This is a genomic window from Chlamydia pecorum E58 (assembly GCF_000204135.1).
Classification (GTDB): domain Bacteria; phylum Chlamydiota; class Chlamydiia; order Chlamydiales; family Chlamydiaceae; genus Chlamydia; species Chlamydia pecorum.
This window is the reverse complement of record NC_015408.1, coordinates 1,038,086-1,095,756: the sequence shown is the minus strand read 5'-3', so window position 1 is coordinate 1,095,756 and position 57,671 is coordinate 1,038,086. Positions and strand designations below refer to the sequence as shown.

Genomic DNA, 57,671 nt, shown 5'->3' with positions numbered 1-57,671 from the left:
GGAAGGATTTTCTCACGCAATCGGTATCGCAGATGAGACTTTCTCCAGAAGCGTTCATTGCTGCAATTGTCAATGCCATAGCAATCCTATGGTCGTTATGGGAGTTTAGTTTAGCTCCATGTAAAGGTCCAGGATTAATGATAAGGCCATCATGGGTGGGTTGTATACACGCTCCCATTTTTTGAAGTTCTTCTGTGATCGTCTCTATACGATCGCTTTCTTTACTTCTTGCGCTTCGTGCATTGTATAGGTGAGAAGGAGAATCAGCAGAGCAGCATAACACAGCAAGGATGGGAAGAGCGTCGATGAAGAGATCCATATCTATAGAGCCTCCTGATAAGGAAGAAGGGAAGATCGTGAGCTTCTCTGCATCAAATTCTATAGAAGCTCCGAGTTTTTTTAGTAAAAACAACAATTCCTTATCTCCTTGAATATCTCGGGGATTAAGGTTGTAAAGATGCGTGGGGCGAGAGCTTTTAGAAAGAATTGCAGCAGCGGCGATAAAGGAAGCGCTACTGTAATCTCCCGATACAGTATGAGAAAAACCTAAAGGGCGGGAGTTTCCTGGGAAAGAATACGTATGTTCTGAACATGTATAAGGAAGGGAGAGCTGCTCTAACCACCATAGGGTAAGAGCAAACCAAGGTCGTTCTTTAGGGTTGAGGATGGTGAAGGAAAAGGGACCTTCCGCTAGGGAACAGGCCAGGGCTAGAGCTGAGGCAAATTGGGAATCACTGCCATCAACATCAGTATATCCCGAACACAAGGGTCCATTTAAGGAAAAAGGAAGGGGAGCATGTGTAGAGAAAGTAAACGAAGCTCCAAAATTTTCAAGGGCTTGGATTAGGGGAGCCATAGGGCGACGCTGTAGGTAGGGAGAGCCTGTAAGGGTAATGTTTTTAGAAAACATGCATGCTAATGCTGTTAGGAAACGCAGGGCAATTCCTGAGTTTCCTGCATTAATCACTGTATGATCTGGGAAGATAGGGAATGACGTGCCAGAAATGTATAAGGTTTTTGGAGTTCGTTTTATTTTTGCTCCTAGCTGCCTACAAGCTTGAATTACAGCATCAGTATCTGGAGAGACCAGGTAGTTATGGATTTCTGAGGTCCCTTGAGCGACTGAAGCTAAGAGGATAGCTCTTAGAGAGTGGGATTTTGATGGAGAAATGAGGACATTTCCACAAATAGAGGATGGGGAAACCTTATAAGTTCGCATCGTTCAGACAAGTACATAGCCTTGTTTTAGGGGAATAAACTTGCCTGAAGTGGTATTTATAGTCTAAGAAATTAGAGTTTTTCTAAGTTTTTCACGAGCTGCATGCAGAGCTCAGCTTCAAAAATACAGGCATATTCAAGAAGCTCTTCTCCATAAGGGAGAATATCGAGCTCTTGAGCCATCATAGAAAGGTGACCTTGCTCTTCTAAAATTATGGATTTTACTGAGACCTTACTTGAAGAGGCTTTTAAAATCTCGTGGTAAAGAGGATAGAGTTCGGAAGCGCGAAGCTCTATAGCAAAAGTGACTAGGATATAGGCAGTATTTTTTAGCGTTTGTCCTGATAAGCCGTAGGTGTGCTTTAACACTTTGCTGATTCTTAAGTCTAAAAGATGCAGGTAATACTTGGCAATTTGTCCCCCAAGGAGGCTGGATTTTTCATAGCTCGGGAAAGGTATAGAGCTCACCCTAGGAATTTGAACTTTTAAATAGTGGGCATGGCGGAATTCCTCTGCGGCATGTTTTAACACTGCCTCCTTTACTTCTACAGGATGTTCACTTGCAGAGATTTTTTTTGCTCCGCAATTTTCTAAGAATGAGAGGGTATTTACCCATTTTGCATGGAGTTCCTCAGAGGAAACAATCTTTTTAAGAACTGGATGCCAATAACAGGCAAGAGACTGAAATTGTTTTTTTTCTATGATTGTAGGCATAAGGCCTCCTGTAGTTGAGAGTAAATATAGGAAAGTTCTTCTTCTTTGATACAATAGGGAGGAAGGACATAGAGGGTGTTCCCTAAAGGGCGGAGGAGAAGATGGCGCTCAAGGAAAAACTGATTTAGGGAATCACGAAATCTGGAAAAGTATTTTGTTGTAGCTTGTTCTTCTGGGAAGTCTACAACAAGAACTGTTCCCAAGCTTTCACATCGTGACCAATGGGAACCAAACTTTTCTACAAAACGTTTATGAGAATTTTCAATCATGGATCGCTGCTGCAGGCACTGTGGGGACAACGTAAGATCTAAAGAGGCAAGAGCAGCAGCGCACCCCAGGGGGTTGCCAGTATAAGTATGCCCATGTAAGAGCGCCTTTTTTCTATCACGGGAGACAAAAGCTTGATGGATTTCTTCTGTGGTTACGGTAAGAGCTAAGGGAAGAAATCCTCCAGTTAAGCCTTTGGAAAGACATAGAATATCAGGAGAAACTTTGAGATATTCTGAGGCAAACATAGGTCCTGTGCGGCCAAATCCTGTAAGAATCTCATCTGCGATGCACACTACTCCATGGCGTTTAGCACTGCTTAGCATTGCATCGAGCCCTTCAGGGTTATATATTCTCATTCCTCCAGCGCCTTGAAGTATGGGCTCATAAATAAATGCAGCGATATTTCCTTGAGAAAAGAGCTTATCTGCTTGAGCAATAGCACGCTCTTCTTGGCCATAACTTGGAGGAAGAAGAGACTCACATGGGAATAGCCAGGGAGTAAAAGGAGTAGAAAATAGCTCCCGTTGTGATACGGACATTGCCCCGAAGGTATCCCCGTGATAACCATGGGTTAATGCTGCAATCTTAGGTCTTTCGATTCCTAGATTATAGAAGTATTGCATAGCAATTTTTAACGCTACCTCGATTGCTGTAGAGCCGTTATCTGAAAAGAAAAAGTGTTGAAGAACTTCAGGAAGCACAGAGGCTAGTCTGGAGATTAACTCCTTTGCTGGGGCGTGGGTGAAATTCGCAAAAATAACATGCTCCAAGTTAAATGCTTGCTCGCTTAATCGTTGTGCAATGTAAGGATGGGCATGTCCATGTAAGTTACACCACCATGAGGAGATAGCATCAAGATACCTTTCTCCAGATTCCGAGTAGAGGTACGCACCCTCTCCTCTAGAAATAAGAACGGGATCGGGATCTATGCCTGGCTGAGAGAAGGGATGCCAGATAGAAGCTGTTTTAGATGTGAAGTGCGAGACCATAGTTCTTTCCAGTTATTAGCATAAGAGAGGACAAGCTCAGGCGTTACTTCCTGTTCTTGACGGAGGCTCCCTAATAGGGGAAGCCCTGTCATTTTCTGAAGCCAAAGCTCTTCCTCTTCAGAATAGTTGTTTAGAATCATTCCTAAAACATGGATTTTTCTTGAGCGCAAAGCTTCTAGGGTTAGCAGTGTATGATTGATGCTGCCGAGATAAGCCCTGCTTACAAGTAGCCAAGAGCAGGACCACGAAGCGAAAACATCTCCCTGAAGGAGAGTTTCTCCACAGGGGGAGAGCATCCCCCCTGCAGTTTCGATAATTAGAGGAGAAGAAGTTTCCGGAAGACAAAATTTCTCTACATCTATAGGAATTTGATCTATCCGTGCTGCTTGATGAGGGGAGAGTGGAGAGGAGAACTGATACGCTTCGGGGTGGCAGTAGGCCCCAGAGAGACGGGAAACCGTAGCACTGTCGGTCTGGTCTAAGGAGCCAGCTTGAAGGACTTTCCAATACTCTGCGTGCAACATTTTAGTAAGAATTGCACTGACTAAGGTTTTCCCAACCTCTGTATGAATCCCTACAACAACGATACGCATGATAACGCCTGTGAAATTAAGAGGAGGACTTGAGAGATCTCCTCTTTGGTATTAAATGTATGGATGCAGATTCGCAAGAGCTCTTGGTTTTGCCTTACTGTAGGACTCAATATGGGCCTGACATCAAAGCCGCTCTCTTGTAGGTATTGGGAAACCTGACGGATACGCGATGCCCTAGGAATGCAAATAGATTGTATTGGAGAGAGTGCATTTCCTTTAGGTAAGGAGATTCCTAACTCTTCAGCTTGTTGTCGGAAAAATGATATCAGATAGGAAAGATGCTTACGTAGCTCAACAGCATCATAGTTATGCTGATATGCAAGGTCTATGGAGATTAATGAGCTCGAAGGCAACGCTGTTGTATAGATAAAGGGCCGACAAAAGTTAATTAAGTAGTGCTTTAAGGTAGTGCTACATGCTATCGCAGCCCCGTGCATCCCTAGAGCCTTACCGAAGGTATAGAGAGTCGCAAGGACTTTATCTTGCAACCCTAACATAGTAACGAGGCCTTCACCATGATCTCCAAAGATTCCTAGAGCATGAGCTTCATCTACAATTAATTGTGCTTCATAGCGCTCACAAAGTTCTTGGATTTCTATGAGGGGAGCAACAGAGCCATGAAGAGAATACACAGACTCTACACAGACAAAGGTTCTTCCTGAATGGGGAGTTTCTAGGCGTTGTTGCAGATGGTGAATATCGTTATGCCTAAAGGGAAAGCTTCTTGCCTTGCTTAAACGAATACCATCATGCATAGAAGCATGAATATAAAGATCATGAATAAAGCGATCTTCAGGGGAGGCTATGGTAGAGAGGAGACCTAAATTTGCCGTGTATCCGGAATTGAAAATAAGGGCGTTTTCAGCATGATGGGTTTGTGCAATGGAACTTTCAAGGTCTTCGTAGTATTGGGAATGTCCTGTGAGAAGGCGAGAACCCGTAGCTCCCAGTGAGGATGTAGATGCACACTTTTGGAGAATGGCAGTGCAAAGCTCTTGAGATCGTGCAAATCCCAAGTAGTCGTTAGAGGTGAAGTCCTTAAGGTTAGGAAGACTTATGAGCTTGCGGTAGGTGTTATTCTCTTTGCGTTTTTCTAAAGAATCTTTTAGGAAACACTGGAATGACATGAGGGATTTCCTCTTTGTATTGAAAAGGAAGGACGAGGGATTAACCCTAATGTTTGGATCATTTCAGCATCTTCATCAACATCGTTATTCTGTACCGTTAAGAGTTTTTCTCCATAGAAGATAGAGTTTGCTCCACAAAGAAAACATAGCGTTTGTTGCTCTATAGAGAGAAAAGCTCTTCCTGCAGCAAGGCGTACCATAGAACGAGGGAATGCGATACGCGTTGTAGCAATAGTCCTTAACAATTCCCAAAATGGTAAGGGGGGTTGATCTTGAAGGGGGGTGCCCTCAATAGGATAGAGCATGTTTATCGGGATAGACTCGGGAATGTGATCTCTTGTAGCTAGCATGTAGAGGAGTTTTAAACGGTCCTCTACAGACTCTCCCATTCCTATAATCCCTCCACAACATGTGCTAATTCCAGATTTATTAATGACATCTAGAGTATCTAGACGTTCTTGATAACTTCGTGTCGTGATGATGGTTTGGTAGAATTCCGGAGAGCTGTCTAAGTTATGGTTATATGCATAGAGTCCTGCATCATAAAGCTTAGCGGCTTGCTCTTCATTTAGCATTCCTAAAGTACAGCAAACTTCAAGGCCCATATCAGTAATAGCCTTCACCATGGTCAACACTCTATCAAAGAAGTGGTCGTCTTTGACATTTCTCCAAGAAGCTCCAAGGCAAATACGCGTAACGCCGAGTTCTTTTGCGCGTTTTGCTCGTTCCAAAACATCTACAATTTTCATCATAGGCTCAGCTTTTACGTGGGTTTGATATTTTGAGGACTGAGCACAGTAGGCACAATCTTCTACACACCCCCCGGATTTTACTGATACGAGATAACACGTTTGCAATTCTGAAGGGGGAAAGTGCTTACGTAAAGTAGCGTTCGCTTTGTGAATGAGTTCAAATAAAGGGGTATGGTAAACCTCTTTAAGCATTTCTAGAGTCCAAAGTACTATATCTTCAGTCATGCTTGTCCGAATGCATTTAACTTAATAGAGATGAAAAATTTTACATGGAATAGGGAGAAAGTCAATAAGAAGCAATTTTTTAAAATTGTTTTTCCTTACTTAGCGTAATTAGAAGAATTCCATGGTGAATTTATTAATTTAGAGCAACAGAGAAGCCACCATCAAGGATAAGATTGATTCCAGAGATGAAAGAAGCTTGTTGGGAAATAAGAAATTCTGCACTTGTTGCAACATCTGTAACTTCGCAAAAACGGCGCAAAGGAATAGAAGTAGCTTCGCAAGCAATTTCTTCTTCTATAGAGCGATTATTTATGTATGCAAGGTCTGAAAGTCTTTTTTTATGAAATGGGGTGAAAACAACACCTGGGGATAAACTATTGACTCGAATTCCTTGCGGTCCGAGTTCGTGTGAAAGAGCTTTAGCATATGTAGTCCACATGCGTCTGAGAATGCAAGACAAACCATACTGTGGTTGCAGCTGTATAGAGGTAGTTCCTGCTATAATGAGAATAGAACTTTGTTTTTCCATGTATGGAAGAGTCGCTTTAATCAGGGCAGCTTGAGCAGAAAACGTGATTAAAAGTGTTTTTTGCCATGTGTCTATGTCTTGAAGGGGAGTATGCCACTCTGGACGGGGAGTAATAATAATCAGACTATGTACTTTTTGAGTGAGTTTTTCTAGCGTGTGCTTGTACGCATGTAAAAACTTAGGAGAAGTGTAATCTAAAGGTAGCGTTTGAGAATTCGGAAGATTTTGTTGTAGTGTGAGGAGTTTTTGTGGTTGTCTACCAATTAGGAAAAGAGAGTAATTTGCATGAAGATGGTGTGCTATTGGAGAGCCTAGTTGTCCTGTGGCTCCAGTAAGAATAACTAAGGGATTTACTTTTTGCTCAGCAAAACACCCGAAAGGCAATGCAAGAATAAGGAAGAGTAGATAGTTTTTTTTCATGAGCCTACGTATACTCTAGGGAGTTTACAGCTGGAATTGAAAAAGATAATTTCATGAGGATTTTTTGTAAACGAAGTCGTTACTTTTGGTCATAGGATTCTTGAATGGGGATGTCACATGCGCGTAGGTCTTATTGGATGTTTAGGTAAAATGAATCAGTGTGTTGCAGCATTGTTACACAAGGATCCCTATTATAGCTTAGGCCCTGGTTTTTCTCGTCATGGTACACATTCGTTATTGGAAGTTATAGAGAAGAACTCTGTTCTTGTGGATTTTTCTTCTCCTGAGCTTACAGATCTTCTTGTAGATACTCTACTTTGTTATCCTAAACCTGTCATTCTCGGTACTTCTGGATTTCCTGAGAATTGTCAGGATAAACAAAAGAAATTAAAGAAATTATCTCTACATGTCCCTGTAGTTTTATGCGCGAATACTAGCTTAGGAGCTGTCTTACAGAAGATTCTCACAAGCTTGCTCGCAGAATTTCTTGATGATCGTTATGATATCTGCGTTAGAGAGGTACATCATAAGAAAAAACGTGAGGCTATATCTGGGACTGCTTGGGATTTGATTTCAACATTGTCTAAAGTGAAAAAAGATATTTGGAATCAAGAATATGCTGTGGAGGGTAAAGAGAAAAAAATTGAACTACACGTATCTCGAGTCGGCAATATTCCAGGAGAGCATGAAGTTGCTTTTATCAGTGATGAAGAACAAATTGTTCTTCGTCATACGGTGTTTTCGCGTGATGTTTTTGCTCGTGGAGTGTTGCGGATTTTGTCATGGTTAAAAACCGAGGCCCCTGAGCCAGGTTTGTATGGATTAGAAGATGTATTAAAGCTTTCTTTCAAGGGTGTAACACCCCTTGCTTAAAAAAAAGAGAGTTGTTATTAGAATGCAGCCTTATTTCGGGTTCTTCTACAATTGAGTGGCGAGATTGTTTCTCAAGTTTTTAAGCAACTTATAGCCATATTTTCAGCAGACAAAGGAATAGAAGTTATGCGTGTCGCTATTTTGGGCGCTACGGGACTTGTGGGTCAAAAGTTTATAGCTCTATTGCAAAAATGCAATAATTGGGAAGTTGGAGAAGTTGTTGCTTCAGAAGCAAAATACGGACATCCTTATCATACGGCATGTGTTTGGCAGGAGCCTTTGACTCCACTTCCACAAGCTATAGGATCCCTAGTTATACAGACAGTCGAAGAGCTACAGGCAGATATTGTTGTCTCTTTTCTTCCAGAAAAACATGCGGAAATATTAGAAGCATACTGCTTGTCTAAAGGAAAGACCGTGTTTTCTAATGCTTCGGCATACCGTATGCATCCTTATGTGCCAATTCTTATTCCAGAGCTCAATAAGGAGCATATTCTCCTTATTGAGCAACAGCCCTTTCCAGGAAGAATCATAACAAATTCTAATTGTTGTGTTTCTGGAGTGGCTCTTGCTCTTGCTCCCCTAAGAGACTTTGGTTTGGATCACATACATATTGTTACTTTACAATCAGCAAGTGGCGCAGGTTATCCTGGTGTTCCTTCTACAGATTTATTATCCAATACAATTCCCTTTATTGCTGGAGAAGAAGAAAAAATTCTTAGGGAAACAAAAAAAATTCTAGGAACTCCAACGCAGCCTTTGTGTTGTAAGATTTCTGTAAGTGTCCATCGTGTGCCTGTAGTATATGGACACATGTTCTCTTTACATATATCTTTTCTTCAGCCTGTGGATCTTGAAGAGATAGCGATGTGTTATGAGAAAAAAAATTTAGAATTCCCAGGAACTTATCAATTGTATAAGGACCCTAGATTTCCCCAAGCACGTCATCACCTTACCCATGACGATATGCGAGTACATATAGGTCCCATTACCTATGGAGGCGACACTCGTACTATAAAGATGAACGTATTGGTTCATAATCTTGTTCGTGGGGCGGCAGGAGCTGTACTGGCAAATATGGAATGGTACGTGCAGTATTGTGGAGGTCGGCATGCCTTCAGTTGTATATAAGTTTGGTGGGACAAGTTTAGGATCTGCTGAATGTATTCAGAAAGTTTGTGATATTATTTATGCAGATGAACCTAGCTTTGTCGTGTTAAGTGCGATTGCCGGTGTTACAGATATGTTGGAAAGCTTTTATGCAAGTTCTGCACAAGAGCGACTCAGCCTTTTAAGAGATTTGCAGAAAAAACATGAAGCCATAGTTAGAGATTTAAATGTACCGTTCCCGGTCTCCTCATGGATATCTCGATTGTTTCCCTATGTAAACCAGCAGCATCTTTCTGTTGCGGATAGAGCCAATATTCTTGCTCTAGGGGAGGATATTGCTGTTTCCTTGGTGAAGGCTGTATGCCGTAGTAGATCTTTAAATATCCAGAGTTTAGAAGCCCGAGATGTCATTTTGACAGATGATAATTATAGTCGAGCTACTCCAGACCTTTCTTTGATGAGAAGGTCGTGGAAAGATAGACAGCTTTCGGCAAATACTAGCTATATCATTCAAGGATTTATAGGGGCAAGTCAAGCAGGGGAGACTACGATCTTAGGACGTGGAGGGAGTGATTATACAGCAGCTTTGATTGCAGAAATTTGCAATGCTAGCGAGGTGCGTATTTACACGGATGTGAGTGGTGTCTATACGATGGACCCTAAAGTTGTAGAGAACGCTCAAAGAATTCCAGAGTTAAGTTTTGAAGAGATGCAAAATCTTGCACGTTTTGGAGCTAAAGTCCTTTATCCTCCCATGCTTTCTCCTTGTATGCGGGCAGGCATTCCAATTTTTGTTACTTCAACATTTCATTCTACACAGGAGGGAACGTGGATTTATGCTATTGAAAGAGAAGAAAGTCTTGAGCCGAAAATTACAGCGCTATCATTACGTCAAAATCAAAGTCTTTGTTCTATAGATTTTAGTTCCTTAGATCAAGGTATGGATGAGCTTGTGTACAAACTTCATAGCCTAGGAATCTTTCCTGAATTAATCACAACGCAAAATCATACGTGTTCTTTTATCTTAGACAATGAGGGCTCTTCTTCGGAAAAACTCCAAAGCTTACAACATGCACTATCTACATTTAGAGTAGTCAGATTGCATCACGATATGGCATTAATTACTATAGTGGGCTCGGGTTTGTCTTGTCCAAAAGTGATGTCTACGATGATGGAAGGTCTGCATTTACAAGTAGCCCCTCTATTTTGCTCTCAAAGTTCTAAGGTTCTTAGCTTTGCGGTTATGTCCTCGTGTGCAGAGAGCATCATAGCACAGCTGCATAACGATTTTGTAAAACAAGATATTTAAGGTGGAAAAAGATGCGCATGCTAGCTGCTGTTGTGACTCCGTTTTTTCCGGATTTTCGTATAGATTTTGCTAGTTTGGGGAGAATCTTGCGTCTTCAAGAGGAGGCAAATAATGGTATAGTTCTTCTAGGTAGTACAGGAGAGAGCCTTTCACTATCTTTAGAAGAGAAACTACAGGTCTTAAGATTTGCATGTGATTTACATATGCATAGCCCGTTATATATTGGTATTCCAGGAGTATCTCTTCAAGATTCCTTAGCTTGGATGGACATGTGCCATGGTTATCCTATTTCGGGATTTTTACTGACTAGCCCTATTTATACAAAACCTGGCGTGTATGGACAAACTTTATGGTTTGAAACTCTTCTGAAGAAAACACAACTTCCTGCAATTTTATACAACATCCCTTCTCGTGCAGGGACTCCCTTGCATATAGATACCCTAAAGGCTGTAGCTCATTATGAATTTTGCTGGGGAGTGAAAGATAGCGGGGGATCTATAGAAAATGGCTTATGTTATCAACAGTGCGCGCCTCATCTTAAATTGTTTTGTGGAGATGATGGGTTATGGCATGACATGGCCTCACACGGAGCATATGGATTAATTTCTGTAGCTGCAAATGCTTGGGCTAAGGAAGTTCATGAGGTAGTCCATAGTTTTTTCCCAAAAGAACTATGGCAGGAGCTTACCTCTTGGTTAGCGCAAGCTACAAATCCGATTTCAATAAAGCACATGCTAGCACATTTAGGCTACATTTCAAGCCCCACGTTACGTGTACCTTTGTCTGATAAAGATTTTTCCCAACAAGGTTCGTTACCCACTATAGTGGAAAAAATGCTCTGTCGAACATAAAGAAAGAGAAAAGATATGCAAAGAGAGAGGCATTTAAAAATATAAATTGGTGATATAAAATTTATGCTGAGACTTTTGGGCCTATTTTTTAAGACGTTTCCCCTTTAGTTGATTTTATGTTGACGAACAACTTATTTCCTCCAGTTTGTAAGAATTCTCTGCATGTTCCTATAAAAAAAGCCTCGAAAACTCACACATTATCTTTAAGTAAGAAACGTCCTCCAAGGTATATAGATTGGTTTTGGCGTCTCCTCAATATTCTAAAAATAGGATCTTTTTGCCACTACTCTTATAGAGTTGTTTTTGTTCTTTGTGGTGCTCTCTGTCTATTTTCTATTGTCTGTATTGCAATGATGCTAAAGCTCTTAATGTGTTTGCCTTTGGTGGGCAAGGCAAGTCGTTGCACAACAAAAATCCATAAGTAATTTACTGAAAAGATTTTATCGCGATTTTTTTTTTTCTAAAGAAAAGAAGAACCTCGAGATTGTGTTTTCAGAGGGAATTTTTTGCTGTATTTCTATGCGGAAAAGAGGTCACCCTAAGAATAGTTGTTGCAGGATTTTTCTCAGATTTCATAGTTTCTTGGCGTTCTAAATCATTGGACGTTAATAGTTTATTGTGAATCGTTTTATATCATTTTTATTAGTTTTTTCTTTAACTCATCTTTTGTCTTTTGGTAGTGACCTTCCTTATGTAGGGGCTTCCAAAAGTGATGAGGTTACCTCTATTATACCTGTAAATTCTAAATCTAAGAGTTCTTTTGAGAGCGCTGTGATTGTTGAGCGCAGCCCAAGAAAGGAGAACCCTAATTATAAAGCTTTTTTAGTGGGATTACGTTTACAGGACACCATCAACGATATGATGTCTTTGTCTCATAATTTGGACATGCAATTTGATCCACGTCATAGCTCTGGAAGAAGCTTTAGCATAAGTGCGAACTTGTTCCAATCTGGGCACATGCAGAATTTTAGACGAGACTACTACACTCGAGGAAATGTTGGAGCTGCAATCAGCTCTATTATTGCTCCTAAGGATTCTTGTGTTATGCTGAGTGGTATTTCAGGAGTTCTTGTTGGGCAAGCTGCGAACATTCCTGAGTCTTTGTTATATTCGTTGTCAGGATTTTTCTCTTGTGGAATGCGATGGGCTTTGGCTACTATCAGTCCCTATGAAGGTGTTCATTATGTCGTGACACTTTCTGGCAAGACGATCGGGATCTCTTCTTCCAACACAATCGTAAATGAATATTACATTGATTGTGATAACATCGGCTCTTGGAAAAGTTCTGGGGCTCTTGCAGAGATCGGAACAGAACTTCTAGTTACACATGCAGCAATCCCTTGGTTAGTTCCAACAGCTTACGTGAAGCTCCAGGGGGTGAATACTGTTCAGCAGGGCTTTAAAGAAACCTCTCTCGAGATAGGTCGTGTATTTAGCGACTCATTTTACAGATCTATAGACTTGCCTATAGGCACATGTATTAAGCTAGCTTTCTTTGGTGGGCGAGATGTTTTATCTTTGGATTCAAGTATAACTTTAGGACTGAAGCAAAGCTTTGCAGACACTGTGATTTCCTATGGCGGAGATACTATTGCTGTAATTTCCCCAACGGAGTGGGCTCCACTGATAAAAAGTGATGCTATGCTCTCTTACACAGGTGAAGCTACAAAAGGTTTCCTCTGGGATCTTGTAGTAAGTTTAGGATCAAGAAGAAATTTATATAGTAGAGATTCTTCTGCATGCAGCGAAACTTCTTACCTCTTTAGTTTAAACTTTGGATTTGATGTAACTTTCTAGGTTGCTTTTTTTTAAGGAATCGCGAGGCCTTTTCTCTTTTTTAAGAGGAAAGGCCTTTTTTGTGGATAAATCCTGACTTGAGCGGAGAACTGTCTTGTTTGCGTGAAGATTGATGCTGACTTGCTTTCTTTAGATCCTTTTTGTATTTAAGAAAGAACTTCATGTCTTAGTAAGAGGAGCACGTACATGAAAGTCTCTTTCCCTGGGATTGTCTCTTCATTGGTTATCACATTTAACTCCATTGCATTTGCTGCTCCAGATCAAGTAGTTTTAACATCTCAAGATAGTTTTGAGGGTTCCCAGGGAGGTGTATTCGCACCTAGAGAATCTTCAAATGCTGAAGGAACATCCTATCTCTTTAAAGATTCCATATCGATCTATAATGTCTCTAGTATAGGTGCAGGATCGTCAGGATCTGGGACAAAAAGTTGCTTTAGCAACACTAATGGCTCTTTAGCATTCCTGGGACAGGGGTTTTCGTTCCTTTTCCGGGATTTAAAATTCTCTGCGGTTTCCTCGGCAATCTCTAGTACGGCAGCAAATCAGTCTGTGACTTTCTCAGGATTTTCTGTACTTTCTTTCGTGCGCTCTCCAGCTTCCGGCACGGCAGGAACAGGGGCATCTAGTGCTATCAATGTTTCTAATACACTAGATATCACAGGGAACACAAGAGTCGTCTTTCAAGAGAACTCCTCAGAGGAGGATGGAGGCGCCATAAAAGCCGGAGGCATAACGATAGCAGTAACGAAAGAATCTATAGAATTTATTAAAAACAGTTCTAAGAAACAGGGTGGGGCGGTTTTTGCTTCGAATAAGATAGAAATTTCTAAAAACTCAGGAGATGTTGTCTTTTCAGAGAACAGTTCTGTAGCTTCTGGAGGAGCTTTAGGTTCTTCTGGGGAGATTTTAATTGCAGACAATGTATCTGTCTCTTTTCTAGGAAATCAAGTTACAGGAACAACAGCGAGCACTTCAGGACAAAATTCCGGAGGGGCAATCTGTGGATATAAAGCAAGCACAGGCTCCAGTGGTGGTTTAGGAAGCGGGGGAGGAGGTTCTGGAGCTACTTCTAGTATTAATCTGAAAGGGAATAAGAACCTAATTTTTAGTGAAAACTCTTCTACAACAAGTGGTGGGGCGATTTTTGCTCAGAGCTTAACGCTTTCTTCGGGAGGCCCTACTGTATTTAGCAAAAATACTGTGGTTGGGGGAACAACTCCTAAAGGAGGAGCGATAGCTATAGAGGCTGGAGGAAAGATTTCCTTATCTGCAGATTATGGAGATATTACCTTTGCAGGGAATACAATCAATACACCTGGCAGTACACCGACAGTTACAAGAAATGCTATTAGTATAGGTGCTGGAGGGACTTTTACAAACTTACGCGCTGCTGAAGGATGTTCCATATTTTTCTATGATCCTGTGACTATGGAAAATGGAACAACATCCCCGCCTCCCACAACAACAACTCCAACATTAACGATTAATGCTTCAGATACTAATGGATCTGGGATTCAGTATAAGGGAACGATTGTTTTTTCTGGGGAACAGCTATCTGCTGCGGAGGTTGTTAACGGGAATGTAAAGTCTACGATCACACAACCGGTGACCTTAGCTGCAGGAACATTAGCATTAAAATCTGGAGTGACTTTAACAACAGAAGCATTCACCCAGCAATCTGGATCTCAGCTCCTAATGGATGTTGGAACAACATTAGTAGCAAATGGAAATATCACATTAACAGATCTTGCAATCAATTTGAATTCTCAAAGTTCGAATCCTGCAGTGATACAAGCGAATAGTAATACGAATAACTTAACTCTTTCTGGTCCTATTCAGCTTGTAGATACTACAGGGACGTATTATGAAAACCATGATCTTAGCAAGACTTTAGATCGTGAACTATTTACTTTAAAAGCTTCAGGGAGCGTGACACAACCTACACCTTCTGTTTCTTTGGGTGTTCCAGAGACACATTATGGGTATCAGGGAACGTGGAGTATAAACTGGACAAGTAGTGCACAAAGTGAATCTAAAGCAAAGTTTACTTGGAATAAAACGGGATACACTCCGAGCCCTACAAGGAAAGGGTTTTATGTGCCAAATAGTTTGTGGGCAACATTTTCAGACGTACGTGCTCTGCAAGAGCTTATGGAATCCAGTGTTCAAGCAGAGCTAGGTAATCTAGAGTTTTGGGGAGCAGGATTTTCGAACTTTATGCATAAAGATCGAACGTCATCCCGTCTTGGATTTAGGCATATCGCTGCAGGGTATGTATTAGGAGCTAGCGGACAGGCGTTATCTGAAGATGTATTTAGTATGGCGTTTTGTCAGCTTTTCGGAAGAGATAAGGATTATGTCTCTACGAAAAACCAAGGTACAATTTATGGAGGTGCTCTGTATTATGAGCATGAGAAAAGCTTTGTGTATGCCAAATTAGCTTTGGATCTTCCTGTAGTGCTCTCAGGCCATGCGAGCTATTTATATACGAGCAATGAAATGAAAACCTCTTATGCAACAGGGTCTACAGTTCAAGGCTCATGGGGAAACCACTGCTGTGCGCTTTCATTTGGAGGTAAGTCAGCCTTTGGGCTTTCCGAAATATATCCATTTCGAGAACTCTTACCTTTTATGAAATTACAATGCGTTTATGCTTGGAGACAGAGTTTTCAAGAGAAAAATGCAGATGCACGAAGCTTTAAGAAAAGCGATCTTTTGAACCTTTCTCTTCCTATAGGAATAACGTTCCAAAAAGAATCCGAGCACCATCCCTCAGCATACGATGTCACATTGATATATATCGTGGATATAGTGCGAAAAAACCCTGAATGCGTAACGACCTTATTAGTTAGCGGAGACTTTTGGACAACTTATGCAGCAAACTTCGCAAGGCAAGCCATGGTACTACGTGTAGGAAACCATTACCAGTTCTCCCCTGGATTCGAAATGTTTAGCCAACTTGCTTTTGAATTGCGAGGCTCCTCAAGAAACTATAACGCCAATTTTGGAGGAAAAATCAATTTTTAAACTACCCTATGGAGTTGTCCATACATTGCTTTAGGAAAACTCCATAGGAAATATTTCCCTCCTTTTTTGTCTCTTCTCCTAGCTTCAATTGCTTTTTGATTTTTGTTTCACTATACTTCTTCTTTCCTAATTTCTATTTAATTCTTTTTTGGAAGCTTAGTTTATGATTAAAAAGTTTTTTGTTAATATTTTTATTTTGAGTTCTTTGTTCTCATCTAGCATGAATTTATTTGGAGAAGAGGGGATAGCACAGGAGAAGGAAGTTCTGCTTCAGGAAAAGGAAGAAACAGGTTCTTCGGTAGCAGAATTGGACAATCTCTTGCAGAGATTTATAGGAGATGGACAAGAGTTGTGCGATGATCTTTTAGCTTTGTGTAAAGAAAATAGTGAAGACGCACATAAAATCTTACAGGTGCTTTCATATTTATCTTCAGGGAAGAAATTGCTAGAGACTTGCCAAAGAATTGTATCTTTAGTAGAGCCTTTAGAGGGTGTAGCTTCACAACAACTTGTTATTGAAAGAGTGCCCTATAATGAGGAATGCTCACATCATTGCCATGAGAAAGAATTAAACCTTCGTGAAAGGGAACTAGAGTTTAAAAAAGAAGTCTTTGCGTGGAGGAAAGACTACGCTGATAAACAACTTTCTTGGGAAAAAGAAAAGTACGCCCATAGAACACTCTTTCAAGAATAACAAGATTCGGCACGTTTATTTAAAAAGCCCTGGGGAGAGGGCTTTTAGTATAATATTCTCCATCTCTGCATGAATAAAACATCAAAGCTTTGCATAAAATCAAAAAAGGCTTGGAAAATATTGCTGTAATGTTGTAACATTACAGCAGATTTTCTGGAGGAAGGAGATGACGAAAGAAAGTGTTGAAGATGGCTGGAATGCGTTTGTGAGGTTGTGTTCTCAATCGGAATCTTTGGAGACATTATTTTCGTTGTTTTTGACTTATGGAGAGCGGGAAGCGATAGCTTCGCGATATGTTATTGTTAAGGCGCTGTTAGAGGGAAATATGACGCAGCGTGAAATTTCTGAGGCATATGGTGTGAGCATTGCGCAAATTACACGAGGATCTAATGCTTTAAAAATAATAGATCCTAATTTTAAGGAATTTTTAAGAAAGACAAACTAAATATGAGAACATCTGTATTTTCTCTTTCCTCATGTAAGTGTGCCTTGTCTAGAGCATGCCACTTTTTCTGGTGGGCGTCCGCCCGATAATTTTTTCGTTCATAATTAGTGTTTTTGATTTTTAGGTAAGCTGCGTTGAAGTCTCGCATATTGTGAGAAATTCTGCGTGTATAGCTTAAAAAATATGTGGTGTTCTCACCAGGGGAGAGTTTTGTGCTAAAATCGTATCTATGTTCTGTAATGCAAGGGGCTTATTTGACACGAGATGAGGCAGAGTCTGCTATGAATCTCATGTTAGATGGAGCAGATCCATATCAAACTGCTGCGTTGCTTTCTATTTTGAAATATCGTGGGGAGGGTCCAAATGAACTTGCTGGGATGATCTCCTCTTTGCAGAAGGCTGTGGTTTCAGTGCATCTTCCCTTTTCCTCTTTAGATATTGTTGGGACTGGGGGAGATTTAGCAAATACTGTGAATCTTTCTACGGGAACGGCCATCGTTGCGGCAGCATGTGGTATTCCCATTGCGAAGCATGGAAATCGTTCTGTCTCTAGTCAAAGTGGGTCTGCAGATGTTTTAGAAGCTTTAGAGATAGAGATCAATATGTCTAGGGAGGAGTTTATCTCCTGTGTTCAGGAAGTGGGGATTGGGTTTATGTTTGCCCCCAACTATCATCCTTCATTGAAGAAGCTCGCTCCTCTACGTAGGGGCATCAAGTTTCCGACAGTCTTTAATATTCTAGGGCCTCTTCTGAACCCTGCAGATACGGAATATGCGTTAATTGGGGTAGCTAGCGAGGCTGTTTTAGATTTAATGAGTGATGTGTGCGTACAGTCTCTTAACAAGAGGATATTTCTTTTTCATGGAAGCGGTTTGGATGAGCTCACGACCTTAGGGAAAGTCGTGGGTTATGAGATACATCATGGGAAAAAGACTTATCTAGAGATTCATCCGAATTCTTTAGGATTTTCTTCCTGTACTATGGAGGAGCTTAGAGGCGGAGATGCACAAAAGAACGCACAGATTTTACTAAAGGCATTTTCTGGAGAAAAGAGTGCGGTTCAAGATGCTTTAGTGTTAGGAGCAGGAGCAGCATTATGGATTTTTGGAAAGGCCAATACGTTAGAAGAGGGTGTAGAGGTGGCTAATGATGTGCTCATAAGCGGAGAGGCCTTAGAAGTATTACAAAAATGGAAGAAGTTTTCAAAACGCGTACAGCTAAAGAGGATAGGATGAAATTCGCGAACTATTTGGAAAACCTTCTCGCATGTAAGAAGGGGGAGATACAACAGCTAATACAAGATACGCAAAGGGATCCCCAGCATCACTTAAATCGTATCTTGCATCAGGAACATATCTGTCAAGAGAGATTCCTCAAAGCGCTTAAGAGCCCAGGCTTATCTATCATAGGAGAAATAAAGAGAGAGTCTCCAACATGTGGAAAAATAAGGCATATTGATGACCCTGCAAAGTTTGCTCTGCAGTATTGCCAAGGTGGGGCTTCAGCGATTTCTGTACTTACCGATATGCAGGGGTTTGGAGGATCCTTAAAGGATATGCACAGGGTCTCCAAAATTCTTAACCAGAGTTACCCTGAGGTGGCAATTTTAAGAAAGGATTTTATTTTGCATTCTCTCCAGCTTGCAGAAGCGGTATTTTACGGTGCTCATGCTGTTCTTTTAATCGTGGGCGTGGTTGGAAGTAATTTAAAGCCTCTTCTTCAGGATGCTCAGCGACTAGGGTTGGACGTACTTACAGAAGTTCATGATCTTCCAGAGCTAGAGCTTGCCTTAGAGGCGGGTGCAAAAATTATCGGGATGAATCATCGTAATCTTAAACGTTTTACCATCGATCTAGAGGTTTCTGAGAAGCTAAATCCCTATATTCCTGAAGGGGTTGTTACCGTAGCAGAATCTGGAATCCATAATCCAATGCAGGCAGAGAAGATCCGTAAGATGGGATGTGACGGGATATTAATCGGAGAGGCTCTAGTAAAGGCTCAGAATCCTTCACAGCTAATTAAGCAAATGCAAGGGGAAAAAGGGGAAGATGAAGGTTAAAATTTGCGGCATTACGCATCCCGAAGATGCACAATATGCTGCACGACAAGGAGCGGCATATATTGGCATGATTTTTTCCGAAAGGTCCAGGAGAAGGGTTTCTTTAGAAGAGGCAAAGAAAATTTCTGAGAGTGCCAGAGAGTGTGGTGCAGAGCCTGTGGGAGTGTTTTTAGAGCATACTCAAGAGCAGATCTTTTGTATATGTGAGGATGTAGGAATAGATGTTGTCCAGCTACATGGTAGTGAAGCAAAACGAGCTCTCAAAGAGCTTTTAAGAAGAGAGTATAAGATTATTTATGCAGTTACTGTAGGAGAAAATGGTGGCTTACAACATAAGTATCCCCTGCCTGCTTCAGTAATTTCTCTATATGATACTGCAGGAGGGGGAACAGGAATTCCGTTTTGCTGGGAAGCCTTTTCTCCACCAAGCGATACTTTTTGGATGTTAGCAGGAGGGTTGAACCCTGGAAATATAAAGAAAGCCATTACTGTATTACGACCTGGAGGAGTCGATGTCGCCACAGGGGTGGAAATCCCTAAGACAACAAGAAAAGATCCTGAGTTAGTGAAGTTGTTTATTCAGGAAGCGAACAATATAGAGGAGAAAATATGAAGCATCCTTATGCATTTGGTGGACAGTTTGTTCCAGAAATCCTGATGGGTCCTATTCAAGAATTAAGTAATAGCTGGGAGACTTTAAAAGAGGATAGGGGATTTAAAGAAGAGTTTGATTCGATCTTGAAGCATTATGCAGGAAGGCCCACTCCACTTACGGAAGTGAAAAATTTTGCTAAAGCGATTGATGGACCTCGGGTGTTTTTAAAAAGAGAGGATCTTCTGCACACAGGAGCACATAAAATCAATAATGTCATTGGCCAGTGTCTACTAGCAAAATATCTCGGAAAGACACGAGTTATTGCGGAGACAGGAGCAGGACAACATGGTGTAGCTACAGCAACGGCATGTGCCTATTTTGGGCTTGAGTGTGAGATCTATATGGGAGAGGAAGATATTAAAAGACAGCGACCTAATGTTGATAAAATGGAGGTTTTAGGCGCAACAGTGATTTCTGTCACCCAAGGGTCCGCATCTTTGAAAGAGGCCGTAAATGAGGCTCTCCGGAGTTGGGCGGAAAGTTTTGAAAGCACGCATTATTGCTTGGGTTCTGCTCTTGGCCCCTCGCCATATCCTGACATTGTACAAAGTTTTCAGTCAGTTATTAGCTTTGAGGTAAAGGCACAGCTACAGGAGTATACTGAGCGCTCTCCAGATGTTTTAATTGCATGTGTTGGAGGGGGATCCAATGCGATTGGGTTTTTCCATCACTTCATTCCTGATGAGAGGGTAAAATTGATCGGAGTAGAAGCCGGAGGATTAGGAATCGAAACAGGAAAACATGCGGCAAGATTTGCTAAGGGACGTCCTGGGGTATTTCATGGGTTCTATTCTTACCTTTTGCAGGATGAAGAAGGACAAATTTTGAATACACATTCAATTTCTGCAGGGATGAATTATTCCTCTGTAGGTCCTGTACATGCAGAATTTTATGAATCTGGAAGGGCATCTTACACTACAGCAACAGATAAGGAGGCTCTAGAAGCATTTTCTTTGCTATCTAGGGCCGAAGGGATCATCCCTGCTTTAGAGTCTTCGCATGCTTTAGCATGCTTAATAAGGATGGCTCCTAAGCTTCCTAAGGAGAGTATCGTTATTGTGAACTTATCCGGAAGAGGAGATAAGGATTTATTACATGTAAAAAATCTAATGGAATCAGGTTATTATGCATAGAATAGACGAGACATTTAAGAACAAGAAACCATTCATTGGATACTTAACAGGAGGAGATGGTGGACTGGATTATAGCGTCGCTTGCGCGCAAGCGTTAATTCGTGGAGGTGTGGATATTTTAGAAATAGGATTTCCTTTTTCTGATCCTGTTGCAGATGGTCCAGTGATACAAAAAGCTCATGAAAGAGCTTTAGAAAACCGAGCTAACTCTACAATGATTTTAGAGATCGCAAGGCGTATAAGAGAAAGCTCCGAAGTTCCACTTGTACTCTTTAGTTATTTCAATCCTTTGTTGCAATTAGGGAAGGAATATCTGCAACAGTTAAAAACTGTAGGATACGATGCTGTGTTAATCGTAGACTTACCTATTCCTTTTCATGATGAAATCGACCCGTTCTTGCTAGAGGTTCTTAACATAGGTCTAGCTCCAATATTATTAGCGACACCATCGAGTAGTGATCAACGTTTATCTCAGATTAGTACGTATGCTCGTGGCTTTCTATATTATGTCTCTCATAAGGGAACGACAGGGGTCCGAGCCAATTTAGCAGAGGATTTTGCTACGCAGATCTCAAGGATGCGTCAGCACTTCTCCATCCCTATTGTCTCTGGGTTTGGCATAGGAGATCGTGAAAGTGCTAAAGAAGCCTTGGAATGTGCAGATGGCTTTGTCGTAGGATCGGCATTTGTCGAAAAGATTGGAGAGAAGACCCCTTTAGAAGAACTTACATTATTTGCTCGTTCTATAGATCCTCGTTAGCTTAGGAAAAGATCATGATAGAAAAGCTTAAACAATATCATGATGAGGCTATCTCTCTAGATAGCCTGGATCCCTTACAGAAATTTAAAGAGTGTTTTACTCTTCCTAAAGAGCCTGGCGCACTGTATTTCTGTAGCAACTCTCTAGGCCTTCCTGCAAAAGCAGCTTCTCAGAAGTTAGAAGAGCAGCTACAGCGTTGGTCAGAGCTTGGAGCTAGAGGATGGTTTGAAGGGGAAGGGAATTGGTATAACTCTCTAGAGGAACCTATAGTAAGGCCTCTCTCAAAGATCCTAGGTGCAGAGTCTAACGAAGTTACCTTGATGAATAGTCTGACGGTAAATTTACATATGCTTTTAATTTCGTTTTATCGGCCTACAAAGATGAGGTATAAAATCCTAATAGATGGGCCAGCGTTTCCCTCAGATCTTTATGCAATCAAGAGTCATCTTCGCTTCCATAAGAAAGAAGAAGGATTAATTCTTATAGAGCCTCGACCTGGAGAACATCTAGTGCAGGAGGAGGATTTCCTGAGAGTGATTAAAAAACAGGGAGAGGAAATTGCGCTTGTATTTTTAAATTGCGTAAATTTTTTATCAGGGCAAGTTCTGAAAGTTGATGAGATTACGCGATATGCAAAGGAAGCAGGCTGCTGCGTGGGTTATGATCTTGCCCATGCTGCTGGAAATATTCCACTAAGTCTCCATGATTTAGGAGGAGATTTTGCTGTAGGCTGCTCTTACAAATACCTATGTGGAGGGCCAGGAGGGCCAGGAATTGCCTATGTGCATGCTTCACATCACCATCAGCAATTTGTACGTTTTAGCGGATGGTGGGGGAATGATCCTAACACGCGATTTTATTTTCCAAAAGAGTTTGTCCCTTATGGAGGGGCTTCCAGCTGGCAAGTTAGTACACCATCGATTCTTGCAAAGCTACCTTTGATTGCTGCTTTGGAGGTATTTGAAGAGGCTGGGATGGAAAATATAAGAGAAAAATCAAAGAAACAAACGGCATTTTTATATACGTTACTAGAAAATGCCAGAGGGACGCATTTTGATATGATTACCCCAAAAGAACCAGAACTCAGAGGATGTCAACTCTCTTTACGAATAAAATGTAGCCGTAGCGAGGAGATCTTAAGGAAATTAGAGAGATTGGGGATCACTTGTGATTTTAGATCTCCAAATATTTTGAGGGTCGCACCATCTCCTCTATACACCTCCTTTTATGAAATCTATCGGTTTGCTTACACATTTTTGGAGGTCTTAAAAACCATATGAAAGATCTTCCCATAATATTTTCAGGTTCTTCTAACGTAAAGCTTGCTCAAGATCTTTGTCGGGAGCTACACATAGATCTCGGAAGAATGGAAATCATACAATTCCCTGACAGGGAAATTTGTATAGAAATTCTTGAGGAGGTTCGAGGGAATCATGTGTTTATTGTGCAATCTATCGTTGGGGAGCCAAATCATTTCCTTTGTGAATTGCTTATCATTATCGATGCGATAAAAAGATCCTCAGCAAAGAGTATCACAGCAGTGATTCCCTATCTTGGTTATTGCCGTCAAGATCGGAAAAATAAACCAGGAACTCCAATCACAGCGAAACTTATTGCAAAGATGCTTTCTACTGCTGGGATTACCAACCTCATTACATGTGATCTTCACTCTGATCAGATAGAAGGATTTTTCGAAACCAACGTGGATCATATTCATTGCCAAGAGCTGTTCCAAGAGCCCATTAAAACTCTTATCGGAAAAGATAGTATCGTGGTTGCTCCAGATATTGGAAGTATCAAAATTGCAGAGAGAATGGCGAAATTTCTAGATACACAGTTTGCTGTCATTAAAAAGGAACGCATCAATCCCTTTGATGTGCGCATGACCTTAATAGGAGACATCTCTCGTCCCAATGTTCTCATCATTGATGACTTATGCTCCACAGCAAATACTTTAGTTGAAGCCGCAAGCTTATGTAAACAGTTAGGAGCGAAGAAAGTTGTCGCAGCAGTGACCCACGGTTTGTTTGTAGGGGACGCTATCCAGAAAATCGAAAATAGTATTTTAGAGCGCCTTTTTGTTACAGATACCGTCAAATTACACAACTCTTCAGCTTGCATACACACAGTATCAATAGCTCCAATATTGGCTGCAGCGATTAGAAAATTTATTTAACTAAAGAGTTTAGGGGAAATAAAGTGGGGCAGACAGGATTTGAACCTGTGACCTACGGGTTATGAGTCCGCAGCTCTAACCGCTGAGCTACTGCCCCGAAAAGAAGTAAATATAGTAGCACAAAATTCCTAAGATAAGCAAGAGGTATCCTTGTTAGCTAAGCGGTAAGGGCGTTTTTAAATAACGGCAAGCAATTTGCTTCATTTTGAGATAGAGAGATTCTCCTCCAGTGATTCTCCCCAAAGAAAGATATTTGCTAAGCTGCTGAAAAAATATCGGCTTACACGTTAAAATCGTGTAGGGATTCTCCCCTGAATACACGTGACAAAATAACTTGGCAATTCCTGAGGAGATCAGAGCTTCAGTATACGTAAAAAAAAATAACCGCCCCTCTTCATATACTTCATAGAGATAAAGATCGCTCTGGCAGCCAAGAACAAGGTTCTCCTTTTTTATCTGTTTTTCATCAAAAATACCTTGATGAAGGGGCTTCTCCATCAGCTTTTGATAAAGAAACTCTTTACTGCAAGAATTTGAAAAAAATTTTTGAATTAACGCATGCTGCTTTTTTAAACAGCCAGCATGTTGAAGAGGGCAAACTGACTCCATAAGCTATTCCTCAATAATTCTTTCCGGTTCTTGTTGTAAATGAAGGTACTGTTGAGATAGCGACAGCAACTGCTGATTTGTTCTCTCAATGAGTAAATCAATATCGTCCAGGAGATGTGTACGGCTACATTCTTCTGGAGGGAGGTCAAATATGTAAGGCAGAGGAATATTTATACCTAGTTGTAGAGAGTTCAGAGGATCAAACATATTTTGCCTGTCTTCTTCTGATAGGACTTTAGACGCAATAAGTTGAAGTTGTTTTTGTAAAATTAATTGCTGCTTAAATAATTGACGTTCATAGATCGCTTTTTTAATTTTTCTAATCTTTTTTTGATGAGCCTGCTTGTCAGCAACATAGTTGGCCTCATCTCCAAAACGAAGGCCATAGGTCGCTGTAATACCAATTTGGTTTCCTATACTAAACCCTATAACAAACCCCACAGCCTGAGGGATCGCGTAAATCAATGAGGAAATAGAAGCTATAATTGTAGCAAGAAGAATTTGTCGGGTCCCATTAGGATCAAGTTGTTGCAACCCATAATTGATAAGATTCCATAGACTATTCATATTGGGGTTTTTATTATCTCTATCTAAGCAATTTGCACTAAAAACTCCAAAAATCAAGCCAATACCAAGCCCAATACCAAGCCAAATTGTTAAAGTAATCGCAACGGCGTGATGACAGGCCACAATTAAAGCCCAGGCTAAGATGTAAAGTAAAATGTACTTCCAATTATCCCTTAAAAACCGATTAATTGTTTCTGCTGTGGTTTTTAGACGGCCCATACATGTATTAGGGTGGCCATAAGGCCTTATTGATAAAGGCGCGACAGCAGAAAGATGAGAAACTAGGCCAGGAGAAGAAGAAGGAAGAGAGTCTATTAAAGAAGAAGCTTTAGGAGATGTTTCTTGCACAGGAGACTCAGGTGCGGTCACTGAGGTCACTGGAATTGGCATCTCAGAGGCAGAAGTTATCGCCATATTAAAACAACAACAAATCTCTAAAAAAAGAAAATCATACAATAAAAATAAGATATTTTTCTTGGTAAATAATAACTATTTATCTTGGGTTTATAATATTTGTTATAATGCTCGCAGCTAGTCACGAATAGAGATTTGACTTTTTCTAAAAGTTGAATATAATGCTGTCGCGTTTGCGGTCGAGGAAGAAGTTCTCTAGTTTTAGGGGGTTTTTTAGGGGGTTTTAGAGAACAGGAGTTTACTAGGTCAGCAATATCCAACGCCTTGCTTAACCTAAGGATTGTTAAAATAAATGGCAAAAAAAGAAGATACTATTGTGCTTGACGGTAAGGTGGAGGAACTTCTCCCAGGAATGCATTTTCGTGTATTACTCGAAAATGGCGTGTCAGTTACAGCTCATTTATGTGGAAAAATGCGTATGAGCAATATTCGCTTGCTGGTGGGAGACCGTGTTACTGTTGAAATGTCTGCGTATGATCTTACAAAGGCTAGAGTTGTCTATAGGCATCGTTAACTGTTTTCTATTGATGTTTTAAAATAGGTAACATAGACTGGGAGGTTCTTCTAACCGTAAAAAGTGGAAAAGCAAGCCCAGATAGCTCAGTGGTAGAGCACTTGCATGGTAAGCAAGCGGTCGTAGGTTCAATTCCTATTCTGGGCAAGGAATGGTTAGAATAAAAAAATAATTTTTTAAAGAGGATTCTGAGATGTCGAAAGAAACTTTTCAACGTAATAAGCCTCACATTAACATAGGGACTATTGGGCACGTTGACCACGGAAAAACTACGCTAACTGCAGCAATTACGAGAGCGCTTTCAGGTGATGGGTTGGCAGATTTTCGCGATTATAGTTCGATTGACAACACCCCTGAGGAAAAGGCTCGTGGTATTACCATTAACGCATCTCACGTAGAATATGAAACACCTAATCGGCATTATGCTCACGTAGATTGTCCAGGTCACGCAGATTATGTAAAAAATATGATTACAGGTGCTGCTCAGATGGATGGGGCCATTTTGGTTGTGTCTGCTACAGATGGGGCTATGCCTCAAACAAAAGAGCATATCCTTCTTGCGAGACAAGTTGGTGTTCCCTATATCGTTGTTTTCCTTAACAAAACTGATATGATTTCTCCTGAGGATGCAGAGCTTGTAGATCTTGTTGAAATGGAGTTGTCAGAGCTTCTTGAGGAAAAAGGGTATAAAGGGTGTCCTATTATCCGAGGTTCTGCTTTAAAAGCTTTGGAGGGAGATGCTTCCTATATTGAGAAAATTCGCGAATTAATGCAGGCGGTTGATGATAACATCCCTACTCCAGAAAGAGAAGTTGATAAACCTTTCTTAATGCCTATTGAGGATGTTTTCTCTATTTCCGGTCGTGGTACAGTTGTTACTGGGCGTATTGAGCGTGGTGTTGTTAAAGTTTCTGATAAAGTTCAAATTGTGGGATTAGGAGAAACTAAAGAGACCATCGTAACTGGGGTTGAAATGTTTAGAAAAGAGCTTCCAGAGGGGCGCGCTGGAGAAAACGTTGGTCTTTTGCTTCGTGGTATTGGTAAAAATGATGTTGAAAGAGGAATGGTTGTTTGCTTGCCAAATAGCGTAAAACCTCACACGAAATTCAAATCTGCTGTTTACGTTTTGCAAAAAGAAGAGGGTGGTCGTCATAAGCCGTTCTTTAGTGGATATAGACCTCAGTTCTTTTTCCGCACTACAGATGTCACAGGTGTTGTAACTCTTCCTGAGGGAGTAGAAATGGTTATGCCTGGGGATAATGTTGAGCTTGATGTAGAGCTTATCTGTCCTGTAGCTCTTGAAGAGGGGATGAGATTTGCTATTCGAGAAGGCGGTCGAACGATCGGTGCTGGGACTATCTCGAAAATCATTGCTTAGTATGCGTGTATAAAATTGAGTGGAGAAGGGTTTTTTGAGTCTTTCTCCTGCTCTCTTGGGTGTGTAGCTTAGTTTGGTAGAGCAGTGGCCTCCAAAGCCGCCGGTCGGGGGTTCGACTCCCTCCGCACTCGTTAGTGTTTTATGGTTGTAAAGTTGGCCTATGAAGCAGCAAAATCATCGTGAAGCCCTTTCTCGTAAGTTAGCCACGGCTAAGAAGCAAGCTAAATTAGCAGGAAGCTTTTTAGATGAAATAAAAAAAATAGAGTGGATCAGCAAGAGAAATCTTAAAAAATATGCCAAAATCGTTGTGATAAGTATTTTTGGTTTTGGTTTCTCTATTTACTGTGTGGATCTTACCCTTCGTAAACTGCTTACGCTTATGGGTAGTATAACAAGCTTTTTGTTTGGTTAGTTCATGTTTAAATGGTATGTCGTCCAAGTCTTTACGGCTCAAGAAAAAAAAGTGAAAAAAGCTTTAGAGGATTTTAAGGAATCCTCAGGAATGGCGGAATTTATACAAGAAATTATTTTGCCCAGCGAAAACGTTATGGAGGTTAAAAAGGGTGAGCATAAGGTTGTTGAAAAGTACATTTGGCCGGGATATCTCCTTGTTAAAATGCATCTTACAGATGACTCTTGGTTGTATGTAAAAAGTACCGCTGGTGTTGTAGAATTTCTTGGTGGAGCCAAACCCGTAGCGCTTTCAGAAGATGAAGTGAGAGATATTTTAACGGATATGGAAGAAAAGAAAGCTGGAGTTGTGCAGAAGCATAAGTTTGAGGTGGGATCTAGAGTCAAAATTAATGACGGAGTGTTTGTAAACTTTATTGGAGTCGTTTCCGAAGTTTTCCATGATAAAGGAAGATTGAGTGTGATGGTTTCTATTTTTGGTAGAGAAACACGGGTCGATGATTTGGAGTTTTGGCAGGTCGAAGAGGTTGCTTTAGGGCAAGAATCTGAATAAATACAACAAAACCAGTGTATTCTTAATGGCTATCTTCTTATAATTTTAGTTTTTCGTTTTTTTCCTCTAGGTTTAGAGGAGTATCAACGCAAGTAGGGTTCAGTATGTCGAATAAAAAGGTAATCAAAATAATTAAATTGCAAATTCCCGGAGGAAAGGCAAACCCAGCGCCGCCTATTGGACCAGCTTTGGGTGCTGCAGGGGTAAATATTATGGGATTTTGCAAAGAGTTTAATGCTGCAACCCAAGATCGTCCTGGAGATCTTCTTCCAGTTGTGATTACCGTATATTCTGATAAAACTTTTACCTTTATCACAAAGCAACCTCCAGTGTCTTCTCTAATTAAAAAAGCTTTAAATTTAGAGTCTGGTTCTAAAATTCCTAATAGAAATAAGGTGGGAAAATTAACTCAAGCTCAGGTTGCTGCGATTGCAGAACAAAAGATGAAAGATATGGACATCCTTCTTCCTGAGTCTGCGAGACGAATGGTAGAAGGCACAGCCCGAAGTATGGGTGTAGAAGTAGAGTAACTATTTTAGAGTTAGAGTTGTATAATTATGACCAAGCATGGAAAGCGCATACAAGGCATCTTAAAAAGTTATGATTTTTCAAAATCATATTCTTTGGCAGAGGCTATTGATATTTTGAAGCAGTGTCCTTCTGTTCGTTTTGATCAAACTGTAGATATCTCTGTAAAATTAGGTATTGATCCAAAGAAAAGCGATCAACAAATCCGTGGTGCTGTTTTCCTTCCAAATGGAACGGGAAAGACCTTAAAGATTTTGGTTTTTGCCGCAGGAGAGAAGGCGAAGGAAGCTGTAGCTGCAGGAGCTGATTTTGTGGGTAGTGATGAGATTATTGAGCAAATAAAGAATGGATGGTTAGACTTTGATGTTGCTGTTGCGACCCCGGATATGATGCGGGAAGTAGGAAAGCTGGGGAAAATTTTGGGGCCAAGAAATCTTATGCCTACCCCTAAAGCTGGAACTGTAACAGTCGATGTTGTTAAGGCTATTTCTGAGCTACGAAAAGGAAAGATTGAGTTTAAAGCAGATCGTGCTGGCGTATGTAATGCTGGCGTAGGGAAGCTTTCTTTTGACAGTGCTCAAATTAAAGAGAATATCGAAGCTTTTTGTCATGCTTTAATTAAAGCTAAACCTCCCGCAGCTAAAGGGCAGTATTTAGTGTCATTTACTGTTTCTTCTACTATGGGACCTGGGATTTCTATAGACACCAGGGAATTAATGGCGTCTTAATCATTCAGAGGAAAAATGAAAGAAGAAAAAAAGTTGCTTTTACAGGAAGTAGAGGAAAAAATTTCTGCAGCCCAGGGGTTCATTGTATTGAGATATCTTGGATTTACAGCTGCATATGCTCGAGAGCTTCGTAACTCTCTCTTTGAAGTTTCTGCAGAGTTTGAAGTGCTAAAAAAGAGGATTCTTTTTAAGGCCCTTGAGTCTCAGGGAGTGCAATACGATTGTTTTAATGCTGATGGGCATCTTGGTGTTGTTTTTTCTTACAAGGATGCTGTTTCTGCTGCAAAGCAAGTATTAGATTTTAATAAACAGCATGGCGATTCTTTAGTTTTTCTCTCCGGAAGAATAGATAACGCTTTTCTTTCTGGTGAAGAGGTAGAAGCTATAGCGAAGTTGCCATCTCTTAAAGAACTCAGACAACAAGTTGTGGGTATTCTTGCTGCTCCGATGTCTCAAGTTGTTGGAGTTATGGGGGGTGCTCTTTCTGGAGTTCTCTCTTGCGTAGAGCAGAAAATAGAAAAAACTCAAGAGTAAGGTTAAATTTTTAATTTAGATAGGGTGACAAAGTGACAACAGAAAGTTTGGAGACTTTAGTGGAGACATTGAGCAACTTAACAGTGTTGGAGTTGTCTCAATTAAAAAAATTGTTAGAAGAAAAATGGGATGTTACAGCTGCTGCTCCTGTTATGGCTATTGCAGGTGCGGGTGCTGCTGCTGGGGGAGATGCTGCTTCTGCAGAGCCAACAGAGTTTGCTGTAATTTTAGAAGATGTTCCTGCGGATAAAAAAATTGGTGTGTTAAAAGTTGTTCGGGAAATTACCGGCTTGGCTTTAAAAGAAGCTAAAGAAATGACTGAAGGCTTGCCAAAAACCGTCAAAGAAAAAACTTCCAAGCTTGATGCTGAAGAAACAGTGAAGAAACTGCAAGAGGCTGGAGCAAAAGCTTCTTTTAAGGGGCTGTAGCATAAAAGCGAAAACATAAAATTTTCGTTTTGTTTCTTTTCATCTATAAAGTTATGGTATTCCCTTTTACAAGTTTGTGTGAGTAGCTTGTGTGAGGGAAGTTTTGTCGTATTAAAATAGCAGGGAGAGCTAGCATGTTCAAGAGCCCTCATCGGGTCAGTGTTAAACAGAAGGAAGATGTCTTAGATCTTCCTAACCTTATTGAAGTTCAAATAAAATCTTATAAGCAATTTCTTCAGATTGGCAAGCTAGCAGAGGAAAGAGAGAATGTTGGCTTAGAAGAAGTCTTTAGAGAAATCTTCCCTATTAAATCCTACAATGAAGCTACAATTTTAGAATACCTTTCTTATAATTTAGGTGTGCCTAAGTATTCTCCTGAAGAATGTATTCGTAGGGGAATTACTTATAGTGTAACTTTGAAAGTTCGTTTTCGTCTTACAGATGAAACTGGGATTAAAGAAGAAGAGGTCTATATGGGAACAATTCCCATAATGACTGATAAAGGAACTTTTATTATTAACGGTGCTGAGCGGGTTGTGGTTTCTCAGGTGCATCGTTCTCCTGGAATCAATTTTGAGCAAGAAAAGCACTCTAAAGGAAGTATTCTATTTTCCTTTAGAATCATTCCTTATAGAGGAAGTTGGTTAGAAGCTATTTTTGATGTCAACGATCTTATCTATATTCATATTGATAGGAAAAAGCGACGAAGAAAGATCTTGGCTATGACCTTCATAAGAGCTTTGGGCTACTCTTCTGACGCTGATATCATAGAAGAATTTTTCCAAATTGAGGAAAACTCTTTAAGAAGTGAAAAAGACTTTACACTTCTTGTTGGGAAAGTTTTAGCTGATAATGTTATTGATGAGACCTCTTCTCTTGTTTATGGCAAGGCTGGAGAAAAACTCAGTACAGCTATGCTTAAGCGTATGTTAGATGCAGGCATAGCTTCCTTAAAAATTGCTGTAGGAGCAGATGAAAATCACCCTATCATCAAGATGTTGGCAAAAGATCCAACGGACTCCTACGAATCTGCTCTTAAAGATTTTTATCGTAGATTACGCCCAGGTGAGCCTGCAACTCTTGCTAATGCACGATCTACGATCATGCGATTATTTTTTGATCCTAAACGGTATAATTTAGGTCGTGTAGGGCGGTATAAGCTAAATTGCAAGCTAGGTTTTCCTATAGATGATGAGACGCTCTCTCAGGTAACTTTGCGGAAAGAAGATGTTATCGGTGCCTTGAAGTACTTAATTCGTTTGAAAATGGGTGATGAAAAGGCTACGGTAGATGATATTGACCACTTAGCAAACCGGCGTGTTCGTTCTGTGGGTGAGCTTATCCAAAATCAGTGCCGTGCTGGTTTAGCTAGAATGGAAAAGATTGTTCGAGAGAGAATGAATCTTTTCGATTTTTCTTCTGATACTTTGACCCCTGGAAAAGTTGTTTCTGCAAAAGGGCTTGCAAGCGTACTTAAAGATTTTTTTGGGCGCTCTCAGCTATCTCAATTTATGGATCAAACTAACCCTGTAGCAGAGCTTACTCACAAGCGTCGTTTATCTGCTTTAGGACCTGGAGGGTTGAATAGAGAGCGTGCAGGATTTGAAGTCCGAGACGTTCACTCTAGTCATTACGGACGTATTTGCCCTATTGAAACTCCAGAAGGGCCAAATATTGGTTTGATTTCTTCTCTTTCTGCCTTTGCGAAAATTAATGAGTTTGGATTTATTGAAACTCCGTATCGTATCGTGCGTGACGGAGTTGTGACAGATGAAATTGAATATATGGCAGCCAATGTAGAAGAGGAGTGCGTAATAGCTCAGGCTTCTGCAAGTTTAGATGAATTTAATATGTTCACAGAGCCTTTGTGTTGGGCTCGTTATCGTGGGGAAGCTTTTGAAGCAGATACGTCTACAGTCACGCATATGGATGTTTCTCCTAAGCAGCTGGTATCTATCGTTACTGGCTTAATTCCCTTCTTAGAGCATGATGACGCGAACCGAGCCTTGATGGGATCAAACATGCAGAGGCAAGCAGTGCCTTTGTTAAAAACAGAAACGCCAATAGTTGGTACTGGATTAGAAGCGCGTGCAGCGAAAGATTCCGGGGCTATCGTCGTCGTAGAGGAGGATGGCGTGGTTGAGTATGTTGACGGATATAAGGTTGTTGTTGCAGCAAAGTATAATCCGACAATTAAGCGTACGTACCATCTGAAAAAGTTCTTAAGATCTAATTCTGGGACGTGTATTAATCAAAGGCCTTTGTGTTCTGTCGGTGACGTTGTGACCAAAGGGGATGTAATAGCAGATGGACCAGCTACGGATCGTGGAGAGCTTGCTTTGGGGAAAAATGTTCTGGTTGCATTCATGCCCTGGTATGGATACAACTTCGAAGATGCGATTATTATCTCTGAAAAGCTCATTAAAAATGATGCTTATACTTCGATTTACATTGAAGAGTTTGAGTTAACCGCTCGTGATACAAAGCTAGGTAAGGAAGAGATCACTAGAGATATTCCTAATGTGTCCGAAGAGATTTTGGCGAATCTTGGTGAGGATGGGATTATCCGTATTGGCGCGGAAGTGAAGCCTGGAGATATTTTAGTTGGAAAAATCACTCCAAAATCTGAAACAGAATTAGCTCCAGAGGAGCGGTTGCTTAGGGCTATTTTTGGAGAAAAAGCTGCAGATGTGAAAGACGCTTCTCTTACAGTGCCTCCAGGGACTGAAGGCGTTGTCATGGATGTAAAAGTCTTTAGTCGCAAAGATAGATTGTCGAAAAGCGATGATGAGCTTATTGAAGAGGCTGTACATCTTAAGGACTTGCAGAAAAACTATAAAAATCAAGTTGCCGCACTTAAAACCGAATATCGCGAAAAGATTGGGGCTCTTTTATTTAATGAAAAAGCTCCAGCTGCCATTATTCATCGTCGCACAGCAGATGTGTTGGTTCACGAAGGAACGATTTTTGATCAGGAGATCATAGAGATTCTTGAGAAGGAGGCTTTAGTTGATCTTCTTATGCCTCCATGTGAGATCTACGATGTTTTGAAGGGAATGTTGTCTGACTATGAAACAGCATTACAAAGTTTAGAAGTAAATTATAAAACTGAGATTGAGCACATTCGTGAAGGAGATGCAGACCTTGATCATGGTGTAATTCGCCAGGTGAAAGTCTATGTTGCTTCAAAGCGTAAACTGCAAGTCGGAGATAAAATGGCTGGGCGCCATGGAAATAAGGGTGTGGTATCGAAAATTGTTCCAGAAGCAGATATGCCATATCTTTCCAATGGTGAAACCGTTCAAATGATTCTCAATCCTCTTGGGGTGCCTTCTAGGATGAACCTCGGGCAAGTATTAGAGACGCACTTAGGTTATGCAGCGAAAACTGCAGGAATTTATGTGAAGACCCCAGTATTTGAAGGATTTCCTGAGAGTCGCATCTGGGATATGATGATAGAGCAGGGGCTTCCTGCAGATGGAAAGTCTTTCTTGTATGATGGAAAGACCGGTGAACGATTCGATAATAGAGTTGTTATCGGTTATATTTATATGTTAAAACTTAGCCACTTAATTGCGGATAAGATTCACGCAAGGTCTATTGGGCCATACTCTTTAGTTACACAACAACCTTTGGGTGGAAAAGCTCAGATGGGAGGACAGAGATTTGGAGAAATGGAGGTTTGGGCCTTGGAAGCTTATGGCGTGGCTCACTTACTTCAGGAAATTTTAACAGTAAAATCTGATGATGTTTCCGGAAGGACAAGGATTTATGAATCCATTGTTAAGGGAGAGAATCTCTTAAGATCAGGAACTCCTGAGTCGTTTAATGTGTTAATCAAAGAAATGCAAGGCTTAGGACTTGATGTTCGTCCTATGGTAGTAGACGCTTAAAAAATCACTTGTTGGAGAAGATAATGTTCGGAGAAAATTCTCGAGACATTTCAGCCTTAGTTAAGGAAGGGCTGTTTGATAAATTAGAAATAGGTATTGCTTCAGATATTACAATTCGAGATAAGTGGTCATGTGGAGAGATTAAAAAGCCCGAAACAATAAACTACCGTACATTTAAGCCTGAAAAGGGTGGTTTGTTCTGTGAGAAAATTTTCGGTCCTACGAAGGATTGGGAATGCTGTTGTGGGAAGTATAAGAAGATTAAACACAAGGGAATTGTTTGCGATCGCTGTGGTGTAGAGGTTACTCTATCTAAGGTTCGTCGTGAGCGTATGGCGCATATCGAATTAGCTGTGCCCATTGTGCATATTTGGTTTTTCAAAACCACCCCCTCTAGAATTGGTAATGTTTTGGGAATGACAGCTTCTGATCTAGAGCGTGTAATCTACTACGAAGAATATGTAGTTATTGATCCGGGCAAGACAGATTTGACAAAAAAACAGCTTTTAAATGATGTGCAATATCGTGAAGTTGTTGAGCGTTGGGGTAAAGATGCTTTTGTCGCCAAAATGGGGGGAGAAGCAGTTTATGATCTTTTAAAATCAGAAGATCTCCAGAGTTTACTCAAAGAGCTGAAGGAGCGTTTACGTAAAACTAAATCACAGCAAGCACGAATGAAGCTTGCAAAACGTTTGAAGATTATTGAAGGATTTGTTTCTTCTTCTAATAACGCTGAGTGGATGGTTTTAAAAAATATTCCTGTAGTTCCACCTGATCTTCGTCCTTTAGTTCCTTTAGATGGGGGACGGTTTGCTACCTCAGATTTAAATGATTTGTATCGTCGTGTGATTAATCGTAATAATCGTTTAAAAGCGATTTTACGTTTAAAAACTCCAGAAGTTATCGTGAGAAATGAAAAGCGTATGCTGCAAGAAGCTGTAGATGCGCTGTTTGATAACGGACGTCATGGGCACCCTGTAATGGGAGCTGGAAATCGTCCTTTAAAATCTCTTTCAGAAATGTTGAAAGGAAAGAATGGGCGTTTTCGTCAAAATCTTTTAGGAAAGCGTGTAGACTATTCCGGACGTTCTGTAATTATTGTTGGCCCAGAGTTAAAGTTCAACCAATGTGGTCTTCCTAAGGAAATGGCTTTAGAGTTATTTGAGCCATTTATTATTAAACGACTGAAAGACTTGGGAAGTGTGTATACTATTCGCTCTGCGAAGAAAATGATTCAACGTGGGGCTCCTGAAGTGTGGGATGTTTTAGAGGAGATCATTAAAGGGCATCCCGTACTTTTAAACCGAGCGCCGACACTTCACCGTTTGGGAATCCAAGCATTTGAGCCTGTATTGATCGAAGGTAAAGCAATCCGAGTTCATCCTTTGGTTTGTGCTGCTTTTAACGCAGACTTTGATGGAGACCAGATGGCTGTTCACGTGCCTTTATCTATAGAGGCACAGCTAGAGGCTAAAGTTTTAATGATGGCTCCAGATAATATTTTTCTTCCTTCTTCTGGAAAGCCTGTAGCGATTCCTTCTAAGGACATGACTTTAGGGTTGTATTACCTTATGGCAGATCCTACGTATTTCCCTGAGGATCACGGTGAGAAAACGAAGGTCTTTAAAGATGTAACAGAGGTTCTAAGAGCGCTAAATAACGGTGGATTTTTAGACGAAACTTTAGAAAATCGTCGTGATGAAACAGGACGAGGGATTCATATCCATGAAAAGATAAAAGTCCGTATTGATGGCCAGATTATTGAAACCACCCCAGGAAGGGTGTTGTTTAATAGGATCGTTCCTAAAGAGTTAGGATTCCAAAATTATAGTATGCCAAGCAAACGGATCAGTGAGCTGATTTTGCAGTGTTATAAAAAAGTTGGTCTTGAAGCTACGGTGCGTTTCCTAGATGACTTGAAGGATCTTGGCTTTGCTCAAGCAACAAAAGCTGCGATTTCTATGGGATTGAAAGATGTTAGAATCCCAGAAGTTAAAGAAGAAGTGCTCAAGGATGCATATAGTAAGGTTGCTATTGTTAGAAAGCAGTATGAAGATGGGATTATTACAGATGGAGAGCGTCATTCTAAAACGATTAGTATTTGGACTGAGGTTTCAGAACAGCTTTCTAACGCGCTTTACGTAGAAATCAGTAAGCAAGTTCATAGTAAGCATAATCCTTTGTTCTTAATGATTGACTCTGGAGCTAGAGGAAACCGTTCTCAGCTGAAGCAGTTGGGGGCATTACGGGGATTGATGGCGAAGCCGAACGGAGCAATTATTGAATCTCCGATTACTTCGAATTTCCGAGAAGGATTGACTGTTTTAGAGTATTCGATTTCATCTCACGGAGCGCGTAAAGGTTTAGCCGATACAGCGTTGAAAACTGCGGATTCTGGGTATCTAACGCGAAGGCTTGTTGATGTTGCTCAGGATGTTATCATTACGGAAAGAGACTGCGGAACATTGAACCATATTGAGGTATCTGCTGTTCGTCAGGGATCTGAAGAGCTTTTGCCTTTGAAAGACCGTATTTATGGCCGTACTCTGGCTGAAGACATCTATCAACCAGGAGATAAAAGTAAGCTATTGGCTCAAAATGGCGATGTGCTAACTTCTGCACAGGCTGAGGCTATTGACGACTTTGGAATTGAATCGATAAAAATTCGCTCTACATTAACTTGTGAAAGTCGTCGTGGTGTATGTGCGAAATGTTATGGCTTGAATCTGGCTAATGGTAGACTTATTGGCTTAGGAGAGGCTGTAGGAATTATTGCTGCACAATCTATTGGGGAGCCTGGAACGCAGTTAACAATGAGAACGTTTCACCTTGGAGGTATTGCTGCAACATCTTCAACTCCTGAGCTCGTTGCTAGCTATGATGGGGTATTGGTTTATACTGACCTAAGATTTGTTAAAGGACAGGATGGAAATAATTTAGTCCTGAATAAGATGGGGGCAGTGCATATTGTCCGCGATGAGGGCCGTAGTCTTGAAGAATACAAGAAACTTTTAAGTACAAAATCTATAGAAAGTTTGGAAACTTTCCCTGTAGAGCTTGGAGTAAAGATTCTTGTAGAGGATGGAGAGAGTGTATCTCGAGGGCAGAAGATAGCAGAGGTTGAGTTACATAACATTCCTATTATCTGCGATAAGCCAGGATTTGTAAAATATGAAGACTTGGTTGAAGGAATTTCTACAGAGAAGGTAACAAATAAAAATACTGGGCTTGTAGAATTGATTGTGAAGCAGCATCGAGGGGAGCTACACCCTCAAATTGCTATTTATAGTGATCAAGATTTTTCAGAACTTGTAGGAACTTATGCTATCCCTTCTGGAGCTATTATTTCTGTAGAAGAAGGCCAGCAAGTTGATGCTGGAATGCTTTTGGCTAGACTCCCTCGTGGCGCGATTAAGACAAAAGACATTACTGGTGGTTTGCCTAGAGTTGCAGAATTGGTCGAAGCTCGTAAACCTGAAGATGCTGCAGACATTGCAAAAATCGATGGGATTGTTGACTTTAAGGGAATCCAGAAAAATAAACGTATTCTTGTAGTTCGGGACGAGAGTACAGGCATGGAAGAAGAACACTTGATTCCGCTAACAAAGCACATGATAGTTCAGCGTGGCGATAGTGTGATTAAAGGACAGCAACTTACTGATGGCTTAGTAGTTCCTCATGAGATTCTGGAAATTTGCGGTGTTCGCGAGTTGCAAAAATATCTCGTGAATGAGGTTCAAGAGGTATATCGTCTGCAGGGTGTGGATATTAACGATAAGCACATAGAAATTATCGTGCGACAAATGCTACAAAAGATCCGTATTACCGATCCAGGTGATACAACATTCCTTTTTGGCGAAGATGTTAATAAAAAAGAGTTTTACGAAGAGAACCGCCGTACAGAAGAAGATGGAGGCAAGCCAGCGCAGGCAGTTCCTGTGTTGTTAGGAATTACTAAGGCTTCATTAGGAACAGAATCCTTTATTTCCGCTGCCTCATTCCAAGATACTACACGTGTATTGACGGATGCCGCATGCAGTAGTAAGACAGACTATTTATTAGGCTTCAAGGAAAATGTAATTATGGGGCACATGATTCCTGGAGGTACGGGATTTGAAACTCATAAGCGAATAAAACACTACTTAGAGAAAGAACAAGAGGATCTCGTTTTTGATTTTGTCAGCGAATCTGAATGTACTTGTTAGTTAGAAAATTAAGGGGAGGGGCGGAAAGAATAAGAACCAAACCTCCCTTGATAGTAATCATTTTTTTTGATAGCTTGGCTTAGAAGAAGCAATGATGACAGGGGGCTTATGTCTAGTCAATTAGATCAACTACAGCAGTGGAGCGTTATCGTTTGTGATAGTGGTGATCCTGACCTAGTAAAGTCTTCAGGTGCCCGTGATGCTACGACAAACCCTTCTTTGATTTTAAAGGTTGCACAAGAGAAAAAATACCAGGAATTACTCAACGAAGCAGTAGTTTGGGGGATTCAACAAAATGGCGACGACGTTCAAACTCTGAATTTTATCTTAGATAAAATTCAGGTGAATTTTGGTTTGGAGATCTTAAAAAACGTTCCCGGTAGGGTTTCTTTAGAGGTAGATGCTCGTTTATCTTTTAGTAAAGAAGCTATTGTGCAGAGAGCCATTTTTTTATCTCAACTATATGAAACCATGGGTGGAGATAAGAAACGTTTGCTAGTGAAAATTCCTGCGACGTGGGAAGGAATTCAAGCTGTGAAGTTGCTGGAAAGTCAAGGGATAGCATGTAATGTAACCCTGGTTTTTAACCTTATTCAAGCAATTGCTGCAGCTCAAGCGAAAGCAACGCTAATCTCTCCTTTTGTTGGGCGTATTTATGATTGGTGGATAGCAGCTTATGGTGAAGAGGGGTATTCAATAGAAGCTGATCCCGGTGTTGCTTCTGTTTCTAGTATTTATGCGTATTATAAAAAATTTGATATTCCTACGCAGATTATGGCTGCATCTTTTAGAACAAAGGAACAAATTTTAGCTCTTGCTGGTTGTGATCTTTTAACGATTTCTCCTAAGTTGATAGAGGAGTTGAGAAGAGGTCAAGAGAAGATTGAGAAAAAGCTAGATCCGGCAGAGGTAAAGTCTTTAGATATTCAATCTGTAGAGCTTACGGAAAGCGCGTTTCGTTTCTTAATGAATGAAGATGCTATGGCTACAGAAAAGCTTGCTGAGGGAATCCGTATATTTTCTGGGGATACTCAAATTCTTGAGGCTGCAGTTACTGAATTCATTAAGCAAATAGGGGCGGCAGAGGCTTAGGAGCTTGTCTTTTTTTAAGCTTTTCTTTAAAACTCTTGCCTTGAAGGAAAAAAAGATCGCATCATGAGCAAAAACACTCAGCTATTAGCTTTTTCTTGTCCCTGTTGTAATAAAGGCTCAGTTTCTTTTTCTGTTTTTGATGTAGAGCAAAATTTGACCTGTAGTTTGTGTGCATCGACGTTTACTTTTGATACAGCGATGCGTAATGCTATTCGTCAGTTTGTTGCATTATGCTCTAGAATATATGATGCAAATGCTATTCTTGGGGATGCTGCGGTTTCTGTATCTATGCATGGCGATAAATCTGTAGAAATCCCATTCCAATTGCTATTTTCTCGATTTCCTGTAGTGTTGAATCTCGTTTTAGATGGGAAGAAAATTGCAATACGCTTCATCTTCGATGCTTTGCAGAATCACGTGCTGCACAAAGAAAGTTCTTTTCTTAGTTAATGTGCGAGAGTTTCTTCTTTAAACTTTTTTAAAGCTTCTTCAAGGATTGCATCCCCTGATGGAATTTTTGAAGCTTCTAATGAAAAGGAGGCTACAGCTTTAAAGAAGATCAAAGAAAGTTCTGGGTAGTCCTCTAATGTGGTTGTGCTTGTAAGAATGTATGCCGTATGGTTTAAAACTGCAATTGCTTGGAGACAATAGACTCGCCCCCAAGAAGAGTTCTTTTCTGTTTTTATAATCGTAAATTCCCCGCTTTGAGATTGGATATGTGTAAAAATCGATGACTCTAAAGTGGTATCTTGAGTTTTATGATACGTTAATACTTCCTCAACATATTCAGAAATCCCCTTAGAAGTAATTTCTTGTGCAAGGTTAATGGTTGGTGTAAGTTGCCCTATTCCACGACCAATAAATACTGCATCAAGCTTTTCAGGAAGCTGAGTTTTATCATCAATGCATTGCCACGTTTCGGGGTAATTTATCGTATAACCCACGCCAGAATACGATGACCATAAAAGGTTAGGGGACGAAGGCTTTCTCTGAGAGAACTTCTTTTTGTTTCTTGGTTGAGAATGCCTTTTAGGCTGCTTATAGGTAGGCTTTTTTATCTCAGGACTTTTGAAAGATTTGCGAAAGCGCTGTGGAGTTTTAGAGCGTTGTTGCTGAAATTGTTGTGGTTGTGTCTGTCTATGAGGAGATGCATACACAGAAGATATTGTGAATAAAGCTGCAATCAGAACCAAGTGTTTCATGAAAAACTTTTATTTAATTTCATTTAAATATGACGATACTATAAACTGCAAACCTAGTTGAATTATAGAGCTATCTTTTTTTTTAAACACTCTGTTTCTCATTAGCAAGCGGTAAAATTATGGCGGATCTTGGAGCAAATGATAAGCTGAAGCAGATATGTGATGCTTTGCGAATAGAAACCTTAAAGCCAGCAGAAGAAGAAGCAGAAGTCATTGTTTGTAATGCTAAGGAGCAAGCTAAAAGGATCATCCAAGATGCCAAAGAGCAAGCGAAAGAGATAATTCTTTCTGCAGAAGATCAAGCGAGTCATAAGATAAAACAAGGAGAAGCTGCTTTAGCTTTAGCTGGAAAGCGTACGTTAGAGTCTTTAAAGCAAGCTGTAGAAAATACAATTTTCCGAGAAGCCTTGGCAGAGTGGTTAGAGCAGATCACAATAGATCCTGAGTTTGTTGCAAAGCTTATGGAGGCAATGATTTCTGCAGTAGAGGGTCAAGGAATTACAGGAAGTCTTAGTGCTTACATAGGTAAACATGTTTCTCCTCGTAATGTGAATGAGCTTTTAGGAAAATCTGTAACAGCAAAATTAAGAAAGAAAAGCCTTATAATAGGAAATTTTTCCGGGGGAGTTCAGCTTAAGGTGGAAGATAAGGACTGGGTGTTAGACCTGAGTTCAGAGGCTTTGCTAGAGCTATTTTTGCGCTATTTGCAAAAAGACTTTCGTGAAATGATATTCCAAGGATCTTAAAGTTAGTTTCTAATCGTTAGATAGAATCTGCAACTAATTTTAGAGTTATCATGACTCAATATTATTTTTTGTCTTCATTTCTACCTTCTCAGCAACCTGAAGCGTCTCCTGTATTTTCTATAGATATTTTGGATGATTTGTTTGATTTAAACTTATCTTCTAAGGATTTACATTACTATACAGTCCTGAAACGTTTTTTTGATTTCGAGAATTTTGCTTTTTTTTGGGCCGATAAGCCTCTTCCTTTTTCTTTTGGGACAGTAACTCAAGAAAATGTTGCTAGTTTAGTCCGTTATCAACAATGGACAGAGGATTGTGAGTTTGAAGAGTTTTTTAAGGATTTTCTTTTGGCATATAGAACACCAAAAGAAAGGCTTAAGGAGTTTTCTTCTCTTGTTCGAGAGTTTTTAACATATTATCAAAATAGTTCTTCTCAGTTCTTAAGGGAGTATTTTACCTTTAAACAACAGCTAAGGGTTGTTTTAGCAGGATTTAGAGCAAAAGTTTTACATTTAGACGTTTCGTATTTATTAAGAAATGAAGACAGTTCGGATCCTGTTGTGCTACAAGTTCTTATGCAAAAAGACGCCCCCAATTACGAGCTTCCTCAGGAGTTTTCAGATTTAAAAGATCTTTTGGCAGATTACGGGCGTTTACCTCATACTTTGCATCGCACGTTGTTGCTCTATGAATTTCATAAGTTAGAAGAATTCTATCGTAACGCGTACTTTGATGAAAATCTTATATTGGCAAAGGCTGCGTCTTATATGTTTGCAATTCGCAATCATTTGGCAAATGCTAAGAAGGGAAGAGAAATCATTAACCAGATAGAAAAGGCAATCACATGGTAGCTGCTTTAAAACAAACAACACAAGGGTATGTTATCGAAGCTTATGGCAATTTACTGCGTGTTCGTTTTGATGGCCACGTACGCCTAGGCGAAGTCGCTTATGTTAATGTTGAAAATGTTTGGCTTAAGGCGGAAGTTATTGAAATTGTTGGTCAAGAAGCAAAAATTCAGGTGTTTGAAGATACACAGGGAGTTCGCCGTGATGCTGTAGTGACTTTTTCTGGGCACCTATTAGAAGCAGAACTTGGGCCTGGATTGCTGCAGGGGATTTTCGATGGATTGCAAAATCGGCTGCAAGAGCTTGCTGAAGATAGCTCGTTTTTGCAGAGAGGGAAATATGTAGATCCTCTTTCAGATCAGGTGTTGTGGGAGTATAGCCCAAAAGCTGTTGTAGGAGACGTTTTAAAGCGAGGAGATACCTTAGGGATCGTAAAAGAAGGCCGCTTTGACCATAGAATTATGGTGCCTTTTGCTTGTTTTAAAGAGGTGACCATTACGTGGGTAATCTCTGCAGGGAACTACAATGTTAATACCGTAGTTGCTAAAGCTCGTGATGCCCAAGGGGAAGAGTATGCCTTTACTATGGTACAGAAATGGCCTATTAAGCAGTCGTTAATCGAAGGAGAAAGAATTGCTGCTCACGAGATTATGGACGTGGGCCTGCGTATTTTGGATACGCAGATCCCTATATTAAAGGGGGGGACATTTTGTACTCCAGGACCTTTTAGTGCAGGGAAAACAGTGTTGCAACATCACCTGTCGAAATATGCTGCAGTAGATATTGTGGTGCTGTGTGCTTGCGGAGAGCGTGCAGGGGAGGTTGTCGAGGTACTGCAAGAATTTCCCCATCTTATAGACCCCCATACGAAGACCTCGTTAATGAATAGGACGTGTATTATTTGTAATACATCCTCTATGCCTGTAGCGGCTCGAGAATCTTCTGTATACTTAGGGATCACGATCGCAGAATATTACCGCCAGATGGGGTTAAATGTCTTGCTCCTTGCAGACTCTACGTCAAGATGGGCTCAGGCTTTACGTGAAATTTCAGGACGATTGGAAGAAATTCCTGGGGAGGAAGCTTTCCCAGCATATTTGTCTTCACGCATCGCAGCATTTTATGAGCGTAGCGGAGTATTGCGTATGCGAGATGGTTCCGAAGGATCCTTAACTATCTGTGGGGCGGTTTCCCCTGCAGGAGGAAATTTTGAAGAGCCTGTAACACAATCTACACTCTCTGTTGTTGGGGCTTTTTGTGGGCTTTCCAAAGCTCGAGCAGATGCTCGCCGTTACCCTTCCATAGATCCGATGATTTCTTGGTCGAAATATCTACATAAGGTGGCATCTATTCTAGAGCATAAGGTGAAGGGATGGGGAGTTGCGGTAGAAAAGGCGGGAGATTTTATACGGGAAGGAACAGAAATCGGTAAGCGCATGGAGGTTGTCGGGGAAGAAGGAATCTCTATGGAAGATATGGAAATCTTCTTAAAAGCTGAGCTATACGATTTTTGTTATCTACAGCAAAACGCTTTTGATCCGGTAGATTGTTACTGTCCGTTTGATCGGCAAATTGAACTATTTTCATTAATGAGTCGTATTTTTGATGCGAAGTTTATTTTTGAAAGCATGGATAATGCAAGAAGCTTTTTCCTAGAGTTGCAAAGTAAAATTAAATCTTTAAATGGAATGGTATTTCATTCTCCAGAGTATATGGAAGGAATGGAAGTTATTCTGAACTTGCTGAAAGCTAAGATGGTAGAGTCGGTGTAAAGGTATGCGAACAATATACACAAGAATCACTGATATTAAAGGAAACTTAATTACTGTAGAGGCTCAGGGAGCTTGTCTCGGAGAACTAGCTCAAATCGAGCGTGCCGATGGGAGGTCTTCATACGCTTCAGTTTTACGTTTTGATGAGAAAAAAGTCACCCTACAAGCTTTTGGAGGAACCTCGGGATTATCTACAGGGGACCGGGTTGTCTTCTTAGGACGCTCTATGGAGGTGGTTTTTGGAGAGTCTTTATTGGGGAGGAGACTGAATGGGATTGGAAAACCTATAGATAATGAGGGAGAATGTTTTGGAGAGCCTATAGAAATCTCGACTCCTACTTTTAACCCTGTATGTCGTATTGTCCCGAGGGATTTGGTAAGAACTAATATTCCAATGATTGATGTATTTAATTGTTTGGTGAAGTCTCAGAAAATTCCTATTTTTTCTTCTTCTGGTGAGAATCACAACGCCTTACTTATGAGAATTGCAGCTCAAACAGACGCAGATATTGTTGTGATTGGAGGGATGGGGCTGACATTTATTGATTACAACTTCTTTGTAGAGAAAGCTAAGGAGTTGGGTTTCGAAGATAAGTGTGTGATGTTTATCCATAAGGCTATAGATGCTCCTGTAGAGTGTGTGTTGGTACCAGATATAGCCCTATCATGTGCAGAAAAGTTTGCTGTAGAGCAAAAGAAAAATGTTTTAGTGCTACTGACAGATATGACAGCATTTGCAGATGCTTTGAAAGAGATCGCCATTACTATGGATCAAATCCCTGCAAATCGTGGGTATCCTGGATCATTGTACTCGGATCTTGCTTTGCGTTATGAGAAAGCTGTGGATATTGCTAGTGGAGGATCGATTACTGTAATTACGGTCACGACAATGCCAGGAGATGACATTACACATCCTGTTCCTGATAACACAGGATTTATTACGGAAGGGCAGTTTTACCTGAAAAATAACAGGATAGATCCGTTTGGGTCGTTATCGAGACTTAAACAATTGGTAATTGGGAAAGTTACCCGAGAGGATCATGGGGATTTAGCTAATGCGCTAATTCGGTTATATGCAGACTCCCGTAAGGCTGCAGAAAGAATGGCAATGGGCTTTAGGTTGTCTAATTGGGATAGAAAGCTTTTAGCTTTTGCAGAGCTTTTTGAAAGTCGCCTAATGAGTTTAGAGGTGAATATTCCTTTAGAAGAAGCTTTGGATATTGGATGGAAGATTTTAGCTCAGAGCTTCCATTCTGAAGAAGTGGGAATTAAGCAACAGCTTATTAATAAGTATTGGCCACAAACATGTCTGAACAGATAAAACTGACAAAGAATGCGTATCGCTTGGAGAAAGTCAAGCTTGCGCGTTTGCAAACCTACTTGCCTACATTGAAGCTTAAAAAAGCTTTGCTTCAAGCTGAAGTGCAAAATGCAGCTCGCGATGCGTTAGAAAAACAAAACGCATATTCCCAGGCTAAAGAAAGGCTCTATGCTTTTGCTGAACTGTTTAGCTTGCCTCTTTATGTCGATTGTATTTTTGAAAGCTTTGTCGTGGAGCACGTAGATAAGGAATATGAGAACATTGCAGGGGTCGAAATCCCTGTTGTGAAAAGCATATCCTTAAGTCAGACGGAGTATTCTTTATTAGATACTCCTATATGGATGGACGCTTTAATTGTGTCTTCCCAAGAGTTTGTCACAGGGAAGATTATGGCAGAAGTTGCGATGCAGCGGCAGCAAATACTTGAGTCAGAGTTGCGAGCAGTTTCTATTCGTGTGAATTTGTTTGAGAAGAAGCTAATTCCTGAAACAATCCAAGCTCTGAAGAAAATAGCAGTGTTTTTAAGTGACCGAAGTATAACAGATATCGGCCAGGTGAAAATTGCCAAGAAAAAAATCGAGCAGAGAAAACGAGGAGAGCCATGCGCGTAGATGTTCACAAGTACCTCTTTATAGGTCGTGATAAAACTTCGTTTTTTTCTGCTTGTCGGGATCTTGGTGTCGTAGAATTTGTTTCGAAGAAGCATGTTATTGCAACGGAAAATACAAGTCACTTTATTAAATGCTTGAAGATTTTTCATCAGCTAGAACAGGAACGCTCTTCAGAAGCATTAATGATTGCGAAGGGAGAAGAGCTCTCCGTAGATGAAGTCATCAATCAAGTTTTATTATTACATCGTGAGATTCAAGAGCTTTCGGAAAAGGTAAAGACCTTAAATAAAGAAGTCGTTAGGGTAAAGCCCTTGGGGAGCTTTTCTTCTGAAGAGGTTTTAGAGCTTAAGAAGCGCTCAGGGCTTAGCCTAAGATTCTTTTACAGGAAACATATCGAAGGTGAGAATCTAGAGGTTCCTATATCAAATATGTTCTACCTCTCGACGGCATATAACTTTGATTATTATGTTGTCGTTGGAGTCGTAGAGCTCCCGAATAATGTCTATACGGAGATCGATGCTGCGAAATCTGTAAATGAACTTCAAGCTGAAATAGTCAATGTACAAAGGGAAATTCGACTAAAGACAGAAAGATTGAGAGAGCTCTATGCGTACCGGCATGACGTTAGCATGGGGCTTTGTGCATGCATAAATGAGCAAAACTTGCATCATGCTGAAGAGTGTTGTGAAGAGCTGTTTGAAGGCAAGGCATTTGCAGTAGTAGGTTGGGTTGTTTCGGATCAGGTTAAAGTACTTACACATATATGCAAGGAGCATCAAGTATTCTTAGAGAGAGTCGCTATAGATGATCAAGAAGTTGTTCCTACGTATCTTGAAAATAAAGGCATCGGTAAGATGGGGGAAGACCTAGTAAATATTTATGATACCCCAGCTTCTTCCGATAAGGACCCCTCTTCTTGGGTATTTGTCTCCTTTGTAGTGTTTTTTTCTATGATTGTGAACGATGCAGGATATGGTCTGCTTTTTCTTCTGACGTCTTTATTCCTTGTATATAAGAGTCGGGGGAAAAAACGAACTTCGGCAGCTTTGTCGCGTTTCTTAAAGACCTCTTCTATCTTAGGGATTGGCTGCATGTGTTGGGGAGCCGCAACGACCTCCTTTTTTGGTATGACATTTAGTAATCAAAGCCTTTTACGTCAGTACTCCCTAACACATATTTTAGCATTGAAAAAAGCTGAATATTACGTAACGAATCGTCCCCAGGCATATAAGGAACTTGTAAATGAATATCCTCTATTAAAATCTATAGATAATCCTGAGGCCTTTTTGCTTAAAGAAGACTTCTCCGGAGGAGAGTCTAAAGCAATTGTGTACAATAAGTTTATCGATAGTATCTTAATGGAGCTTGCTTTGATCGTTGGGGTGGTTCACCTTGCCTTAGGGATGTTGCGGTATTCGCGTTTTCGCTATTCCGGTCTGGGATGGATTATTTTCATGATTTGTGCTTACTTGTACGTTCCAACCTATTTGCATGCAGTGTCTATAATCCACTATGTATTCCATGTTCCGTATGTTTTGGGGGCGACTATTGGCTATTATGGAGTCTTTGTAGGAATAGGTGTAGCAGTGCTTCTTGCAATAGTACAAAGAAGCTGGAGAGGTATTGACGAGGTTGTTGCTGTAATTCAGGTGTTTTCTGATGTCCTTTCTTACTTGCGTATTTATGCTTTAGGATTAGCGGGGGCAATGATGGGAGCTACCTTTAATCAAATAGGATCGCGCTTCCCAATGCTTATCGGATCAGTAATTATTCTCTGTGGGCATATGGTGAATATTGTTCTGTCTATTATGGGAGGGGTAATTCACGGGTTAAGGTTAAACTTTATTGAATGGTATCATTACTGTTTTGATGGAGGCGGGAAATTATTACGGCCCTTGAGGAAAATCGTTTGTAATGAAGATTTCGATGTTTAAGGGATTCGTTTAGATAATAATTCTAGGGTTTGATAAACTCACCGCTATTGATTTTATAACAAAAGGTTTTCTTAAGAGATCGCAAAGAGGTACATATGATAGATTTATCTGTTATCGGGCCGGCTATAGTTTTGGGACTAGCTATGATAGGGAGTGCCATAGGTTGTGGTATAGCTGGTGTAGCTTCGCACGCTGTGATGTCTCGGATAGATGAGGGACACGGGAAACTTATCGGCATGTCTGCAATGCCATCATCTCAATCTATTTATGGGTTTATTTTAATGTTGATCATGCAAGGGTCAATAAAGAGCGGATCCTTATCTCCTATTGGAGGAATTGCTATAGGGGTATCTGTAGGGGCCGCTTTGTTAATTTCTGCAGTGATGCAAGGAAAATGCTGTGTCAGTGGAATTCAAGCTTATGCAAGATCCTCATCAATCTATGGTAAATGTTATGCCTCAATCGGGATCGTCGAGTCGTTTGCACTCTTTGCTTTTGTTTTTGCGCTATTACTACTGTAGAGCATTACTCACTTTTATTTTGTTACCTTTTATAGGCGTGTTGTGCCTTTCAGGCTGTTCTGAGCCTATGTTATCCTCTTTTACAGAATTTGTTGACAACGAGTATACTGCTGCTGCTCAACTTGGGATAGAATCCGCAGGAATGCACGAAATCTTTGGTCAGCAGGTGGTTGTAACTTGGAGTCTGCCTCATCGTATGCATAAGAGTTTGCCGCTTACCTTGCAGCTTTGGGTGTACCACGGCTGTGGTCGAGTGGAGAAATTAACTTATGACATTTCCCAGTTGTCAGGATATCGTGTGTATTGCATCAAAGATGATGAGTATGAAGAGAATCAGGGGATAGTTTCTTATCGCGTGGCTTTATTGAACGGAGATAAAGAAATTATCAGCCGACGTCATCATCTTTGGATGGATGTGATTTCAGTAGATGAATTCTCGGATGCCTAATGGGATTCGATTTCTTTGATGATTATAGATAATTATAAATATGTTGTTGGATTGAAAGTATGAACGAAGAAGAATTGCCTAAGGCATATGATCCTAAAGGGGTGGAGAAAGCTCTTTATGCTTTTTGGGAGGAGAAAGGGATGTTTACAGCTGATTCTTCAAGCTCTAAGCCTCCCTATTCCATTGTGATGCCGCCTCCAAATGTTACGGGAATTTTGCATATGGGTCATGCTTTGGTAAATACCTTGCAGGATGTATTAATTCGATATAAGCGTATGCAGGGGTTTGAGACATGTTGGATTCCAGGAACAGACCATGCAGGAATTGCTACGCAGGCAGTTGTTGAGAGGCGTCTTTTTGAGACTTTAGGGAAACGACGAAGTCAATTTTCTCGAGAAGAATTTTTAGAGCATGTCTGGGAATGGAAGGAAAAAAGCGAGGAAGTCATTCTTTCACAGCTTAAGCAGTTGGGATGTTCATGCGACTGGACGAGAAAGCGCTTTACTTTAGAGACCTCAGCATGTCGTGCTGTTAAGCGGGCTTTTAAGAAGCTTTTTGATCAAGGTAATATTTATCGTGGGTATTATCTTGTGAACTGGGATCCTGTATTGCAAACTGCCCTCTCTGATGATGAAGTCGAATATGAAGAGAAAGAGGGGTGGTTGTATTATATTCGCTACCGTGTTGTAGGATCTGAGAAATTTATAATAGTGGCAACAACGCGTCCTGAGACCCTATTAGGGGATACTGCTGTTGCTGTACATCCTGAAGATGAGCGCTATAGGGAGTTTATCGGGGAGAAATTAGAAGTGCCTTTTGTCCAAAGGGAGATCCCAATTTTGGGAGATACCTTTGTAGATCCTGATTTTGGAACGGGAGCTGTAAAAATCACCCCTGCACATGATAAAGATGACTACCAAATGGGAGAGCGTCATAGGCTGCCTAAGATCAATATCTTGACGCCCTCAGGGAAAATCAATGAAAACGGCGGGCCTTTTGAGGGATTACATAAGGAAAAGGCGCGCGAGGAAATCCTTATTGCTTTAGATCAGGCAGGGTTGTTTGTTAAAAAGGAGCCGTATACGCTGCGGGTGGGAATTTCTTATCGGTCTGGAGCAGTAATAGAGCCTTATCTATCGAAGCAATGGTTTATTTCTGTAGACAGCTTCCGTAAGGAGGTATGTGATTTTGTTCATAGCGAGAGCATTCGTATTTTCCCTAAAGAGTTTAAGAGGAACTATTTAGCGTGGGCAAATAATCTTCGGGATTGGTGCATTAGCCGTCAACTTTGGTGGGGGCATCGTATTCCCGTATGGTATCATAAAGAGGACCCTGAAAGGATCATTTGCTATGATGGTGAAGGAGTCCCTGAAGAGGTGGCTAGAGATCCTGAATCTTGGGAGCAAGATCCAGATGTTTTAGATACGTGGTTTTCCTCTGGGTTATGGCCTCTGACTTGTTTGGGATGGCCAGATGAGAATGCCGAAGATCTCAAGAAGTTTTATCCGACGTCAGTGTTAGTCACTGGCCATGATATTCTGTTTTTCTGGGTGACGAGAATGGTGCTTCTATGCTTTGCCATGTATGGGGAAAAGCCATTTTCTGAGGTCTTTTTGCATGGGTTGATTTTTGGGAAGTCCTACAAGCGCTATAATGAACTGGGTGAGTGGAGTTACATTTCTGGAGCAGAGAAGCGTGAGTATGATTTAGGAAAAGAGCTCCCTAAAGATGTTATAGCTAAGTGGGAGAAGCTCTCAAAGTCCAAGGGGAATGTGATTGATCCCATAGAGATGATAGAGATGTATGGAGCAGATGCGGTTCGCATGACCTTGTGTTCCTGTGCGAACAGAGGAGAACAGATAGATCTTGATTTTCGTTTGTTTGAGGAATCTAAAAATTTTGCCAATAAGCTTTGGAACGGAGCGAGGTTTATTTTAGGGCATATTTCTGAGATGCGCTGTCAAGATCTTCTTTCTGGGATAGATCAAAGTACATTGCAGCTAGAAGATTACTATATTCTTGATGGGTTTAACCAGCTGATTGAGAAACTCCATGAGGCATATGAAGTGTATGCTTTTGATAAGATTGCTATGATGTCTTACGAGTTTTTCCGTAATGACCTATGCTCAACATATATTGAGATTATCAAGCCTATACTCTTTGGAAAGCAGGGGAGTGAGAAGGACAGACAAACCAAACGTAAGCTATTGTTGGTTTTGTTAGTCAGTATGTTGGGTGTGTTGCATCCTGTAGTTCCTTTTATTACAGAGTCTTTATTTCTTAAGGTTCAGGAGGTCTTGGGGCCGATGCTTGAGGGAGATGGCGATGCACTTACGCATCATGTTGTTGCAATGTTGCGCTCGAGAGCATGTATAGAAGCCCCTTATCCTCGAGCTTTTGCTATAGAATTTCCTCAAGATCTTCATGCATCATTTACTTTGGCCCAGCGTTTGGTATACACAGTACGCAATATCCGCGGAGAGATGCAATTAGATCCTAGAGTTCCTTTAGAGGCGTTTGTGCTTTGTCCTGAGGATATTGAGATCACGCGTTACTTCTCTATTATTCAGGCTCTTGGAGGGATATCTTCTATTCAATGTGTGCAGGAAGAGCCTAGAGATCGTGTATATAGCTTAGGGGTTATTGACAGTATTCGCCTAGGGATTTTTGTTCCTGAGGGGCATCTTGCTAAGGAAAAGGGACGATTAGAAAAGGAGAGTCAGCGATTACAAAGAGCTATAGAGAGTACTACGCACTTACTAAGTAGCGAGAGTTTTCGGTTGAAGGCAAATCCGCAGCTGGTGAAGGATAAAGAGGAAGCGTTGAGGAACTATCGTTTAGAATTGCAAGGGGTTTTAGATAAGCTAGTATCGCTATCTTAGGAGAGGCTGAGGGCATTTGCAAAGATATAAGATCATCAGGCTCATAGGTAAAGGAGGAATGGGTGAGGTGTACCTTGCCTATGATACTGTGTGCTCGCGGCATGTTGCGTTAAAAAATATCCGCAAGGACCTTTCTAATAATACACTGTTGAAACAACGTTTCCTTAGGGAAGCAAAGATTGCTGCGGATCTTGTGCATCCTGGAGTAGTTCCTGTATATACGATCTGTAGTAACCAAGATCCAGTATACTACACCATGCCTTATATTGAGGGTTATACCTTAAAAAGCTTGCTCAAAAGTGTATGGAAACAGGAGGGACTTTCTAAGGAGCTTGCGGAGAAAACCTCTGTAGGAGCATTTTTATCTATTTTCTATAAGATCTGCGCGACTATATCCTATGTGCATTCTCGGGGAGTTCTCCATCGGGATCTTAAACCTGACAATATTCTTCTAGGGCTCTTTGGTGAAGTGGTGATTTTAGATTGGGGCGCTGCGGTATCCCGTGTATGCTTAGAGCCCCAGTGCATGAGTGAACAGAAACTCTCCCTTGGGGAATCTCCTCAGCAGATGACAGTCTATGGAAAATTAGTAGGAACTCCCGATTACATGGCACCGGAGCGTCTTTTAGGAAATCCAGCCTCAGAGAGTACGGACGTTTATGCCTTAGGGGTGATTTTGTATCAAATGTTGACTCTGTCATTCCCTTATCACAGGGCGCGCGGGAAGAAAATCCTTAGGGAGCCTGTGTTAATTGCTCCTCCTGAGGATGTTGCGCCTTATCGGGAGATCCCTCCGTTTCTTTCATCTGTGGTGATTAAGGCCTTAGCTGAAGACCCCAGTGTTCGCTATAGTTCTGTCATGGAGCTAAAGGAGGATATTGAGAGGTACGTGCAGGGGAACCCCAAATGGATACATAAGAAAAACCTTGATCCTCAGGGGAGGCAGAGCTGGAAGTGGTGCGAGCCAATTCTTTTATCGAAATATTTCCCCATGTTGGAAGTGCTGCCTTCTTCATGGTATCGTTTAGCGATCTCTAATGTGGAAAGCTTCTCAGAGGTTCGTCTGGAGTGTACGCTTTCGCGACGTGGGGTTGTTGAGGGGTTCGGGGTTCTTCTTCCTCCTTCTGTAAACTCTATCGATAATTCCTTTTATCGAGGGTATGGTTTTTGGCTTCAGATGAAGGAGAACGTGCTTTCTGTGTCTCTCGTGAAAAACGGGCTAGAAATTCAGAAGATCTCTCAGGAGATCTATGGTCAGAAAGAGGCTTTTTCTATAATTTTAGAGAAGTGTAGCAATAGCCTATCTCTTTATATAGATAGCGCTCTGTGGCTTGTGTATGTAGATTACATGCCCAGCCGTGGCGGGCATATAGGCGTTCTTGTTCAAAATATGGAGGAGATTCTTGGAGAAATTGGGGTATTTGAAAGCAGTGGATCTTTGCATGTTAATTGCCTTGCAGTTCCTGATGCGTTCCTTTCCGAGAAACTCTATGATCGTGCATTAGTGTTTTATAAGAGAATAGCGGAGTCTTTCCCTAGACGTAAGGAAGGATGTGAGGCGCTATTTCGAGCTGGCATTGCTCTGATGGAAAAGGCATCCTTTGAGGATGATCTTGACGGCTTTTCCTGTGCCCTTGAGGAGTTTTCTCTTTTACATCAAAGTGTCCTTGCACCCTTAGAGTATTTAGGAAAAGCTCTTGTCTATCAAAGACTAGGGGAGTTTCATGAGGAAGTAAAGAGCCTTTTGTTAGCATTAAAGCGCTATTCACAACACCCTGAAATTTCTCGGCTTAAGGATCACCTTATTTATCGTTTATATGAGAGTTTGCATAAGCGTCATAGCGTTACGATGGTGTTTCTTCTTCTAGTGCTTCAGGTTGCTCCCGAGCTGATCTCTGTAGGACAAGAAAAGACTTTCCTAGGCTACCTTAAAGATAAGCTTCAGAGTTCTTTGTTGTATCGCTTGGGGATCGCGCCTCCTCAGCTGCGTTCTTTGAAAATGGAGTTATTTTTGAGTCTCTGGTCGGGATTTATGCCGCTTCTTCCGGAATTGTTCCAAAGAGCTTGGGAGTTGCGGGATTTTCGTACCCTTGCAGAGATCTTTTATGTCGCTGCAGAGATAAAATATAGTGAGTTTTTAGAGCTGTATGCTGAGGAGTTTAAACGCCGCGTTCTTAGTATAGAACTCTCTCAGGAAGCTGTAGAGATTGCCCCAGAAAAGATGTATGTTTTCATAGAAGATCTGCAAAGTATCCTTAAGGGAGATGAGGGACTCTCCCGCATTGAAATGTTACCTCCTGAGCTGATCCTTTATCTTTTTGAGCTGTTTGCTAATGAGGCAATGATTTGTTCTCAGGGGGAGAGGATCTTAGAGGTGCTTCCTATGATAAGAAAACACCTTCCTGAGGCTTGGGAGAAGCTCTATCTCTTACCTCATGAAATCCGTGCAAGATTATGGATGCATGAGAAGCAAGAAGCTTATGACTTAATTAATCTATATGATCCTGAGTTAAGACAAGATCCTTGTCACGAGGTGTTTGTTTTGTACGGCTGCTGGCTTGCCCTTGCAAAAGGGCAAGAGCATGCCGAAGCGCATTTTCAGAAGGGAGGGAACCGAGAGTTTCTTTTGCCCTGTTCCTTGTTAGCTCGCGAATGCATCTCTCCTGGAAGCATTATGGGGGGGCTTTCGTTTCGGGAGCGCCAACTGCTCTTGTCGCAGAAGTTTTTATATGCTCACTGTTTAGGCCTTGAGAAAGAGCGTGATGTATGCAGAGCCTCTTATGAGAGACTATTTCAGGAGCGCCCCCTTTAAAAGCGTAGATAGTTTTTAAGGATCGAGGTAGTACTAGAAGGGAGTTCTTTCGGGGGACCACAAAAGAGAAGTTTCCCTCCCTCTTTTCCGGCTTTAGGGCCGAGTTCAATAAGATAGTTGGCGTACTTTAGCATTTCTATATCGTGCTCTATGAAGAAAATTGAGTGGCCAGAAGCTGCAAGTTCATGAAATTTTATGAGGAGCTTACGCTTTCTTAAGGAATCCAGAGAGGAAGAGATCTCATCCATAAGAATTAGCGTAGGCTTTTTTAAAGGTAGGTAGAGGTTTTTGGCAATTTTTAAGGACATATTTTCGCTTTGTGAGAGGGAAGAGAGCTTTTCTCCAAGAGGGAGATAGCCAAGGTTTAGTTGTTGCAGAGCCTGCAAAGCAGGTTGGATTTTCCGAATAAAAGGGAACATCGTAGCGATAGCAGAAATAGGAGCATGAAGTAGCTGCCCAAAGTGCTTTCCTTCATAGGTTACCTCCTGTGCTAGGGGCTGTATGCGGTATCCTGAGCAGGTAGGGCACTGGCGTTTTTCCAGAGCATAAAATGCGCGGTCTATAAGTTGATAGCCCATGCCTAAGCAATCCGCACACTGGCCTTTTTTTGTATTTGTGCTGAACATCGTCTCAGAGATCCCCAGAGCTTTGGCTTTTGTTAGCGAAGCATAAAATGCACGTAAATGCGGAGCGATATCGAAATAGGTGCTAATATCGGAGCGCTGAGAGGAAGGTAAAGAATGGGAATCTAAAATAAGAATATCAGAAAATATCGAGGAAGACTTCTGACGCAGAGCTTCTTTGTAAAAGCCTTCAAGCAGAAGAGAAGTTTTCCCTGATCCCGATACTCCTGCAAGGGCAACAACAGAACGTAAAGGAGCAGAGACTTCGAGATTTTGAATGTGATGGATGGAGAGGTTTACAGCTAATTTAGGTAAGGATGGGTCCACAGGAGGGATAGAAATTTCAGGGAGAGGAGTTTCCTCAGGGGAACACAGGAAGCCTCCTTCAGGACCGGAGTTGGGACCAAGATAGAGGCTATGATGTGCATAGGGAGCAAGAAGGTTCCCTCGATCTGTTGCAATAACGGTATTGTGATTAGAAACAAGAGTATTTAGCAGCGCAAGGAGCAGTGGGAAGTCATGGGGATGAAGTCCCTCTAGGGGAGATTCGAGAAGATAGACAATATCAGTAAGGTTAGAAGAGATTTTTTTTGCCAAATGGAGGCGATAGCGCTCTCCTTCACTTAAAGTGTCCTGTGTTTGCTTTAAGGAGATGTAGTCAAGACCGACTTGTTCAATAAAGGAAATACGAGTTTTTAGATCTTGAATAAGGAGCTTTGCACAATCTTCTCGGATTTCTTGGAGGAAGCGTTTCAAAAAGGTCGTATCTTCCTGATAGATCTCTGGCAGAGATATAGCATTGATACGGACATTGCGAGCATAGTCATGAAGACCCCAACCTTCACATGCAGAGCAGACCTCCGAAATAAGGAAGGGCTTAATCAAAGGATCTGTATAGCTTATGTGTTCTTTAAGAAGTTCTTCAAGTCCTGGGTATTGAGGAGTCCCTAGACAGAGATTCTGGAAGTCTTTCTCGCTAAGATCTTCTATAAGAATGTTTTGCGGGATAGGGAGAGCTTTAAGAGTGGAAGAAAGAAGAGATTTAGGGATGAGGAATGCTAGGAGCTTTTCTAAGGTATAGTGGCGGAGTTTTTCTTTATGGTGGTGGAGGGAGAACGTCAGGAGTTTCCCTGAGCCGCGGCATTGCTGGCACTGGCCTTCTTTGTGGTCCCTGGAGAGGAGATCTCTAGAAATTTCAGGATAGGAAATTCCTAAGGAATCTTGCCAACTTTGGGAGTAGGGAAGCATATGGAGACGGTCATGATCATGGATATAGAGTTTAGGAGTTGGAGATAGGGATAGAGATAAAGATAATGCCGAGAGTAGGGAGATCTTATTTTTAGGGGAGATTTTTATATGTTGTACGACAAGAGCAGGATCCTCAAGAGGGAAGGAGAGAGGATCATCAAGATCAAAGATTTTTCCATTTGCGAATAGCTTTAAGAAGCCCTCTTTACGTTTTGCCTGGAGGAAGAGCTCGAGATTCTCCTCAGGAGGCAAAGGTGCCGTCACAGTAACATAGAGATCTAAGGAGTTCTTCATTAGGGTATCAATAAATCCTTGGGGAGTGAGTTTTTCTAACTTTTCCCCAGTAATAGGGGAGTGGGGTTCTCCAAGAAGAGCAAACAGCTTTTCCAAACTATCGCTAATATCTAGTGCTGAAGCTAGGGTGTGACTGGAATGACGCTGAGTTCCTCGTTTTCTTACAGCTACTACGGGAGAAAGCCCAAGGACCTTCCCCACATGGGGACGAGGAGTTTCCTTAAGGAGCTCCTGACGGATATAGGGAGGGAAAAGTTCCGCATAGGCAATGTTCCCAGAAGCATAGAGAACATCAAAGACTAGAGTGTGCTTCCCTGATGCTGAGGCTCCCCCTACGGAAATTAAGGCGTTATTAGGAAGAGAAAGGTTTAAGTGCTTGAGGTTGTGGTGATAGGCATTTTCAATAAAGATGTTCTGGTTGCTTTTCAAAGAAGGTGTTTTAGGAGGGAGTTTAGGGGGCTGGGAGCTCATAGACATATAAGGAGCAAGACATTGTGCTGTGGGGGTAGAGAGCTTGATGAGTTCCCTAGGGGAGCAGGAGGCGATGAGATACCCTCCCTTCTGTCCTCCTTCAGGACCGAGTTCGAGAACATGGTCAGAAACTTTTACGACATGCATGTTATGTTCTATCACGATAACCGTATGTCCTTGGTGAGTGAGCGAACGTAGAACCTGGATTAAGGCAAGGATATCGTGGGTGTGCAGTCCTGTCGTAGGCTCATCAAGGACATAGAGAGTGGGTTTTGATGAGCACAAAAGAAGCTCATAGGCAAGCTTTAGCCTTTGAATTTCCCCTCCAGAAAGTGTAGATAGAGGCCTTCCCAAGGGG

The 57,671-nt window shown here is 41.1% G+C and carries 48 protein-coding genes and 3 tRNA genes (2 of these 51 running past the window's edge); 39 read left to right on the top strand and 12 right to left on the bottom strand.

Features of this window, described 5'->3' with window-relative positions; translation table 11 throughout:
- From aroA to G5S_RS04800, 7 genes are all read right to left on the bottom strand, one after another.
- On the bottom strand, nt 1-1,219 hold the 5' portion of the coding sequence (gene aroA, locus G5S_RS04830) for a 3-phosphoshikimate 1-carboxyvinyltransferase (protein ID WP_013713094.1). 107 nt of this gene lie to the left of the window's left edge; only the first 1,219 of its 1,326 coding nucleotides appear in the window; it begins with the start codon at nt 1,217-1,219; its stop codon lies beyond the left edge, outside the window.
- Nucleotides 1,220-1,290: 71 nt separating this feature from the next.
- Nucleotides 1,291-1,932, bottom strand: a complete 642-nt coding sequence (locus tag G5S_RS04825; protein WP_013713093.1) for a hypothetical protein — start codon at nt 1,930-1,932, stop codon at nt 1,291-1,293.
- On the bottom strand, nt 1,917-3,191 hold the full coding sequence (bioA, locus tag G5S_RS04820) for an adenosylmethionine--8-amino-7-oxononanoate transaminase (protein WP_013713092.1): 1,275 nt from the start codon (nt 3,189-3,191) through the stop codon (nt 1,917-1,919). The genes G5S_RS04825 and bioA overlap by 16 nt, the downstream gene beginning before the upstream one ends.
- On the bottom strand, nt 3,128-3,787 hold the full coding sequence (gene bioD, locus G5S_RS04815; protein ID WP_049770623.1) for a dethiobiotin synthase: 660 nt from the start codon (nt 3,785-3,787) through the stop codon (nt 3,128-3,130). The genes bioA and bioD overlap by 64 nt, the downstream gene beginning before the upstream one ends.
- Nucleotides 3,766-4,911: an aminotransferase class I/II-fold pyridoxal phosphate-dependent enzyme gene (locus G5S_RS04810; RefSeq protein WP_013713090.1), complete on the bottom strand. Its 1,146-nt coding sequence runs from the start codon at nt 4,909-4,911 to the stop codon at nt 3,766-3,768. The genes bioD and G5S_RS04810 overlap by 22 nt, the downstream gene beginning before the upstream one ends.
- Complete coding sequence (bioB, locus tag G5S_RS04805; protein WP_013713089.1) at nt 4,890-5,888, bottom strand: biotin synthase BioB; 999 nt, start codon at nt 5,886-5,888, stop codon at nt 4,890-4,892. Before bioB ends, G5S_RS04810 begins: the two co-directional genes overlap by 22 nt.
- A 133-nt stretch (nt 5,889-6,021) precedes the next feature.
- Nucleotides 6,022-6,837: an SDR family NAD(P)-dependent oxidoreductase gene (locus tag G5S_RS04800; RefSeq protein WP_013713088.1), complete on the bottom strand. Its 816-nt coding sequence runs from the start codon at nt 6,835-6,837 to the stop codon at nt 6,022-6,024.
- A 117-nt stretch (nt 6,838-6,954) separates the two neighbouring features.
- On the opposite strand from G5S_RS04800, the gene G5S_RS04795 reads away from it, so the two are divergent.
- The 15 genes from G5S_RS04795 (at nt 6,955) to G5S_RS04720 (ending at nt 23,726) form a co-directional block, all read left to right on the top strand.
- Nucleotides 6,955-7,710: a 4-hydroxy-tetrahydrodipicolinate reductase gene (locus tag G5S_RS04795; RefSeq protein WP_013713087.1), complete on the top strand. Its 756-nt coding sequence runs from the start codon at nt 6,955-6,957 to the stop codon at nt 7,708-7,710.
- A gap of 126 nt (nt 7,711-7,836) precedes the next feature.
- Nucleotides 7,837-8,841: an aspartate-semialdehyde dehydrogenase gene (gene asd / locus G5S_RS04790; RefSeq protein WP_013713086.1), complete on the top strand. Its 1,005-nt coding sequence runs from the start codon at nt 7,837-7,839 to the stop codon at nt 8,839-8,841.
- Nucleotides 8,822-10,129 (top strand): aspartate kinase, encoded by a 1,308-nt coding sequence (locus G5S_RS04785; protein ID WP_013713085.1) that lies wholly within the window; start codon nt 8,822-8,824, stop codon nt 10,127-10,129. Before asd ends, G5S_RS04785 begins: the two co-directional genes overlap by 20 nt.
- An 11-nt stretch (nt 10,130-10,140) precedes the next feature.
- On the top strand, nt 10,141-10,980 hold the full coding sequence (dapA, locus tag G5S_RS04780; protein WP_013713084.1) for a 4-hydroxy-tetrahydrodipicolinate synthase: 840 nt from the start codon (nt 10,141-10,143) through the stop codon (nt 10,978-10,980).
- Between the two features lie 618 nt (nt 10,981-11,598).
- Entirely contained in the window at nt 11,599-12,777 is a 1,179-nt protein-coding gene (locus tag G5S_RS04770; protein WP_041467049.1) for a hypothetical protein, read from the top strand.
- A gap of 186 nt (nt 12,778-12,963) precedes the next feature.
- On the top strand, nt 12,964-15,804 hold the full coding sequence (locus G5S_RS04765; RefSeq protein ID WP_013713081.1) for a Pmp family polymorphic membrane protein autotransporter adhesin: 2,841 nt from the start codon (nt 12,964-12,966) through the stop codon (nt 15,802-15,804).
- Nucleotides 15,805-15,967: 163 nt separating this feature from the next.
- Nucleotides 15,968-16,498: a hypothetical protein gene (locus G5S_RS04760; protein ID WP_013713080.1), complete on the top strand. Its 531-nt coding sequence runs from the start codon at nt 15,968-15,970 to the stop codon at nt 16,496-16,498.
- Nucleotides 16,499-16,664: 166 nt separating this feature from the next.
- Nucleotides 16,665-16,943, top strand: a complete 279-nt coding sequence (gene trpR / locus G5S_RS04755; protein ID WP_013713079.1) for a trp operon repressor — start codon at nt 16,665-16,667, stop codon at nt 16,941-16,943.
- A gap of 212 nt (nt 16,944-17,155) precedes the next feature.
- Entirely contained in the window at nt 17,156-18,178 is a 1,023-nt protein-coding gene (trpD, locus tag G5S_RS04750) for an anthranilate phosphoribosyltransferase (protein ID WP_013713078.1), read from the top strand.
- Nucleotides 18,175-19,002: an indole-3-glycerol-phosphate synthase gene (locus G5S_RS04745; protein ID WP_013713077.1), complete on the top strand. Its 828-nt coding sequence runs from the start codon at nt 18,175-18,177 to the stop codon at nt 19,000-19,002. The genes trpD and G5S_RS04745 overlap by 4 nt, the downstream gene beginning before the upstream one ends.
- Complete coding sequence (locus tag G5S_RS04740; protein ID WP_013713076.1) at nt 18,992-19,615, top strand: phosphoribosylanthranilate isomerase; 624 nt, start codon at nt 18,992-18,994, stop codon at nt 19,613-19,615. Before G5S_RS04745 ends, G5S_RS04740 begins: the two co-directional genes overlap by 11 nt.
- Complete coding sequence (gene trpB, locus G5S_RS04735) at nt 19,612-20,790, top strand: tryptophan synthase subunit beta (RefSeq protein WP_013713075.1); 1,179 nt, start codon at nt 19,612-19,614, stop codon at nt 20,788-20,790. Before G5S_RS04740 ends, trpB begins: the two co-directional genes overlap by 4 nt.
- Nucleotides 20,783-21,550: a tryptophan synthase subunit alpha gene (gene trpA, locus G5S_RS04730; RefSeq protein WP_013713074.1), complete on the top strand. Its 768-nt coding sequence runs from the start codon at nt 20,783-20,785 to the stop codon at nt 21,548-21,550. Before trpB ends, trpA begins: the two co-directional genes overlap by 8 nt.
- 14 nt (nt 21,551-21,564) lie before the next feature.
- Nucleotides 21,565-22,830 carry a kynureninase gene (gene kynU / locus G5S_RS04725; protein ID WP_013713073.1) on the top strand — a complete coding sequence of 422 codons (1,266 nt, stop codon included), beginning with the start codon at nt 21,565-21,567 and terminating at the stop codon, nt 22,828-22,830.
- Entirely contained in the window at nt 22,827-23,726 is a 900-nt protein-coding gene (locus G5S_RS04720) for a ribose-phosphate diphosphokinase (protein ID WP_013713072.1), read from the top strand. The genes kynU and G5S_RS04720 overlap by 4 nt, the downstream gene beginning before the upstream one ends.
- Nucleotides 23,727-23,750: 24 nt before the next feature.
- Here G5S_RS04720 and G5S_RS04715 read toward each other — a convergent pair.
- The 3 genes from G5S_RS04715 to G5S_RS04705 all read right to left on the bottom strand — a co-directional run bounded on the left by G5S_RS04715 (nt 23,751) and on the right by G5S_RS04705 (nt 25,316).
- A tRNA-Ile gene (locus tag G5S_RS04715) sits at nt 23,751-23,823 on the bottom strand.
- A gap of 56 nt (nt 23,824-23,879) precedes the next feature.
- Nucleotides 23,880-24,335 carry a SufE family protein gene (locus G5S_RS04710; RefSeq protein WP_013713071.1) on the bottom strand — a complete coding sequence of 152 codons (456 nt, stop codon included), beginning with the start codon at nt 24,333-24,335 and terminating at the stop codon, nt 23,880-23,882.
- A 3-nt stretch (nt 24,336-24,338) separates the two neighbouring features.
- Nucleotides 24,339-25,316, bottom strand: coding sequence for a hypothetical protein (locus G5S_RS04705; protein WP_041467048.1), 978 nt, complete (start codon nt 25,314-25,316; stop codon nt 24,339-24,341).
- A gap of 292 nt (nt 25,317-25,608) precedes the next feature.
- Between G5S_RS04705 and infA the strand changes: the two genes are divergently transcribed.
- The 14 genes from infA to G5S_RS04635 all read left to right on the top strand — a co-directional run bounded on the left by infA (nt 25,609) and on the right by G5S_RS04635 (nt 40,030).
- Nucleotides 25,609-25,830: a translation initiation factor IF-1 gene (gene infA / locus G5S_RS04700; protein WP_013713069.1), complete on the top strand. Its 222-nt coding sequence runs from the start codon at nt 25,609-25,611 to the stop codon at nt 25,828-25,830.
- Between the two features lie 75 nt (nt 25,831-25,905).
- A tRNA-Thr gene (locus G5S_RS04695) sits at nt 25,906-25,977 on the top strand.
- A 46-nt stretch (nt 25,978-26,023) separates the two neighbouring features.
- Nucleotides 26,024-27,208, top strand: coding sequence for an elongation factor Tu (tuf, locus tag G5S_RS04690; protein ID WP_013713068.1), 1,185 nt, complete (start codon nt 26,024-26,026; stop codon nt 27,206-27,208).
- 57 nt (nt 27,209-27,265) lie between these two features.
- Nucleotides 27,266-27,339: transfer RNA gene (locus G5S_RS04685), tRNA-Trp, on the top strand.
- Between the two features lie 29 nt (nt 27,340-27,368).
- Nucleotides 27,369-27,620: a preprotein translocase subunit SecE gene (gene secE, locus G5S_RS04680; RefSeq protein ID WP_013713067.1), complete on the top strand. Its 252-nt coding sequence runs from the start codon at nt 27,369-27,371 to the stop codon at nt 27,618-27,620.
- A 3-nt stretch (nt 27,621-27,623) separates the two neighbouring features.
- Nucleotides 27,624-28,172, top strand: a complete 549-nt coding sequence (nusG, locus tag G5S_RS04675) for a transcription termination/antitermination protein NusG (RefSeq protein ID WP_013713066.1) — start codon at nt 27,624-27,626, stop codon at nt 28,170-28,172.
- Between the two features lie 104 nt (nt 28,173-28,276).
- Nucleotides 28,277-28,702 carry a 50S ribosomal protein L11 gene (gene rplK, locus G5S_RS04670; RefSeq protein ID WP_013713065.1) on the top strand — a complete coding sequence of 142 codons (426 nt, stop codon included), beginning with the start codon at nt 28,277-28,279 and terminating at the stop codon, nt 28,700-28,702.
- A 27-nt stretch (nt 28,703-28,729) separates the two neighbouring features.
- Nucleotides 28,730-29,428: a 50S ribosomal protein L1 gene (gene rplA, locus G5S_RS04665; RefSeq protein ID WP_013713064.1), complete on the top strand. Its 699-nt coding sequence runs from the start codon at nt 28,730-28,732 to the stop codon at nt 29,426-29,428.
- Nucleotides 29,429-29,443: 15 nt separating this feature from the next.
- Nucleotides 29,444-29,962: a 50S ribosomal protein L10 gene (rplJ, locus tag G5S_RS04660; protein WP_013713063.1), complete on the top strand. Its 519-nt coding sequence runs from the start codon at nt 29,444-29,446 to the stop codon at nt 29,960-29,962.
- Nucleotides 29,963-29,994: 32 nt separating this feature from the next.
- Nucleotides 29,995-30,390, top strand: coding sequence for a 50S ribosomal protein L7/L12 (gene rplL / locus G5S_RS04655; RefSeq protein WP_013713062.1), 396 nt, complete (start codon nt 29,995-29,997; stop codon nt 30,388-30,390).
- Between the two features lie 134 nt (nt 30,391-30,524).
- A complete protein-coding gene (gene rpoB / locus G5S_RS04650; RefSeq protein ID WP_013713060.1) occupies nt 30,525-34,283 on the top strand; it encodes a DNA-directed RNA polymerase subunit beta in 3,759 nt (1,252 codons plus the stop codon).
- A 23-nt stretch (nt 34,284-34,306) separates the two neighbouring features.
- Entirely contained in the window at nt 34,307-38,488 is a 4,182-nt protein-coding gene (gene rpoC, locus G5S_RS04645) for a DNA-directed RNA polymerase subunit beta' (RefSeq protein ID WP_013713059.1), read from the top strand.
- A 108-nt stretch (nt 38,489-38,596) separates the two neighbouring features.
- The gene (gene tal, locus G5S_RS04640; RefSeq protein ID WP_013713058.1) at nt 38,597-39,580 is read left to right on the top strand and encodes a transaldolase; all 984 of its coding nucleotides are present in this window, start codon (nt 38,597-38,599) and stop codon (nt 39,578-39,580) included.
- 63 nt (nt 39,581-39,643) lie between these two features.
- Complete coding sequence (locus G5S_RS04635) at nt 39,644-40,030, top strand: hypothetical protein (RefSeq protein WP_013713057.1); 387 nt, start codon at nt 39,644-39,646, stop codon at nt 40,028-40,030.
- Here the strand turns inward: G5S_RS04635 and G5S_RS04630 are convergent.
- The gene (locus G5S_RS04630) at nt 40,027-40,782 is read right to left on the bottom strand and encodes a hypothetical protein (RefSeq protein ID WP_013713056.1); all 756 of its coding nucleotides are present in this window, start codon (nt 40,780-40,782) and stop codon (nt 40,027-40,029) included. The genes G5S_RS04635 and G5S_RS04630 overlap by 4 nt on opposite strands.
- 119 nt (nt 40,783-40,901) lie before the next feature.
- Here G5S_RS04630 and G5S_RS04625 point away from each other — a divergent pair, with 119 nt between their 5' ends.
- The 10 genes from G5S_RS04625 (at nt 40,902) to pknD (ending at nt 54,677) form a co-directional block, all read left to right on the top strand.
- The gene (locus G5S_RS04625; protein ID WP_013713055.1) at nt 40,902-41,528 is read left to right on the top strand and encodes a V-type ATP synthase subunit E; all 627 of its coding nucleotides are present in this window, start codon (nt 40,902-40,904) and stop codon (nt 41,526-41,528) included.
- Nucleotides 41,529-41,578: 50 nt separating this feature from the next.
- On the top strand, nt 41,579-42,379 hold the full coding sequence (locus G5S_RS04620) for a DUF2764 family protein (RefSeq protein WP_013713054.1): 801 nt from the start codon (nt 41,579-41,581) through the stop codon (nt 42,377-42,379).
- Nucleotides 42,373-44,148 carry a V-type ATP synthase subunit A gene (locus tag G5S_RS04615; RefSeq protein ID WP_013713053.1) on the top strand — a complete coding sequence of 592 codons (1,776 nt, stop codon included), beginning with the start codon at nt 42,373-42,375 and terminating at the stop codon, nt 44,146-44,148. Before G5S_RS04620 ends, G5S_RS04615 begins: the two co-directional genes overlap by 7 nt.
- A 4-nt stretch (nt 44,149-44,152) precedes the next feature.
- On the top strand, nt 44,153-45,469 hold the full coding sequence (locus G5S_RS04610; RefSeq protein WP_013713052.1) for a V-type ATP synthase subunit B: 1,317 nt from the start codon (nt 44,153-44,155) through the stop codon (nt 45,467-45,469).
- Nucleotides 45,454-46,080: a V-type ATP synthase subunit D gene (locus G5S_RS04605; RefSeq protein ID WP_013713051.1), complete on the top strand. Its 627-nt coding sequence runs from the start codon at nt 45,454-45,456 to the stop codon at nt 46,078-46,080. Before G5S_RS04610 ends, G5S_RS04605 begins: the two co-directional genes overlap by 16 nt.
- Nucleotides 46,071-48,014: a V-type ATP synthase subunit I gene (locus G5S_RS04600; protein WP_013713050.1), complete on the top strand. Its 1,944-nt coding sequence runs from the start codon at nt 46,071-46,073 to the stop codon at nt 48,012-48,014. Before G5S_RS04605 ends, G5S_RS04600 begins: the two co-directional genes overlap by 10 nt.
- A gap of 95 nt (nt 48,015-48,109) precedes the next feature.
- Nucleotides 48,110-48,535, top strand: coding sequence for an ATP synthase subunit C (locus G5S_RS04595; RefSeq protein WP_021756765.1), 426 nt, complete (start codon nt 48,110-48,112; stop codon nt 48,533-48,535).
- On the top strand, nt 48,435-48,983 hold the full coding sequence (locus G5S_RS04590; protein WP_013713049.1) for a hypothetical protein: 549 nt from the start codon (nt 48,435-48,437) through the stop codon (nt 48,981-48,983). The genes G5S_RS04595 and G5S_RS04590 overlap by 101 nt, the downstream gene beginning before the upstream one ends.
- A gap of 59 nt (nt 48,984-49,042) precedes the next feature.
- Nucleotides 49,043-51,865 carry a valine--tRNA ligase gene (locus G5S_RS04585; protein ID WP_013713048.1) on the top strand — a complete coding sequence of 941 codons (2,823 nt, stop codon included), beginning with the start codon at nt 49,043-49,045 and terminating at the stop codon, nt 51,863-51,865.
- A 16-nt stretch (nt 51,866-51,881) separates the two neighbouring features.
- Nucleotides 51,882-54,677 (top strand): serine/threonine-protein kinase PknD, encoded by a 2,796-nt coding sequence (pknD, locus tag G5S_RS04580; RefSeq protein WP_013713047.1) that lies wholly within the window; start codon nt 51,882-51,884, stop codon nt 54,675-54,677.
- Here the strand turns inward: pknD and uvrA are convergent.
- On the bottom strand, nt 54,674-57,671 hold the 3' portion of the coding sequence (gene uvrA / locus G5S_RS04575; RefSeq protein WP_013713046.1) for an excinuclease ABC subunit UvrA. Its footprint extends 2,396 nt past the window's final position; 2,998 of the gene's 5,394 nt are visible here — the last part of the coding sequence; its start codon lies beyond the right edge, outside the window; its stop codon occupies nt 54,674-54,676. The genes pknD and uvrA overlap by 4 nt on opposite strands.

Coding starts and splice junctions, on each gene's coding strand:
- G5S_RS04825 (WP_013713093.1), bottom strand. CDS start 1,932: ATGCCTACAATCATAGAAAAAAAACAATTTCAGTCTCTTGCCTGTTAT.
- bioA (WP_013713092.1), bottom strand. CDS start 3,191: ATGGTCTCGCACTTCACATCTAAAACAGCTTCTATCTGGCATCCCTTC.
- G5S_RS04810 (WP_013713090.1), bottom strand. CDS start 4,911: ATGTCATTCCAGTGTTTCCTAAAAGATTCTTTAGAAAAACGCAAAGAG.
- bioB (WP_013713089.1), bottom strand. CDS start 5,888: ATGACTGAAGATATAGTACTTTGGACTCTAGAAATGCTTAAAGAGGTT.
- G5S_RS04800 (WP_013713088.1), bottom strand. CDS start 6,837: ATGAAAAAAAACTATCTACTCTTCCTTATTCTTGCATTGCCTTTCGGG.
- G5S_RS04795 (WP_013713087.1), top strand. CDS start 6,955: ATGCGCGTAGGTCTTATTGGATGTTTAGGTAAAATGAATCAGTGTGTT.
- asd (WP_013713086.1), top strand. CDS start 7,837: ATGCGTGTCGCTATTTTGGGCGCTACGGGACTTGTGGGTCAAAAGTTT.
- G5S_RS04785 (WP_013713085.1), top strand. CDS start 8,822: ATGCCTTCAGTTGTATATAAGTTTGGTGGGACAAGTTTAGGATCTGCT.
- dapA (WP_013713084.1), top strand. CDS start 10,141: ATGCGCATGCTAGCTGCTGTTGTGACTCCGTTTTTTCCGGATTTTCGT.
- G5S_RS04765 (WP_013713081.1), top strand. CDS start 12,964: ATGAAAGTCTCTTTCCCTGGGATTGTCTCTTCATTGGTTATCACATTT.
- G5S_RS04760 (WP_013713080.1), top strand. CDS start 15,968: ATGATTAAAAAGTTTTTTGTTAATATTTTTATTTTGAGTTCTTTGTTC.
- trpR (WP_013713079.1), top strand. CDS start 16,665: ATGACGAAAGAAAGTGTTGAAGATGGCTGGAATGCGTTTGTGAGGTTG.
- G5S_RS04745 (WP_013713077.1), top strand. CDS start 18,175: ATGAAATTCGCGAACTATTTGGAAAACCTTCTCGCATGTAAGAAGGGG.
- G5S_RS04740 (WP_013713076.1), top strand. CDS start 18,992: ATGAAGGTTAAAATTTGCGGCATTACGCATCCCGAAGATGCACAATAT.
- trpB (WP_013713075.1), top strand. CDS start 19,612: ATGAAGCATCCTTATGCATTTGGTGGACAGTTTGTTCCAGAAATCCTG.
- trpA (WP_013713074.1), top strand. CDS start 20,783: ATGCATAGAATAGACGAGACATTTAAGAACAAGAAACCATTCATTGGA.
- kynU (WP_013713073.1), top strand. CDS start 21,565: ATGATAGAAAAGCTTAAACAATATCATGATGAGGCTATCTCTCTAGAT.
- G5S_RS04720 (WP_013713072.1), top strand. CDS start 22,827: ATGAAAGATCTTCCCATAATATTTTCAGGTTCTTCTAACGTAAAGCTT.
- G5S_RS04710 (WP_013713071.1), bottom strand. CDS start 24,335: ATGGAGTCAGTTTGCCCTCTTCAACATGCTGGCTGTTTAAAAAAGCAG.
- G5S_RS04705 (WP_041467048.1), bottom strand. CDS start 25,316: ATGGCGATAACTTCTGCCTCTGAGATGCCAATTCCAGTGACCTCAGTG.
- infA (WP_013713069.1), top strand. CDS start 25,609: ATGGCAAAAAAAGAAGATACTATTGTGCTTGACGGTAAGGTGGAGGAA.
- tuf (WP_013713068.1), top strand. CDS start 26,024: ATGTCGAAAGAAACTTTTCAACGTAATAAGCCTCACATTAACATAGGG.
- secE (WP_013713067.1), top strand. CDS start 27,369: ATGAAGCAGCAAAATCATCGTGAAGCCCTTTCTCGTAAGTTAGCCACG.
- nusG (WP_013713066.1), top strand. CDS start 27,624: ATGTTTAAATGGTATGTCGTCCAAGTCTTTACGGCTCAAGAAAAAAAA.
- rplK (WP_013713065.1), top strand. CDS start 28,277: ATGTCGAATAAAAAGGTAATCAAAATAATTAAATTGCAAATTCCCGGA.
- rplA (WP_013713064.1), top strand. CDS start 28,730: ATGACCAAGCATGGAAAGCGCATACAAGGCATCTTAAAAAGTTATGAT.
- rplJ (WP_013713063.1), top strand. CDS start 29,444: ATGAAAGAAGAAAAAAAGTTGCTTTTACAGGAAGTAGAGGAAAAAATT.
- rpoB (WP_013713060.1), top strand. CDS start 30,525: ATGTTCAAGAGCCCTCATCGGGTCAGTGTTAAACAGAAGGAAGATGTC.
- rpoC (WP_013713059.1), top strand. CDS start 34,307: ATGTTCGGAGAAAATTCTCGAGACATTTCAGCCTTAGTTAAGGAAGGG.
- tal (WP_013713058.1), top strand. CDS start 38,597: ATGTCTAGTCAATTAGATCAACTACAGCAGTGGAGCGTTATCGTTTGT.
- G5S_RS04635 (WP_013713057.1), top strand. CDS start 39,644: ATGAGCAAAAACACTCAGCTATTAGCTTTTTCTTGTCCCTGTTGTAAT.
- G5S_RS04630 (WP_013713056.1), bottom strand. CDS start 40,782: ATGAAACACTTGGTTCTGATTGCAGCTTTATTCACAATATCTTCTGTG.
- G5S_RS04625 (WP_013713055.1), top strand. CDS start 40,902: ATGGCGGATCTTGGAGCAAATGATAAGCTGAAGCAGATATGTGATGCT.
- G5S_RS04620 (WP_013713054.1), top strand. CDS start 41,579: ATGACTCAATATTATTTTTTGTCTTCATTTCTACCTTCTCAGCAACCT.
- G5S_RS04615 (WP_013713053.1), top strand. CDS start 42,373: ATGGTAGCTGCTTTAAAACAAACAACACAAGGGTATGTTATCGAAGCT.
- G5S_RS04610 (WP_013713052.1), top strand. CDS start 44,153: ATGCGAACAATATACACAAGAATCACTGATATTAAAGGAAACTTAATT.
- G5S_RS04605 (WP_013713051.1), top strand. CDS start 45,454: ATGTCTGAACAGATAAAACTGACAAAGAATGCGTATCGCTTGGAGAAA.
- G5S_RS04600 (WP_013713050.1), top strand. CDS start 46,071: ATGCGCGTAGATGTTCACAAGTACCTCTTTATAGGTCGTGATAAAACT.
- G5S_RS04595 (WP_021756765.1), top strand. CDS start 48,110: ATGATAGATTTATCTGTTATCGGGCCGGCTATAGTTTTGGGACTAGCT.
- G5S_RS04590 (WP_013713049.1), top strand. CDS start 48,435: ATGCAAGATCCTCATCAATCTATGGTAAATGTTATGCCTCAATCGGGA.
- G5S_RS04585 (WP_013713048.1), top strand. CDS start 49,043: ATGAACGAAGAAGAATTGCCTAAGGCATATGATCCTAAAGGGGTGGAG.